We start from the raw sequence: 57,671 nt of genomic DNA, 5'->3' as shown, positions 1-57,671 counted from the left end.
ATGCGCCAATGACGCCGTTGCCCGAGGGTAGCGCTTCGCGCCACATATTTCGCCACCAAGACGCGGGATAATTCATCAAAAGCTTATCGGCGCTTCGGTTGTCTTTTTGCTGCCGCATCCGTATCCTTCCTCCTTCGGTCGATCTCCGGCTTACCATCCTTTATATAGTGTCCGAATCCGTCTGCCCGCGAAGCCGCTCCAGCTCGACGCTCGCCAGCAGCAGCGGGGCGACGCCCATCAGCACATCGCTGACGACCTTCTCGCTCATATAATATTCATAGGAGCCGTCGCGATATTTGCGTCCGCCCAAGCCGGCCCCGTTACAAATGCTATGGAGATGAACCCCATGTTCATCCTCGGTTACGAAGCGCTCAAGAATACCGTCATATGCGCGCTCCACTGCCTGCCTGTCAATCTCAGCCAAATAGCCGAGCCGAATGCCCTTAGCCAAGGCATACGTCAACATGCACGAGCCCGACGACTCCAAATAGTTTCCTTGGCGGCCGTTGCAATCCAGCAGCTGGTACCATACGCCGCTCTCCTGATCCTGTACGCGCAGCAAGGCATTCGCCATCCGCTCGAAAATGCCCATCAGCTGTCCGCGTTTTGGATGATGAACGGGAAAATGCTCAAGCGAGTCTACGAGCGCCATGGCGTACCACCCCATTGCTCGCCCCCACACATACCGGGAGCGGCCCGTGCTGCCATCGCACCAGCGCTGCTCCCTGCTCTCGTCCCAAGCATGATGCAGCAATCCCGTTTGCGGGTTGCGCGTACGCCGTTCGATCAACAGCAGCTGATGCGCCGCTTCATCGAACCAACCGCTCTCGCCAAAGGTCTTGGCAAATTCGGCCATGAACGGAGAAGACATGTACAGTCCATCCAGCCACATTTGGAAGGGATATATTTTTTTATGCCAATATCCGCCTTCTTCCGTACGGGGCTGCCCGATCAATTGGGTAATAAGAAGCCGGGCCGCCTGCTCATACTTAGAATCGCCGCTCTCTCTCCATAGTCTCAGCAGGTTTTTCCCTTCGTTAATATGGTCGAGATTATATTCCTCCAGCTTATAGCCGCGAATAGAGCCGTCCTCTTGGATGAAGACGTCCATATGCCGCTTCACCGTTGCTTGGTATTCGGGCTCTTCCGTCCAATCGCCGAGCCGGCCGATCGCCGTCAGCGCCATGCCAGCCACATAGCCCCACTTACCCGCGATATTCGGGTGATAGCCGTCTTGGCTTTGGGACAGGATCGTTCTGGCGACCCGAACGGAAATACGTTCGGCACTAACAATTTCAGTTGCGGTGTTCATTAACCTTCCCCTCCTTCGGTTACGTTGCCATCAACGGCAAAGAACTAAATTCTTCTGGAATCTCGACTAAATACAAATTGCCGTATCCATTCTTATCGCTTGTGAAGATCAGCCTTTTTCCGTCCGCATTAAAACGCGGGTGGGCATGCACCTTCTGCGAATGAAAGCTGCATCGCAGCTCGCACAGCATACGCGGACCCTCGTACACACCGTCGATCTTGCGCCATAGGCTCAGCGTCTTGACCGCTCCCTTGCCATCCACGATCGCCTGCCCCAATCCGTCCGCGTATCCATGCCAAGTGTCGAAGCCGAACTCCGTCTCTTCCATGCCCGTATTGTCATAACGAATATTGCCGAAAAAGTTGGTGCCATCCGCACGGAACCCATGATAGCCGACCGTTACGCCATCGGGATAAAAAAACTCATGCCCAACCTTCTCGCCGTCCTCCAGCCGCTCCCTGATTTTCCAGGCCTGGCCGGTGCGCAGGTCCAGCCCCCAAATCCGATGGTCAACCAGATGCCATGGGCCTTCGTGGCAGAAGGTCATCAGCCAAGGCTCCTTCGGGGATGTATTGATATGGGTAATGAACCGGTTCGCTTCATATACCTTCTCTCCGCCGCCGGCCTGCGCATCAATTCGTACGATCATGCTGTGGGGCGCGGCCTCCATCAGCTCCCGATGGCCGACATAGCCGTTGCCTAGATCGAGCCGGATGCGATGCGACAGATCCTCTTGCACGCAGGTCATCACGAACCGGCCGTCGGCTGTCGCGTTCGCATTGCCTAGATGATAGCCCTCCGGCGCTTCGTAGATCAGCTTCTCTTCAAGCGATTCCAAATCCAGTCGAATAAGGCTGCGTTCAATCTTGACGAACGCCGCGCTTCCGTCAGGCAGCAGGCAAGCATCCAATCGATCGACATCCTTGTAATCCGTCAACTGGGTGATCAAACCGCTCTTCACATGCAGGCTGTACAGGTTCGCGCAATTCCCCCTGTCCGAGACGAACAACAGCCGTTGTTCGCCGTCATACCAACCGTTTTCCGTAAAATATAAATGATAGCTATGCGCCTTATAATTGGTTAATTGCGTGACTTCAAGGCCTGTGAGCCGATCAATCTCCGTCTTCCGTTCCGAGGGCCACACCGTTCCTTTTGCAGACATGCTCTCGCCTCCTGAATTTTGAGAACTTTACAAACCTCTATAACCAAGGCTTCAGCCCTTCCCATTTCACGGACCAGCTTCCATCCTGCGGGAAGCCAGGATTATGATCAACCGAATTAGCGGCTGATTCTCCCGCTTCGTTATCCTTCCAGCCAGCAGCCATCATGGCAACCGCTGCCAGCAGCCCGCCGTTACCCGGCAAATAAGCGGATAAGCCAGGGCGCTGATAATTATGCCCGTTGGTTAGGTACGTATTTTTGGCAGCATCCATCAAAAGGAAATCCACCGCGAGATCCGGTTCCCCGAGTCTAGCCGCCGTCATGGCACACATCGGGAAATCCCAGCCCCATGCCGATTCCCAGATCCACACTTCCTTCACCTTCAGCAGTGTATCCAGCATGACCTTGCGGTCGATCAGCGTGCCCGGCAAAATGCCGAGCGCCCCCAGCATGGACGGATGATCGCGATTTTTAGTCTGAAATGTTTCCGGGCACAGCTCATGGGCGAGATATACGCCCTCCGCCTGCGGAGGCTCGGCTAACGAACCGGCAACCTCTGCCCAAAGCGGGTTCACGGGCTGCTGCATGCGTTCCGCCCAGCGAATCGCAATTTCCAAGCCGTATTTCCAGTATTCCAGCTCGTATGGCGGATTTTTGCTGTCCTGCATCGAATGGCATTCCTGCGCAGGAATAAGGGGCGGGCCCAGATCATAAACTCGCTTCTCGTCATTCCAATGCGCAAAGGAAACCATGAAATCCGCCGCTTCGAACACGATGCTGCTGAACCGCTCCAGTGTAGCGCTCGTCGGATCCGCCTGATAGCACAGCTCGGCTAGCGTCATCGGATGCGGCTGCTGCCAGATTAACCCGTTCGCGACCGGGGATGGGCAAGGCTTGCCGTCGAAGCCAACCATTTTGGGCCAACGCGCCCCTTCATAACCTTGAGACTCCGCCAATTCGCGCGCCACCGGTAAGATTCGCTCATACCAATCCATGCTGTTCAGCAAATAATTCTCTCTGCCCCACAATGGAAAATGAGCCGCATGCCACCAATGCATCTCCAGATGCGACTTGCCGAACCAGCTATTGTACATCAGGCCGGTTTCTTGCGGTGGCAGCGAGCCGCCGCTGTGCAGCGCGAGCAAGAACTGCGACAATACGACGCGTCTCTCCAGCTCATAGGCTCTTGGATCCGCGCTTCCGGAGAAATCAATCGCCGCTCCGCTCATCCAGAACGACTCCCAGTGACGCGCGCTTGCGGCATTGATAGCGTCAACCTCTGCCGTCTGCGGCGATTCTTGCGCGAATCCTATAGAAAATTCCAGCGATTCTCCGGCCCGGTCCGGAATCAGCGTGAATTCGTGCACGCCGGTCCGCTCGAGGCTCCCGGCGCTCCAAGACCAGTTGACCTCATAGCGGTCCTCGTCCATGCTTCTTGCGATAATTGCCCCTTTATCGCCCGACTCGCCCAGCTCCGTAAGATGCCTGCCGTCATTGCCCAGATCCGGGAAAACGGCCTTGGCCCATGTGGTCGAGACCATATCCGGCGCAGGAAAACGAATGAACACCTGCAGCCTTCCTTGTTTAATTAGCGGCGAAACGACATTAACCCCGATCGCGTCAATCGTCGGATGGCAGGCTGTCGTGACATGAACCGGCACACCGCACACGGCGAATTCACTTGTCAAAATGCCGGACCATAGATTCATTTTCTGGCTGATTTCCGTTATATCCGCGGCTTGCACTTCTTCACCCGATTCAGTTAAGAATCGAAAAGAAATGCGGCCAAGCTGAAGGCGGTGCGGGTTCTGGCGCAGCCAGTGGTAAGCTTCTGGCTTGTCGCCCGGCTTCATCGCATACCCGACCTCCCTGCCGTGCGTATCGTAGGGTTGGTACGCGGCATCGCGTTCATTGAACCGCCCCGGACCGCCCGTAAAATGCCATCCCCAATTGGACTGCGTGCCCAGCGGCACCTCATATTGATTCGGAAAAGTCTGCAAGCCGGTAATGTCGGCGCTGAAGGCAAATTCGCCATTGCCTACGGAGAACGGGGACACGGGGTCCCATTTATTCAGCTCCGGTTGATGGCGTTCCACGATCTGTCGTCTGTCCATTGGCTCCTCCTGTCTGTTAGAACCCGATGGCCGCCCAACGTATACTCATTCGAACGGAAAATCCATCCGGGTTCTCATCATATCCCGGAACTTGCCCGGGGTAATATCCTTGTATTTGCGGAAGCTGCGAATAAAGCTGTTCTCATGCTGATAGCCGACCATCAGCCCGATATCCGAAATGCGGTCATCCGTCTTCAGCAGCAGCTCGCTCGCCCGCTCGATACGAAGACGGGTCAAATAGTTATAGATCGTCTCGCCCGTTTCTTGTTTGAACAGCTGGCTGGCAAGGCTGCTGCTAATGCCAATCGCTTCGGCGATTTCGGGTATGCCGATCGGCTCGTTAAGATTTTGCTTCAAGTAGTCGATCATCCGCTGGCACATGATAAAATCCTTGCTCTCGGCCAACCGGCGGAAACGCTGCGCCAGCACGGTAACCCGCCTCTCCAGTTCGCCTTGGATATCCTCCAGGCGAAGGGTATCGAACCGGACATTGGTTTGGCAATCGGAGCTGTCCGAGGCGGGCCGGATTTGCTCGATCCGCTCGATGGCCGACTGCAGGAATGCTACGGCATCCGATGGGTACCCATATTGAGTGCGAATATTATCGGTCATTCGAGCGACTGCTTCCAGGGATCCCGGCTCCTCGCCCATTTCTATAGCAACAATCAATTCATCCAGCGCGTTTTCATGCTGCAGCGGTTCGTTCACTTCATGCCCGGACACCTCATGGAACGTGATGACCTGTCCATAGCCCTTGTACAACCGATATGTAAGCGCATTCTCCGCTTCCAGCATCACCTGCTTTAATTTGGCGATATCCGTCTGCGTGTTGCTGACGCCTGCCGATACGCTAAATTTCAATAAGCGCGACACAACCTCCAGCGATTCCGCGAGCATGCTCTCGCAGCGCAGCCCTTCTACGCGCGGCTGCAGCAGGATGGCGGTCTTATCCGTACCGAAATCGGCGCATACGATTCGCCACTGCGGCTCGAACAGCTCTGCCGCAATATTGGCCAAAGCGAACTTCAACAGCGAATGATCGCCGCCGGTGAATGTGCGGGACCATTCCTCGTAACGGTCAATCGACAGAACAGCCACCGTCACCGGCGCCGCCGTCCATTCTCCGAAATAACGGTTCCATTTCTCTTCGATATCCCGCTTCCCGCTGAGATTGCCGGAATAAATATCGGTAAGCAGCTTCGAAGCAGCCTCCGACATCGACTCCCGGACAAGCTGAGCCAGATGCGCGTGATTGGTGAGCAATTCACCGGCAAGCTTCTCCAGATCTATGCCCTCCGAACCGCTCGTCTTGCGATCGTATCTGCTGAACAGCTGCTTGAGCCTGCGGACAGGACGGAAAGCCGCCGCATTAATATAGAAAATCGTTGCCCCGCCAAGCCCGAGAGCCGCAATGGATACAAGCAGAACCACCTTCGCCACCCGCTTGGACTTGGCCAGCAGGCTGTCCTGCTCAACGATCGACACATAGCTCCATCCCGTTACGGGCGATTCCAGCTGATTAATGAGCAATTGGCGATTTTGGATCGTAATATCCCCGCTATCATCCTCTCTCAGCGTCTCAATCGCGCGGTTAACCGACTCTTGATCGAACGCATAGTTTGAAACGGAGTAGAGCAGTTCGCCATGCTCGTCGATAATATAGCGCATCCGGTTCAAATTGTTCATGAGCGGCGGATTCAACTTGGCGAATAATTCTTCGTTTTTAAGATTGACGGCGACGATTCCTTTGAACTCCCCTTGAATCATGATCTTGCGGAAAAGCGTAACGCTCGAACCTTTGGCTCCTGCTCCTTCAGGCACCATCCGTTTCTTAATAAGCGTCGTCCTCTTTCCGAATTCAGAGGCTACGCCGGTCCAGTCGGAATCGTCGAAAGTCAGCCTGCTGGAGCTGAAGCCCTGCGGAATCGCCAGGAAGCTTTCTCTTGTAAGGTCATAGACGTAAATGCTTTTGATATACTTGGAATTGCTGATTAATGTCGATAGAAACTGGTAGGCCTCCGTAATATTCGTATAAGAGCCCTGTACCTTGCCGGTCAAAAACTTGTACACATTATCGTTCAAAGCGACTTGAATCGCGACCTTGTCGCTCTCGCTGACCAACTCGTCGATCACGTTCATATCGAGCTTCAGCATCTGGCGCTGCAATTCGCTGAGCTCTTCTTGCATCACCGACTTCGACGTGTTATACGAGGTCAGGCTTACAGCCAGAATAATGAGAAAGACGGAAACGGTCAAAATCAGCACGAGCCTCACTTGGGTATGTGCCAGATTATATTTCAACCATTTCTTGATAGACTGTGTCACGGTAAATCCCACCTTATGCCGAGGATCCTTCTATTATAACGTGATCCTGTCCTCGCAACATACTCAGTCCGATCTTCTTACTCACACGCCAGACCCGTTCAACCCTTCTCTATCAACCATTCTTTCATTCGCTGCGTTTCAATGCCGGCAAGCAGTACGATGCCGATGCCATGCGTATCATTCAGGTTCCAGCCTAAATCATGCTTATAGTAAGCATGGGAGTATGACCAGCTGGAACCTTTGCATACCCCGTACAGATTCCCTCGTTTGTCGACGGCCCGCTCGCATAATCCCTGCCAGCCGGCCAGCGCCGCCCGGATGTAAGGATCCGTATTCTCGAGCCAGCTATGGCGGACCCCGAGCGCAAAGCCGTAGATGAACATCGAGGTGCAGGAGGATTCCTCATACGACTCCGTATCGACCAATACTTGATGCCACAGGCCATGCTTGCCCTGCAGCCTGCGGTATCCTTCGGCCAGCTCCCGATAGAAAGCGAGTATCGACGGATAACTCGCATGCGTACTTGGCAATGCTTCGAGCAATACGGCCAGCGAGAAGAACACCCAGCCGTTGCCCCTGCCCCATATCGTCAAGGAAGGCTTGTTATTGGCGACATCATACACATGGGACATGACCTGCCGGTCCGCCATGTACAAATACTTCTTATAAAGCAGCAGTTGCTTGGCGGCTTCATCCCTATAGCCGGGATCGCCGGTAAGCTCGGCATACCTGCACAGGAAAGGAACGCTCATGTACATATCGTCGCACCACATCGTATTATGCATGCTCGGCGAGACGCCGACCTTGCGGTAAAGCGCGCCGTCCTCCATTCGGTCCTGCACGTTCATAATATAATGGGCAATATCATCCGCCACAGCGCGCGAGCCTTCAATCGGGCGGAGCCGTTCAGCCATAATGGCCAACGCTCCAAAGGAGCCGCAGTCATCCAGGCTATCGGTATGCGACAGCTGGTTGTTCAAGCCTGCTGCGCCGAAGCGCTCTCGGTCCCGCAGCGAGTAGGCATAAGTCGATGTCGCAAACTCGACATGGCCCGCAACGTAATTCGCCAGATCTTCGCGCTGCAGCAGCCGGCTTGAACCCAGCAGTCCCGACAGCGTGACGCCAAGCGGATAATTCCAACGGCCGTACAGCTCATTTTCGAGAAATGGACGTACATAGGCTCCCGGCTGGTCCGTCGTCCAGAAAACGTTCATGCCGTTGTCGGCCACCGCCTTGTCTAGCGCCAGATCATCGGCCGGGTCAATATTCGCTTCCGGCGAGAACGGACCCAGCAGCAGCCATTTGCCTTTATAGCCATGTACGCGCCGCCCGAGAGCCAGATCAACGTGGGGAACAGCAATGTCTCCAAGCTGAAAGCCCCAGCCTTGCCCATCGCATCGGCTATGGGCGATTAGGTTGCTGCTCCCCGGGTCTGCTTCGAGCTCGATTGCGAAATCTCCCGCTTCTTGAGCCGCGAACACTTCTTTTCCCTGCCATATAAACCGTAACGGACCGTAGGCGGTTCCGGCGATCGTAACTTGCTGCTTCGAAGCGGTACGGTTGGCGATCGTCGTCCATGCAAAAGCGGAATAGCCAGGCTGCATGCCATATATAAGATCGAAACGCCCTTTCCCCTCTTCTTGTGCGGGCAGCCATTCCGCGCCGGTGGCTTCCTCCGCCTGATTCGTTCCCGGGATGCGATTCAGCGGCTCTGCCGATGGCGCCGTAAAGATCCAGCCTTCCTCCCCGTCCCGCTCATCGGACGGCGCCAGGAAGTGAAACGGCTTATTTTTGCGGCTGCCTGTTCCGAAAGCTGCTCCGCCGCTGCCTTCCCGGCCCTGCCCCAGCTCTAATACAAAGTGATTCCATCCCCGGGTCAGATTCACCTTCAGCTTGATCGGCATCGCGGGTGCTCCTTGCGCCGCCTCGGAAATTTCCTCTTCCGGTGACGATCCAAAGCGCTGATCCCCGTTGTGATACAGCTTCACTTGCCCGTAGCAGCGAAGATGGAAGATGAACTCATGCGGCAGATCAACCCATAGCTTCGCCCAGGCGTAAACCCGCTGGCCCGCTTCCATTTCCTCAAACATGCCGCTTAGCGGAAATTCATATAAGTGATCCGCTCCTTTGCGGACAGCGCTGGTCCGGGTCACCCGGTACACAGGCCCATGGGGCGGATTGTCGCCGACATACCGCTGCGCGATAACCTTAAGCACATGCGGGATGCTGCCGCCCTCCGTCTGCGCTGCCATGCTTTCCATCGGATCGAAATACCGGCTTAGGTTTGCTGCCATTACACTCCGCCTCTCTGGCCGCTTAGGCTCTCTTGACGTTCCTGTGATCCGCTGCCCGAGATGCCGGTACCGCTTTCCAGCACCTCATTGATCGTGACCAGGCGATGCTCTTTCACCGAGCGCCAGACCGCTTCGCCCGTTGCCACCGAATAAGCGCCGTCAACCGCGCCCGACAAGATCCGGAACGGACGTCTGCGGTCCTCGCCCATGAATAAGTCTTCCAGCAGCAGCGGATCTCCTCCGCCATGCCCGCCTTCCCGGTGCACGACATGTATCGTTTCCTTCGAGCCAAACAACGGAAAGTAGTCGATCGTTTGGACGGGCGTAGGGAAAGGCGTTCTGCCAGGCATATGATATTCCACCGTCTCGAGCCTCCCTTTCGTCCCGTTAATGGCCAGCCTATAACCCTCATAAGGAAGCGAGAAGTTGACGGAATAACTGAGCAGCGCGCCGCCGCTGTACTTCACGGTCGCGGCGTACGTATCTTCAATTTCAATTTCCGAATCGAAAATGCAGCGGTCCGGACGGTAATCCGAATAGGGAAAAGCCGATGGCTTCCCTGCATCGAGAGACCCAAGATGGTCATCCGGCACTTTAAGATTCCGGCTGCGGGCATTCCACCGCGAATAATACGAGCAGTCCTCGGAATATGCGCAGGTGCTGCAGAACCGGCCGTCCTCCTTCTTCGGATTCGCTTCGCCTTCGGCGCCATAATAATTCAAAGCGCCAAATGCGAACACTTCAACCGGCTTCTGATCGATCCACCAATTAACCAAATCGAAATGATGGGTGCTCTTGTGCACGGACAAACCGCCCGACAGCTTCCGGTCCCGGTTCCACCTTTTGAAGTAGCTCGAGCCGTGGTACGTATCTAAATACCAGTTCAAATCGATCGACGTTATTCGGCCGAGCTTCCCTTCCTGCACGATCTCCTTGATCTTCGTATGAATCGGGGCATATCGGTAGTTGAATGTCACAATGACAGAGCCCTTGCTTGCTTTCTCCGCTTCGATAACGCGCTTGCTGTCCGCCCCCGTCGTCACCATCGGTTTCTCCGTAATGGCATCCAGATCATGCTCCAGGGCAGCAATCAAGTACTGCGCATGCGTGTCGTCGCGGCCGGCGACGATAATTACGTCAGGCTTCGTCTCATCCACCATACGGTCAAACTCGCTATCGCCGTAGGTTTTTATGCCGGCATGCTCCGGGTATCTCGAACGGAACAGCTCAAAGCGCATCGGATCGCGGTCGAGCAGGCCGACAAGCTCGCAGCTGCCGGCGAAAGTAGTCAGGATAGGCTTGGCGAACATGCCAAGCGCACGTCCGCTCACTCCGCAAATGGCGTATCGTTTTCTCATCTGATCCAATCCTTTCTTGCATTTACGCGATCATGAAGACTGCCGCTGATGCTTATTTCTGCACTTTCGCATACCATTCTTGAACACGCTTGGTGACGGCCTCGCCTCCGGCTTTATTCCAGCGGTCCACGAACTCGTCAAATTTCTCTAACGGCCATTCGCCAATGACGATCTTCGTCAAATATTCTTGGAAAAGCTTATGCGATTGAATATCCGGGTAGCCTTCGTATACCGTATTCGGCAATCCGTCGCCGGCGATACGGCGCGCATCGGATGTGCTGACCGCGAAGACATCCTGAACCATCTTCTGCATATCTTCCGGGATCGTCTCCTTGATCCTTACATCCATATCTTCCTTGGTCGTCAGATTGCGCATCCCAAGCGCGATCGGGCGGCTGTCCTCTGGAGGCAATATGACCTTCTTGCCGTTTACGACTTCATGCTGCTGCCCCTCGATGCCAAACCGAATGAATTCATCGTTGCTTTGGTCATAGAAGAAATCGAGCAGCTTAAGGGAATATTCGGCTTTATCCTTTGCGACAGTCGGAATCATCCACTCCGGCTCGCCCATGCTTTTCTGCGTAACAAAACCTTCAAAGCCTTCAGCCTTAGGTACCGGCATGCCGACTACGTAAGCATCCGGCGCTCCTTTGAGCATCGCGGTATAGCGGTCGCGGAGGTTAGCCGGAAGGTGATACCAGCTGCCGACCAGGTTATTGTTGATTTTGGCCTGCCACACATCGCCTTTGTTCAGGAACGTCTCATTGTCCAAAAGCTTCTCTTCGTATAACTCACGAATATACGCGATAGCGGCCTTCATATTTTTCGAAACGCCGGCGTATTGAATTTCTCCCTCATAGATATCCCATTCCGGTACGCCTTCCCACATCGCCACACCATACATGCCAAACAGGTGGTCCATCCACTTGCCGAACTCGCGTCCCGAAGTAGGCAGTTCATCTGCTTTGCCATTGCCGTTCGGGTCTTTGTCCCGGAATGCCCGCAGAACCTCTTTATACTCCTCTGTTGTTTTCGGCATAGAAAGCCCTACCTTATCGAGCCAGTCCTGCCGGATCATCGGCGCCCGCTCGGGTACGAGAAACACCTTAGGCACATAGTAGATATGGCCGTCCGGGGAAGCCGAACGTACGATATCCCATGCTTCAGCCGGAATGTTCTTCCATACGTTAGGCGCGTACTTCGGCAGCAATTCATCGAGCGCCAAAGCGCCGCCTTGCTTGATTAACGTCTGCTCGATGCCCCCAATCGGACGGAGAATGTCCGGCAAATCATCGGAGGCAATCATCAGATTCAGAAATTCCGTCGGCTCGGAGCCAGGTGCCGTCGTCACCAGTTCATATACGACTCCCGTCTTCTCCTCCACGTATTTCACATGCTCATTATCTTTGCCTGGAATGGTTCCTACGCCCATATGGCTTTTGAATACTTTTACCGTAACGGGATTATTCTTCTCCGCGTCATTCCCGGAAGCTGCAGGCTTCTCTCCATTGCTGGAGCAGCCGGAGAGAATCGAAACGACCAGCAGCGATACCAAAGCGGATACTCTGGCCGACTTTCCAAAAACATGTTTCATCATGTGTTCAGTCCCCCTTTTTAAATGTAGTAATGCTATATATCAAGCCGGCGATTCGGCTTCATACCTCTTTTGCTTCCGCCATAAGACCGATTATTCTTTCAAGGAGCCCAGCATAGAGCCCTTCACGAAATATTTTTGCAAATAAGGATATACGAGAACAATCGGAATCGTAGCGAACAATATTGTTGCCGCTTTCAACGTTGTCGTATTGAAATCGTAATCGCCCAGAACCAGATTGACTGCGGCAAGCTCCTCCGGCGAGGTCAAATAAGCGCGAAGCTTCGTTTGCAGCGGCCATTTCTCCGGATCGCGGATGAACAGCACCGCCCGCTGAAAGGTATTCCAATAGCCTACCGCATAAAACAGGCTTACGGTGGCCATCACCGGCTTCGAGAGCGGCAAATAAATTCGGAATAAGATGCCAGCCTCATTGCAGCCGTCGATCCGCGCGGAATCATCAAGCTCTTTCGGGATACCCGTAAAGAAGGTACGGATAATGATCATGTTGAACGTGCCGATCACCCCCGGCAAAATGAGCGACCATAACGAGTTCATCATGCCCAGCTCGCGCACCGTCAGAAAAAACGGGATCATCGGCGCATTGAAGATCATGGTAATGATAATACCGAGCATGACCGGCTTGCGGATGAGAAATTGCTTATGCGATAACGGATAAGCCGTCAGCACCGAGAACAGCATGCTCAGAAAAGTTCCGGCGACCGTTATATATACGGTGATACCGAACGACCTCCACAGTCCCGTGTTCTGCAAAATGTGCGACCAGGATGCCGTCGTGAATTCAACGGGGAACAGAAACACCTGCTTGGAATCCGCAGCGATCGGCGAGCTGAAGGAGACGGCCAGCAGCTGGAGGAGCGGAAGCAGCATCGTGGCAGCCGCAGCGATTAGAAACGCGTAATTGAAAAACTGGAATAGTTGATCTCCTGTAGTCTTTCTCATCACCACAACCCCTGTTCTGTTTTTCGGGCCATGCGGTTAAATATCCACAATAGCACGAATCCGATGACCGATTGGAATAATCCGATCGCTGTCGTGACGCTGTACTGCCCTTGCAGTACGCCTGCCCGGTATACATACGTCTCGATGATATCCCCGACCGAATACGTCATCGGCGTCAATAAATTATAAATCTGATCGAAGCCAAGCTCCAGGAAGTTTCCAATATTCAATAGGAACAGTACGAGTATGGTTGGGAACATGGTAGGCAGCGTTATATGGATCGTCTGCTTCCACCGGTTTGCCCCGTCCATGACAGCTGCTTCATACAAACTCGGATTAATGCCTGCGATCGCGGCCAAGTAGATGATCGTTCCCCAGCCCACATCCTTCCAAATGCCGGATATGACGACAATGGCGCGAAAATACCGTTGTTCCTGCATGAACAGAATCGTTTCCTGTCCGAACCATCCCCGCATCATATTAATGACGCCCTGACTCGACAGCAATTCGAATACGATGCCGCCAACGACGACCCAGGATAGAAAATGCGGGAGATAAAATAAGCTTTGCATAACCCGTTTGGCAAGCATCAACCTGACTTCATTAAAGAGAAGAGCTAAGATGATCGGTGCCGGGAACCCAAATACAAGTTGATAAAGGGCGATTGTCGCCGTATTTCTTAATACTAAATAGAAATCTTCGTACGTGAAAATAAATTTGAAGTTGTCGAGCCCGACCCATGAGCTTGACAGCATGCCTTTAAAAATCTGATAGTCCTGAAACGCGATCACGCTGCCGGCCAGCGGTAAATATTTAAATACGAGATAATAGATGATGCCGGGCAATATCATGACGTACAGCATCCAATACTTACGCATATTTACGAGATAACGATTCTCCTTCAATTGGAATCTCCCAGTCGATACGCGAGTGGAGCCAGGCTCCAAATGATCTTGCGCATTTGCCATCGTGAACCTCCTTCGCTTCTTGTACCGCCATCTTACCTGTTCAAGCGGCTGATAAACAATCGATCAATTCTCCACGGCATACACAAATCCGCGATCCGGCCCAAATTGGACGATTCGCGCACTCAAACCGCGATAGGTTGGTGAACAAACGCGGCTGTCCCACCGTTCGGATGTTGTTCTTCCGGCATGAGAAAAAGCCGCAGCAGCAAGGCCTTAGGGGATTTGTTGATGCTGTGGCGGATTGGTTTGTTGACGCCTGGCGGCAGTTCCTCATCGTCCCTATGCCTGCCGGACTCAAAAGAAGACTGCCGAGATTTTCTCGGCAGTCTTCTGTACGGACGGGATTGCCTATCCTTTTAAACGGCTCGTTCATTGGTAATCCGCTTACTTATTGTAAACCCTGTAAAGCAGAACCGCGGCTTCCGCTCGAGTCGTCATCGCAAGCGGATGAATCATGCCGCCGCTTCCATTAATAAGACCTTCTTCAACCATTTTTGCTATTTCTTCTGCTGCATAGCCCGCTACTTCGTCCCGATCGGCAAAGCGATCCAGGTTGTTATCCTTTTCAGGTGCATTTAGTTTCTTCGCCATTGCCATAGCTCTTGCTGTCAGTACCATCATATCCTGCCTTGCTATCGGCTCTTCCGGATTAAAGCGATTATCGCCTTTTCCTTTCGCAAGGCCAAGCGCTTTAGCGATACCTACGGCTTCATAGTAATAGTCTTCGGTATTCAAATCAGCAAAATTCGAATCGGCTTTTGCCGTTAATCCGAGAGTCTTGATCAATAATAAGGTAAAGTCAGCCCTTGTAACCGCAGCAGCGGGTCCAAACGTATTCTCTCCAGTACCGTTAATAATGCCTTTGGAGGCCAAGACGTTTACCGGAGCTTTGGCCCATGCGTATCGTTCCAGATCGTCAAAGGTTTTAAAAACGGACACTACGGCGTATGGTCCTGCATGGGAGGCTGTAAATGTGACCCTGCCTGATGCCGTATCATACCTTCCACTAGGTATAGGCTGGGTATTTCCCTCTCCGTCTATAAACCATACCGTAATATGCTCCGGACTCTTCAATTCCTCGGCTGTCGGTTTGTAAGGTACAGATAAAATTACGGGATTTTCTGGATTGTTGTATTCTATTTTTTTTCCGTCCGCGATTAAATTCAAATAGATGAACGGGTTTTGGCCAATTTTCTCCTTTACCTGTGAAGGAAGAGCCGTAATATCACCAGTACCGATGCTTAAGCCGATTTCTTTGGCAGAGACAGTAGCGCCCGAGAGCATCCCCGCCGGCACGACTATTGTTCCTAGCGCTGTTTTTATTTCTATTTTTCGGACTGCATCGTTTTGGGTAAGAAAGTCGGCCGGAAGGACCGCCGTATAGGCTTTTGCTCCGTCTACCTTAGGGATGTCGACAGTGATGATCTTATAGCCGTCTTTATCCGTTTTGGCCTGTTCAAAAGCATCTGTCATGTCCTTGAATGCCAGGATCATCTTTGCTTCCCCCGTTTGGGGATCTAAGACCGGTTTCGAAGTTCCCGTTTCAGGCTGGCCGTTGTTATCCGGTACGGCGGGCGCCCCCAAGGTCCTCACCTTCACGGTATTGGACTTTTCTGATTCTCCGCTGGCGTTTTGGGCTACGATGTAATAGCTGTATTCAACACCCGGCTTGACCGTGCGGTCATAATAAGCACCTACTTTGGCAGAACCTGGATTGTACACACTCTCGCCAACGGATTCCCTATAAATGTTATATTGGGTTGCATCGCCATGGGCTGCCCAGATGAGCCCGACGAAGGATTCACCCACTAATCCAGTAATCAGATCGGAAGAAGCGGAGGGAACGGGCACTGCGATCGTAAGAGCATCGCTTTGTGCCGACTCTCCCATTTCGTTCACTGCCGTTATTTTGTAGCTGTAGCCTGTTTCCGTCACACTAATGCCGTCGTCGATAAAGTCGGCCGACTCGCTGCTGCCTACCTGGGCATAACCATTTTCGCTATTTCCTTTTCTGTAAAGGTTGTAACGTTCTGCTCCGTCGACCGGGTTCCATTGCATTTCGATAGCAGAGGTCGTAACCGAACCTGCCGAAATGCCTGAAGGGACTTGCGGAAGAAGCACGGTCTGTTTAGTCGCGGCACTAACGCTGCTTGAATGGCCTGACTCGCCGCCGATCCCTATCGTCGATACCTTATAGTAATAGGCAGAGGAAGGACTCACCGTCTTATCGGTATATTCTGCCGTTAACGAACTGCCAACCTTATGATAAGGGCCTTCAGGCGCATCTGCTCTGTAGATGCTGTAGCTTGTGGCTCCTTCGGCTGCTGTCCAGCCAAGCCCCACGCTCATGCTCTTTTCCGTCGTAACCATTAAACCCGTTGGCACAGGCGGTACGGGCTGCGCAGGATCAAAAGTAACCACTTCCACAATATCGGAGGATGGAGATTCGCCTCCGGCATTCAAGGCTGTCACTTTATATTGATAGGTAATCCCTTTTACGATGGCCGTATCCTCATACTCTGTCGTGTTGGAACTGGCAACGGCTTTAAATACATTGTTAATAGAAGAGGAACGATAGATAAGATAAGATGCCGCGTCACTCGCCGGTGACCATTTTAGCGAAACAGAGCTGCCTGCTGCGAAAGCTGCCGTAAACCCGGAAGGACTGCCGGCTGGAGGTTCTGTTTGCGCATTTGTCGGCTTAAGGATGACATAATAGCTGCCTTTCGAAGTGCTGCCATTCGCCCCCATCGTTACCAATGACCCTGCAGAATAATGTTTTTTGTACAGCCGGTACTCCACCGGTTGATCATCCGCAATCGTCTCGCCCGTATCCTCATAGGCGGATAGCCATGCAGGAAGCTCAGGAATCCTCGTATCGTAAACGACATAGACATCCGCATCGGCAGCCAGATAGAAGGAAAGCAGGTCGCTGCTTGCAGAGCTTCTAGACTCCATCGCTGCCCGAATCCATTCCATGCCTTTCAGCGCATCCGGTATGGTTACGAGCTTGTAAATTTTGGAGCCGGTCGATCGATCTCCGTATTCCACGTCTCCCGGCTGAAAACTTTGCTGAACCGACCATTTGGATGCATTTACGACTCCGTTTTTACTATTATCGTTAATGACGACATTTCTGACCCATTTCCCGTCCATACTGGCTGTTGGCGTTGGAACAGGCGTTGGTGCCGGTTCTGTCGGCGGTATGAACGGCGGACCGGACCATGCTGCCGGGGTTAAGGGATAATTCGCAGGGAAGCCTGCTGCAGCCAGCTCATTCAAATAATCCTCCAGATGGGTATAGCCGTCTCCATTGCGGTCACCGTTTCCATCCCCCGGATCATTCGGGTTCAATCCATTTTCTTGTTCCCAGGCATCGGGCATGCCGTCCCGGTCCGTATCGGCTGGGGCTGTTTCTTTTTTCAATACAGGATACCCGCCTACATCATTCTCATGTCCGATAATCGCTCCGGTGTGGTTCCTTACATTATCAACAATCCGCTGATCAACCGCATCCCTTGCCAGAGACGACCCGGAGTGGTTCAAAACATGGTTGTATGCAGCTTCCGGCAATTCCGTATGGACGAGGGGATATTCAAACCGCTCCGGCACCATAATGCTAGGTCTGTCAGCCTCCATCATGCCCGCCCCCGTATCCGTACCGTCCAGAACGCCGTTTTTATTGCTGTCGATCAGATTGTTATGGAGATACAGCTTGTAGTTCTCGTTGCCGCGCACAATCGCGTATTGAGGGTCTACCGAGTTAATACCTGCTATAAAATAGTTCCCGACGACATTTCCGTACCCTTTGGTACCGGATTCCCCGCCAGCCACATACGGAAATTGACCCCAGTTGTATACGACATTGTTGACAAAGTCCATCTGTCCTTTCGTTTTGGGGTTTCTGTCGTTATTATGCGCATAGAGATTATGGTGCATCGTGATGGTATTCATTTCAATCAGCCCGCCCATAGAGTGAGAAAGAAGAGCCTCCGATATAATCGACCATTGAACCGTTATGTTTTTCGATCTGGGATTATCGTAATCCTTGCTTTTTATGGACAAGACTTCATCCGTCGCCCATGAAAACGAAGAGTGATCGACGATCACATTCTGGCAGTCTTCAAAATACATCGCATCGTCTTTCACGCTTAGTTCACCCATCCGAAAGGTCAAATACCTAATAATGATATTACTGCAGTCATAGAACCGAATATTGTTAGACCGGATGGTTACGCCGTCCCCCGGCGCAGTCTGTCCCGCTATGGTGATATTGGACTTATTTTTCAATATAATCTGGGGGGTGGTGATGTCTCCCGATATATCGAATACGATGGTGCGCGGGATGTCCCCTACTGTCGTAAGCGCATCATAGAATGTTCCTGGACCTGTCAGCTCATAGCTAGTGACATGATACACCTCGCCGCCGCGTCCCCCTAATGCTGCATATCCGAAGCCTTCTGCTCCCGGAAATGCCGGCAATACGGAACTAGCAGCTTTTACTGCGGGATTCTGAAGCGGGAATAAAGAAATACACAGAGCCATACAAAGTATTTGTGCCAAAAACCTCTTCATCTTGCACCTCCGCTAAATGAGTGATGTAATCGCTTTCAAAATATCGTTTGGCAATTCGTTCCTTAACAAGCAAATGTCATTCCCTTATTCCATGCCAAAATGTTTCTCTTTTACATCATCATTCCTGCCCCCTCTGCTTATAGTCACGGCCATCATAACCCTAGCGCTGAAGCCGCTCAATTGATACATCCTCCACCGAATGCACAATTCCGATAATTCATTGAAAATGACGAAATTGTATACTCCGCCGGAATCGGTTGGTCTTTTATAGTTACCAAAAAATACCACAATAGACTCATAGGTATATGCATTTCCAAGAACATGCTCATCCTCATAAAATGTACAATGATAAATTTTCAAAGAATAGTAATCCGAATTCAAGGAGGAACGGGAGTTTGCCTGAGAAAAAAAAGTTTAAGCTTGCAAAGAAGCCAGACATTTGCAGAAAACATAGAGATTTGCAAATGAAAGTAATAGGTAATCTAGTTTCTTTCAATCAGGGAGGAGCTAGAGGCACTAAAGGCCGAGCCGGCTCGCAAGGCCGGAGAGGACCTAGGGGCATTCCAGGTCCGGCCGGTCCGCAAGGTATGGCTGGTTCTCCGGGGCCTTCTCAGTTACTAGTGAATCAGACCGCATTCGTTGACCCTGTATACGGAAATAACGCAACGGCTATGCTTGACGATGAGACAAAGCCTTGGCAAACAGCTGCTGCGGCTGTGGCCGCCGCTCCTTCAAACACTACGATTGTCGTACGACCCGGATTTTATACCGAGACAAACTTGGCCAAAGACGGAATCAGCTGGGTGTTTGAAAAGGGAGCCGTGGTGACTGCAGTCGGCAATCTTTTTGATGATATGGGGGCTGCGATAGCCTTCGATGTTCTTGGTGAGGGGCAGTTTCTAACGAGTGGAGCAACCACTGCAGGCAGCTCTATTCTTCGAAGTTCTGGAGCAAGTACCATCCACTTTGAATGTGAGTCCATGAGCGATACGGTAGGCCATACGATCAATCTCCTTGGCGGCGGAAATTATACGGTTAACGTCAGGGAGAGCATCACGAACAGCTTTGTCGGTGGTTCTGCCGTCGTGGTGTCGAGCGGAACACTGTTTATGAATGCTTTTGAAATGACGAATGACACCAACGGTACAGACGACCTTATTCTTTTTACGGGGACAGAACCGCTCTCTATCAATCTAGAAGCCACCATGATCAGCAGCGGAGGCAGGGCAGTATTTGTAACCAATAGCGCCCCGCCCCAGACGACGGTCATCACCTTGCGAGCGCGCACCATTCAAACCGCTTCTGGTTTTGTTTTTGATATCTCTCCACTTTTTAATGGATCTTTTGTTAGTTTCACTGTCGCTTTGGTAGGCAATTCACAAGGGGTATCCGTCCAAGGCGGCAGTATGGTCAGTTTGATTTCATATATATTGGTCGTTATTAATTCCGCAGCTCCGGCACTCCTCATTAATGGGAATACGATTTTCTCGGGTGAGTTCGATCGGATCTTTAGTCAAGACCGATGTATCCTCATGCAAAATGGCGAGGCGATTATCCATGCCAAAGTCATGAACTCCTTCCAGAATGCTAACCCTGTCATTGATCTACAAGGCGGGCAAATGAGATTACAGGTTGATCTTCTTACTAGCTCAGCAGGCTGTATTGATGTGACTGGAGGCAGCCATAAGTTGACTGTGATGCAGATGTCGACAAACGGAACGACGGTTCCAGCAGTCCGCTTAGCCAATAACGGTCAGTTATTCCTTAATTTCCAGGAAATTTTCGGATCTGTGAATGGGCTCATTACGGTGGAAAGCGGCGGAATTCTGAACATGATCGGAGACCGTATCACGACAAATGATAATGGGAGCGGTTTAAAGACAGCCTTGCTTATTACGGATGGTTTAGTCGATGCGAATGTTAACGTTATCTCAGCTTTCGGCGTTTGTATTCATCTAGCTCCAGGGGCTGGAAATCCCAACCTCCGCTGCTATATAGATGCTATAACCAGTACGGTTAATCCAAACCCTGAATTTGCCGGAACCAGCTTAATTCTTCAAGAAACAGGGAATGCCAGCATTCGGTTCAATCGAATGGATGCTTCCTTCTCCTCGCAGATGATCCAACTCGTAAACGGTAATCTCAACATCGAAGGAGAAAACATATTAAACACCTTTTCGCCCTCTTCTATAGGAATTGTGGTGACAGGGGGTAATTTTGCGGGCAGCATTAATCAGATCCAGCTGGGCACGCGTGTGTTAGAAGCTAGTTCAGGCAATGTGACCCTTACGTTTGTCGCAATGTCCGCCTTTCAACCTGATACAGAACGAATTATAATCTTGCTCAGCGGCAATGTTAACGCCAGAATTGTTGGTGATTTTATTCAAGGAGGCATCGATTATACGGGAATAGCGGTTCAAGACTCAGCCGTACTAGAGGCACACGTCAATGAAATGAGAATAGACGGTATTTGTGTTCAATATAGCTCTTCGTCGATTTCGGACTTGTTCTTCGATAGATTTACCATTGTGGGCGGCGTAACCCTAATTGATGCGGCAGCGATTGTGATGACTGCAGGTACTTTAAGGGTCAAGGGCGGCAGAATCGATAACCGAACGGGACTTGTTACTGGAACGGGTATTCTCCTTTCGAATGACGCAAGCCTCATCGCGGATATCGATTTTATTCAGACATCAAGCAACGCGCTTAGAACCTCTAGCACCGGCAGGGTTCAATTATACGCGGATGAGGCGGAGTCAGAAATTGATGTCATTAACATGAACAACCTCCCTAATGCTAATAGCGCGGACTATACGTTCAAAGGATTATATCGAACCTTTGATGCCACCGCTTCGGTTATTACAATTAATGGCCTCGAACCGCCCAATGTGCTGCGTTTAATCAATGCAACCCTTATAAGCACAGCAGGATCTTCGATCGCTTCAACGGTTCCGGTATTAGTAAAAAACTATGGTATCGTTACGGCAACGAATTCGCCGGATGGTACGGTAACCTTTTTATTTCCGCTTTCTGTCAATATTAATGCAGCAGTTAATTAAATACGGCCTAGATAGGCAAACAGTAAACATTTGTGAATATCATTCAGCAATAAAAAACGGCTTAGTTTGGGGCATGAATCACGCCCCGGACTACCGCCTATTGATTGCTGCGTCATTCTTTTTCGCCAACTAATCCTACTCCAAGCTCCAAGTTTGCTTGCCCCATCATCGGATCGGTTGTCCATTCTTTAGCAATCAACAATACATCTTCCTCATACGGAGTTATGAGCTCATCATCCTCAAGCTCTGTAAATATGAGGTCATGTTCCAACTCTTCGGCCGTCAAAGCTCCCTGATTTACTAACGTTTCTCCGCTTTCTCCCACATAGCTGTATGCTCTGCTTATTTCACCGTTCAACGCTTTGGCCCAGGCATGATATTCAACTACTCTGTGCGTGCCAAAATAACAGGCCTCACCATAAACCTTGCTTAATTCAACAATAACCTTTAAGGGGTTCTGCTCCGTTTTATCCGTTATATCCGGCATGAACGAATTAACAACGATTGTCCATCCATTTACTGGCGGGCTAACGAAAAATTTTCCCTCATACGCTCCTTCGATACCTGTCGACCAGTTTGCTGGCTGCATGTTCGCAAGATTAAGATGTTTTGCAACTTCTTTCGTATTTTCGGTTTTCACGGCCATCCACTGACACTTGTATCCAAACGGCTGCGGATAGTCGGGAATGTCACTAAACTGCAAAACAGGCGCAGTGCGCGTTTTCGCCCCATATAGCATGATTACGGCTGCTGCCAATGCTAAAACAATAATAAGATAAAGCATCCTTTTTCTCCTTTTCAGCCTAAGAAATTTTTAGTACACCTATTATACATAGATGCTAATTATATAGTAGTATTACCCCATATTTTCCCACTAGAATAAGCAATTTTATTTTGATATTCTCATAGAGGAAATTTCTTCAACCAAGAGAGGAACATCAAAATGAAAAATGTTTATTTTCGCAGCTCAATCTTCTTCCTTCTATCCCTGTTTCTGATTTCTCCCCTTTATTCCACACAAGTAAAGGCGGCCGAAATATCACCATTGGAAATGTACTTTCCGACAGACATAGAGGAACACTGGGCTTATTATGAGCTGGATAATTTTGTGAACGCAGATCTGTTACGGGGTTATGTGGATCAAGAAGGAACGGTAACGTTAAAGCCGAATAACGCCATAAGCCGTGCGGAGTTTGTTTCGATACTTGTCCGCGCACTGGATTTGACAAGCGATTCGCCTGGCACAACGTTTACGGATGTCGAGCAAGGAAAATGGTATGCCGATTCGGTTCGGATTGCCAGCTCCCTCGGTATCGTTAATGGGATTAGCGAAACGAAATTCGGGCCTAACCAGCTTATTAAACGCGGCGAAATTGCTGCTCTAGTGGTTAGAGCTTTTTCTTCCTCCATAAATTTTGAAGGAGAGATGGATACCTATCCCGATGTACCGGATTATTACGCTAAACCATTCATTTCGCAGGCAAGCCAAGCCGGCATTGTGCGTGGAGTGACGACTACGGAATTTAAGCCTTTCTCCAACGCCAAACGGTCAGAAGCCGTAGTCATGCTGCAGCGCGCGTTGGATTTGCAGAACAGCGAAATACCCGAAGACAGCCTGCTCACTGCTGCTATTTTAGATTCAGAGGAGAAGGAAAATCAAATATTCAAAGAAAAAGCATACGATCAATTCGATGCTGCGTATGCACAATTTTATACGGGTTATTATTTAGCGTTAAGCCATTCATCTTCTGAAGAACTGCTTGCGCTTATCGATCAAGGGTATGAAGTCGAAATGGAGAAAGTCAGCGATCAAAAGCTTAAGGTCGTACAAAAAGCGGATCGTTTCGCCGTAATAGAGTCGTCAGGCGGGAGCTACAAGGCAACAACCACGATAGACAATGAAACAAATACAGAAACCGTGGCAACCGACGGCATTTATTATTTGAAGAAAATGAACGACGACAGCTGGAAAGTCTATATGTACTATCAAGATGAACAGCAATAATAGATAGCATAAAAAGGAGTGTGAACAGCAAATGTTCATGCTCCTTTTTTTCATTCACACGATAAATGCTTTACAAAGCTTACAATATCACAACATATTAAATGATTTAAGATAACAAACCCTAGCTATCATAGAAACCGAACATAAAACAAGAGGAGTTGAGAGATTTTGAAATTGAAACGTAAGGCTTTGCCAATGTTGGCGGTAACCGTACTAGCCACAGCAGCATTATCTGCGCAGGGTTTTAACAACGGCTTCAAAACACCTACAGTCGAAGCAAAATCTACCAAGAACATTTCTTGGCTCGCAGGCGATCACCATGTTCATAGTGAATGGAGTGTAGGATGGGACAATTCTACGAATCCTCCAACCGCTATCAAAGGAGGAGATGCCATTTACCCGATTACTAAAAATGCTCAAATGGCAGAGTCATACGGGCTCGATTGGATGGTTTCCACGGACCACGGCGGCCCGAACCATTCGAAAGTAAATTTAGAGCAGGCTTATCCCGAGGTGCTTAAAGCACGTGAAGCCGTACCCGGCCTAACTTTATTCTATGGCATGGAATTTGATACTCCGCAGGCCGATCACAGTTCATTAATCATTCCAAAAAACGATCAAGAATCACAAGTCCTTCATGATATCGAAAGTAAATTTAATAAGCGCGATCCTTTTCCTTCTGATCCTGGCCGGGATACGGAGAGCAATATGATCGCTGCCTTGAATTACATGAAAAATTTAACCGAGCCTCCCGTTCTTTTTGCAAACCACCCGGCACGCTCAGCCAGCGGCGCCAGCGTTTGGGGCCAAGATACTCCGCAAGAGTTCCGAAATTGGAACGATGCAGCACCGAATGTATCTGTTGGTATGGAGGGGGCACCCGGTCATCAGGCCGGAGCGGTCAATCCAGACGGCTCCATTGATCCGAATGGCAGCCGAGGCGGATATGGCAACTTCGCAACCATGGGCGGTTTTGATCAGATGAGCGCTCAAGTGGGCGGTCTTTGGGATTCCATGCTCGGAGAAGGAAGACATTGGTGGATTACGTCTACATCGGATTCCCATGTAAACTGGCGTGACGGCGGCAGTGACTTCTGGCCAGGGGAGTATTCCAAAACCTATGTGAAAGCAGAGAATACTCACGCGGATATCCTGGATGGATTAAGAAACGGCCGCGTATTCGTAACGACAGGCGGTTTAGTCAATGAATTGGATGTAGATGTGAAAGCAAGCGGCAACCGCGCGAGCATCGGCGAAACATTAGAGATCAAGAAGAGCGGCAAAAGCGATGTGACGGTCACCATAACCTTCAAAGACCCGAACGCCAAAAACAGCCATGGCGATAATCCGAAAGTGACCCGCGTGGATCTTATCATGGGCGACGTAACCGGAATAGCGGAAGACCGTTCAACGGCCGTAAACCCAACTACGAAAGTTGTAGCTAGGTTCGACAAGAGCGATTGGAAGCAAAAAGACGAGTATGTGACAATCACCTATAAATTAAAAGATGTAGACAAGGATAGCTATCTTCGAGTTCGGGGAACCAATACCAGTGAGCTTGAACCAAGCCTTGATCCTAAAGGGGAAAACCCGTGGACTGATCTTTGGTTCTATTCCAATCCAATCTTCATGAATGTGAAATAGCTTCAACGCCATGTTACGTTCAATGACGGGGAGTCCAGTTCATACGCTCCCCGTCCTTTCATTTTAAACGAATAAAAAGGATGTGTCGCAGCATTGAAGTTTACATGGTTATTTTTATTGCTAGGCCTTGTTCTCGTAAACGCGTCGCCTGCTGTGAGCGCACATAGCAATAACAGCGAGGGCTATTCTACGATAGATGTTCAAGACCAAAGGATTATTTACCGGCTCCAACTCGATTTCATTGAACTAAGCCATGCACTTGGTTTCGAAGTGGATGAACAGAAAATAGAGAACCTTGAAGAATTAAATAAAATCATCTCTCAAAATAAGGCCCCGCTCGAGCAATATTTAGGCACTCATTTGCTCGTATACACAGATAGCCATCCCATTGAAGGAACGGTCAGCCAAGCGAAGGTGACAATGGTAAATAACCGGCCATTTACGGATATCATGCTTTCCTACTCCGTTAGTAAACAACCTGAAATATTAATTGTGGATTACAACGTTTTTTTTGAAGACAGTGATCCGAGCCACGCGAACATGGCCAAGGTTCAAATGGGGGGACAGCAGCAGGAGTTTATTTTCACCTATGAAGTTAGGGAATTGAATCTGGGAGAGATGAGCTTTCTTACCCAAGCGAAACAATTTCTTTCGTTAGGATTAAAACATATCTTCACGGGTTATGATCATATCTTATTCGTTATTAGTTTACTTATTGGTGCCAAAACGATCCGTCATATCTTTTACCTTGTTACATCCTTTACGATTGCCCACAGCATCACGCTTGCCCTCGCGACCTTAAATATCGTTCAATTGCCAGGGAGGCTAATTGAATCCGCAATCGCGTTAAGTATTATTTATGTCGCGCTCAAAAATATCTTCCAACCCGAATCCAAACACGCTCCTTGGATTGCCTTCGCCTTTGGATTAATTCATGGCTTTGGGTTTGCGGGAATTTTGTCGGAACTGCATTTAGGCGGAAGCCATTTAGCTGTCTCACTTTTGTTTTTTAACCTTGGAATTGAATTCGGGCAGATCCTTATAGTATCTTTGGTTTTCCCGCTTTTTCTCTTTTTAAGTAAACGCCTGGTCAGCCTTAATAATTGGTTCATGCCGAGTGTATCTATTATAGTGCTGCTTTTTGGATTTATATGGTTTGTTCAAAGAGCGTTCTAATCAGGCGAAGTCACCTTGCAGCCCACAGCATTCCCCTTTGCATCATCGTCAACACTTCCGGCAGCTTGACGATATCTGCCGTATGACCGATTGCATTGTAAAAAACGCGTCCCTTGCCGTAGTTCTTGATCCATACGACCGGCATCATGACAGGCCGCCATACTTCCGGAGAAATACATTCGTAATACGAAGTCGCCAGCACGCAAATAGAAGGATCGATCAGCATAAAATAATGCTCGGTCGTTAAAGTGAAATCGGGCAAGTTTCGGGTGATGAAGTGATTTCTATCCATGATCCTCACCGTAAAATGATAATTGGGATGCGCGGCAAAAACGCCGCCAACCATTAGTTGGTAGCGCTGCTCGCATGGAAAAGCGTAGCCCATTCCGCCATGCAAGCCGGCGACGCCCGTACCGCTAGAGACAGCGTGCAGGAAGTTATCAAGCTGGTTCTTAGTAATCGTGCCTTCCGTATAGTTCGGGATGATTAGGTCTAGCCGGTCAATCTTTTCTTTATCGTCCATGACATCCCAGCTTGTATGCTGTTCCACTTCGAAACCTTCGGATAACAATAACCCCGATAGCAGCGCCCCTATCTCCTGAGGCTGATGCGGCTCATAGCCGCCCGAGACAATGAGCGCTTTTTTCTTTGCCATGGATTGCCCCCTTACCTTTGGCTTTGGATAATATAATCAGCCGTACGTATCGCCAGCGCTACGGTGGTTAACGTAGGATTTGCGGTTCCGCTCGTCGGAATAACGCTATTATCCGCAACAAACAATCCGGAGACTCCGTGCACCTCACCATATGGATTCGTCACAGAAACAGCGGGATCAAACCCCATCCTGCAGGTTCCCCCGTCATGAATCGCCTCGATTAAAGGCCCTTCCGTTTGCTCGACCCTATTTGCATGCATAGCCGCGAACAGCTGCCCGGCCCCTAGCCTCATTTGCCGGATAACGTCCCTATCCTTCTCGCTATAGGAAAAATCCACCCGAATGTCCGGTACGCCGAACTCGTCCTTTTCCGTTTTGTCCAGCGATACCTGATTCTCGTAACGTGATTCCACTTCGCCAAAAGCTCCTGCAACGACTCTTAATTCCTCCTGCAGCGGTTTAACGAGATACTGTTGATAGGCGTTGAATTCCTCCGGCGGACCGCCGATCATCACCTGATAAGGACGGCCGCCCCCGCCCGGCAGCAAAATACCGAGTGCTCCGAGCACTTCGGGAAATTGCCTCCGGTCGAAATAACCCGTCAATCCAAGCAGGGAATGCGTAGTAAGGTAATGGCCAATGGCTTGCCCTGGTATGCCGGAGGCTAACAAAAGGCGTGGGCTCTGGAACGTACTCGCCGATAAGACCACCTTTTTCGCTTTTAACGTATAGGATTTCTTATCGGGTGACATTACTCTTACGCCTGCAACCCGCTTTCCTTCGGTCAAAATTTCCACGGCATTCGCGTTAACCGCCAGATCATACGGCCTGCTGTTTAACGCCTCGGCAAGAGGGATGATGGAACTAAAAGCGGCATTGGAGAATAACTGCCCGTATTTGGTTGATTCTCGGTCAACGGCGATAGGCATAGAAACCGCCTCCGGAAACCCGAAGGCATGAAGACGGTCCAATAAAATAGAGGTATAGTAAGAGCCGGATTGGTATGATGAGGAAACGCTCATTGCCCTCTCGGCGACGGAATAATAATAAGCCAGCTCCTTAGCAGGGACAGGCCAGCCCACGGTTTCTGATGCCGGCATTCGCGGAGCCACCAGCTGCCACGCAAGCGTTCTGCCTCCTAAGGCGAACAGCTCTCTGAAGAGGGTTTGTTTTACGGGAGCGGAGACCTGATCAAAGTATCGTTTAAAGCGCGGGAGCGAATAGGTAGCAATATTGTAAAAATGAGTAGGAAGCAGCAAACCTCCCTTTTCGACCATGCCGATTTTCTTTCCGTTCGCCCCAAAGTGCCGGCATAACCGCGAGAGAACGGCCCCGCCACCCGCTCCAGAGCCGACAATAAGGACATCATATTCGGTTTGCTCCATTTGCTCCAGAGGAGTAAGCGGAATCCATTCATTGTAAAATGCCGCGTCGCTTCGCTGTGAATCGTTCAGGCTCATGCTCCATCCCCCTTCAGCCTCAATCCAGCCTTCAATAAGATAATGGGCTTATAACCTAAACAAACCATATGCTAAACGATAAGAATATATTCTTTACTTTTCGTTTCTAAAATCGAATTTATCCGATTTAATGTTTAGCTCAAGCTTCTTGTAACAGACTAAAATTCGCAATTGCTCTCGAAGAGTATAGATAGATGTAAGTGCGCAGCCAGCCAGAGGTGATTAATCTTAGGAGGGAAAAGCATGAATATCAGGGTAAATATTCGATATCTATGGCATGATTGCTGGTTTAATTATTATCTAAATCTATTTAACTCTTGTTTGTGTGAAAGACATAAGTCCTACCTGCTGAGTAAATCGGAATATCATCTCTCCCGGAAAAGTCATCCTGTTTAAGGATGGCTTTTTTAAAATGGCTCGGGCTGATTTTCCCCGTTAGGATAAATTTATCTCTTAGGGTTCGAGATACTCAACAAGAATCCTTATTATTAGTAATTTATTAACGATGGGATGATCGTCACGTATGCTGATCAATCTTCGTTTTCCCAATCTCCTATCTAATATTGATAAAGCTCTTATAATAGGATTCGTTGACGCTAAGGCTTCATTTATGGAAAGGCCAAGATACTCTTCCACAGCATAATAAAATTCATATTGATTATGGATACCTGTAGCAAGAGTAATACGTTTATTTTCTCTATTTATAGTACAAAAATCTTGAATCATTTCATTATCGAAAGTAATCCACGCTTTTCCTACCTGATCATGTGTCCCTCTATAACTGGTACTGTGAAATACAACCCGCCTTTTTAATGAGTGGGATACTCTGGAATCAAGTTGTTTTTTTAATTTATTCCACTGCAAGTATTTTCACCTCACTCCAAGAGCGCGGTTCTATCATCATCCTGCATTTCCTCCTCATCGAGTATGACCGTGATTCTTCCTATTCCTGATCTCACACTTATTATAGGCTTCACAAAAGAAACAAAAAGAGTAAGATGTTTAAAAGTAATTTCATATTTTCCATTATGGAGCTATAAGAAAAGGCAGACGATCCTAGCTGGACCGTGGGTTAATTTCACTCTTTGTGCGCCTTTTGGATAATTTAACGGGAAAAACTCCTGTTATATTTGCTGAGACGGTTTGATTGCTTCGATTAACTGGATTTTCTCCTGTTAATTCTGTTGATTACCCCTATAACGGGAGGAAAAGCCGAAATTAAAGGGATAAAATCCAGTTAATATGGTTACTTTGCCTGCTTCAAACGAATGAACAGGAGATTTTCCCGTTAATGTGACTTTTCAGCAGACAAGCTAACAATAAAAGTCTTTTCATTCAGTGAGCACCAGGCAGCACTCACCACGTCACTAAATCACCTGTTGATCTACTATTGTCTCCGAGGCAGCTAACTACCTTGTTTGATCTTAAACCAGACAATAATTCCCCTCCTCCTCCAGACGGAGTTCAAAAGCATGCTGAGGACCCTACTCTCATAAAATGGATACGGTTAAAATTACGGTAACCGAGCGACAAACCGGAACTTCCAACAGTCGAAGATACCCTTACATTTGATTCCAGTTTTGCTTTACAAAACTAAGCTTATGCTTTCGAAGTCAGTTTTGCTTCACAAAACTAAGCTTATGCTTTCGAAGTCAGTTTTGCTTCACAAAACTTAAGGAGGTTACACAATGTCCGTGTTAGAGGTGCGGAATTTGCAAAAAAGCTTCGGAGCCGTCAGCGCCGTTGCCGATATCAGCTTCACGGTGGAAGCCGGCGAGGTTTTTACGATTATCGGCCCGAACGGTGCCGGCAAAACGACTACGCTTGAAATGATCGAGGGGCTTCAGACTCCTGATGCAGGCCAAATCGAGTTCGGCGCATTAAATTGGGGTCAGCATAATGACCAAATTAAAATATCCATCGGCGTTCAGCCGCAGTCCAGCGCCTTATTCGACCTACTCACGGTAGAAGAAAATTTAGATTTGTTCGCTACCTTTTATCCGAAATGCAAACCGGCTGCAGAGGTTCTTGAGATGATTAATCTCACTGATCAACGGCACAAACAGGTCAAGAAGCTCTCAGGCGGCCAAAAACAGCGGCTTGCCATCGGGCTCGCGATGATTAACGACCCGGTTATTATTTTTCTGGATGAACCGACCACGGGGCTGGATCCGCAGGCCAGACGAAATATTTGGGACATCGTGCTCAAGCTGAAAGCACTCGGCAAAACGACCATTTTAACAACGCATTACATGGAAGAAGCCGAAAAGCTGAGCGACCGCGTCTGTATCGTTGACCAAGGGAAAATCGTTACGCTGGACACACCGGCTGCCTTGATTGACCGCCTTACGAAGGAACGCGAGGTTAGGCTCACCTTTCTCGACGGTGCGGAGGCCGCAATGGAAACGGAAAAAATTGCGCAGCTCCAGCCCGCAGTCGTCAGAACAAGCCGCGAAGGCGACGCGCTCCAGCTGTGGACGACACAGCCGGAAGAAACCTTGTATGAACTGTTCGGCTTTACCAAGGACCGCGGTTACCGCGTCGAGCAAATTTCCATTCGCGAAATGAGCCTGGAGGACGTATTTATTGCCTTCACCGGAAAGGAGTGGAGGGATTAGATGAACAACGCTAAGCAATTTTCCAAAATGTTCGCCGCACAAATTAAAATGATGATTCGCGAGAAACAGGTTTGGTTTTGGAATATCTTCTTCCCCGTTATCTTGATGGTTTTATTTATGGTTATTTTCGGCGGCGGCTCGAGCGACAGCTTCAAGGCAAAAATTGCCATAGTCGATTCGCAGCCAAATGCAGCCTCGGCGATGCTGCTGGAGCAGCTGCAGCAAATCCCGGTGCTTGAATTCGCGGAAGAGCAGCCGGTTACCAAGGAAGCCGGCAATGAGCTTATTGAAAACCAAGATATCGCCGCTCTCATCATTCTTCCCGAAACGGACAGCTCTACAACCATACAGCTTGTCGTAAACAAAGCCGATGAGCAAAGCGCAACGACCCAAGCCGTCGCGGGCATATTGGATCAATTTATTCAACAGACGAATTGGACGGTGGCCAATGCAGCTCCTACGTACAGCTTAACGAGGACCTCGGTTTCCTCCGGCGCTGAAGATTTGAATTACGCGGACTTCCTGCTTACGGGAATGATTGGTTTATCCGTTGCTCAGGGCGGCCTGTTCGGCATGGTTGGCCTTGTCGAGATGCGACGCAACGGCTTAATGAAGAGGCTGCGCATGACGCCAGCCAAAATGGGGCTATACGGGTTATCGGGCATGCTCGTTAAGCTTATTCTAGGAATCATTCAAATCATTATCCTCACGCTGATTGGCGTTTTCGGCTTTGGCGCTAACCTCCATATCAATGTGCTCACTTTAGTCATCGCCTTCATTGCAGGCGGATTGGTGTTTAACGCAATGGGCTATCTCTTCTCCTCGTTCAGCAAATCAATCGAGGCTTATATGGGGATGTCCAACATTGCCAGTATGCTGATGATGTTTCTAAGCGGCGTTTTCTTCCCGCTTGAAACTCTTCCAACCTGGCTGCAGCCGGTCACCCAAATGCTGCCCCTCACCTATTTCGTCGAAGGCATGCGTGACGGTCTTATCTATAATGCAGGTGTTGCCTCAAGCACATTCTGGATTGGTATAGGGGTTATGGTACTGTGGGGCGTTGTTTCTTTCTTGGTGGGCTCGCAGGTGTACAAAGCGAAATCCGCTTCCGATATTCAGTAACCAGTTTTTGAACCATGAAAAAAACAGCAGGCCGCGATGCTTATTTGAATAAGCATCGGCGGCCTGCCGTTTTTTGAGGCTATTTTCGAAAAGTCTACGCTGTTACACCTTGAATTCCGGATGCAGCAGCTGCGATTTCTCGATTTGAATGGTCGTATGCTCGATCTGAAACTCAGCCGCGATTTGCCCGATCGCTTCCTGAAGCACTCTTTGGCAATCTACGGAATCCTCTACGACGAGGTGGCAGCTTAAGGCATCGAGCCCTGAGGTGATCGTCCATATATGGAGATCATGCACCTCTTTGACTCCCGGAATGCGCAGCAGCATCGCCTCGACTCGGTCCGCGTTCACATTCGCAGGGGTCCCCTCCATCAGAATATGAACGGTTGATTTGATGATTCCCCATGCGCTTTTCAAAATAAGGAGCGCCACGATAACGCTGATGATGGGATCCGCAATGTACCATGAAAATAATGACATCAGTATGCCGGCTATAATTGCTCCCACGGATCCAATTGCATCGCCAATCACATGGAGATAGGCGCTTCGAACGTTTATATTGTCCTTCACATCCGCTTTCCGCATGAGAAACCATGCGCTTGCAAGATTGGCGAGCAGGCCAACTCCGGCTATAATCATCATCGTCCCGCTTGCCACGGTCGGCGGTTCCGCGAATCGTTCGAAGGCCTCTACAATAATAAAGGCTGCAATCACAAACAGCGTAATGCCATTCAGCAGCGCCGCCAAAATCTCGAAGCGGTGAAAGCCGTAGGTACGGCTGGATGATCTCGGGCGCACCGCAAACCACATGGCCGCCAAGCTTAACGCAAGCGCCGCAGTATCGCTAAGCATATGTCCCGAATCGGATAAGAGCGCTAATGAATTAGTTATTAATCCTCCGGCAAACTCCAGCACCATGATGCCCGCCGTAATGACCAAAGCGATCAGCAATCCCGCTTTATTATTCGGTGCATGCGAGTGCCCATGATGGCCATGCGAATGACCATGATGGTGTCCGTGGTGATGACCGCTATGCGAGTGGCCCCCATGGCTATGCTTGCTTTCCTTTGCGGCTGCCGTCTTTACGTCTTCATGCTTATGGTCATGCCTGCTGCCTTCATGCGAATGCCCGCATGCTGCGTCGCCGTGCGCATGCTCATGCGTATGCTGCTCGGTTTCCCCGCCGCCAGCAGCTTTCCGCAAGCTGTGCTCGAATTTGTCATCATAAGGCTTGCTCATACCGTTTCCCCCGCTCTGTTACGACAGACGTTTTTTAGTCTGCTTCTCCATTGGTCATTTCATAACAATTATTTTCCTAAAATAACATATGAACATATGCTCATATGTATTATATGTAAAATATAACCTTGTTGCAACTCCTTTTGCATACTTGCTTATTAATCCGGCAGAGCCATACAAAAAGAGACGCATTTCTGCGCCTCCGCTCTTTTTTCGCTATGATTTAAAACTTCGTATGATTAGCCAACTAGCTGCGCAGCGGCTCAACGGCCTCTGTCAGCTTTTCCTCGAGCTCCGCCGTATAAGCAGCACGCTGCTCTCCGCTCCAGCCGAGACGATCCGCCATTGCGGCAATAACCGCTTCCTTCCACTGCTTCACGTATCCGATCCGGAAGAACAAATCGCCGGTACGGCGAATAAAGAAGTCTACGGGTTTCACCGTCATTTCCGCTTCCAGAGAGTAGCGCAGCTGAACCGCCAGCACCAACGGAAGCTCAAAAGCAGCCGCCCATTCCGCCGTACTCTGCGACAACGAGAAGAGCTGATCGACATTCGAACCATAGTGCTCCGCAAGATAAGCCGACTCTTCCTTCGTAAATCCATAACGAGCGCCTTCGGCTGTTTTTTTCTGCACAAACGGCTCATAACCGCTTGAACCGCCTAGATCACCGCCGGACATCGGAATCGTTTTGGTTTCGCTTTTAGCAAAATGAGCTTGGCTGCCTTCCTGTCCCAGCAGCTCGACGACCTTTTCGACAACCGTCTCCGCCATTTTGCGATAGCCCGTCAGCTTGCCTCCCGCAATAGAGATCAGACCCGATTCCGATACGAATATTTCATCCCGGCGGGATATTTCCGAAGGGGACTTCCCTTCCTGCTGGATAAGGGGACGAAGTCCTGCCCAGCTAGATTCCACATCGGCTTCAGCCAGCTTCAGCTCGGGAAACATGAAATTTACCGCCTTAAGCAGGTAGGTGCGGTCCTCCAGCGTCATGACGGGATTAACCGCATTCCCTTTATAGTTGGTATCGGTCGTACCGAAATAAGTTTTCCCTGCACGGGGAATCGCGAACACCATGCGTCCATCCGGCGTATCAAAGTAAACAGCTTGCCGCAAAGGAAATCTGCTCTTATCAAAAACAAGGTGAACGCCCTTTGTCAGGCGTAGCGTTTTGCCTTTTTTGGAGCCGTCCATTTCGCGGATATCATCTACCCAAGGACCGGTTGCATTAATAATTTTTGTCGCCTTAAGCTCATAGGATTTACCGCTGATAGTGTCTTTAACCAACGCGCCCGTTATTTTATTGTCCTTGCCGTACCGCAGCGTCTCCACCTTCGCATAATTGACCGACAAAGCCCCTGTTTCTACCGCTTTTTTCATCACTTCTATCGTCAGCCGCGCATCGTCCGTGCGGTATTCCACATAATAGCCGCCGCCTTTCAAGCCTTCACGCTTCAAAAGCGGCTCTTTCGCGAGCGTATCGGCTGCGCTGAGCATCATGCGGCGTTCTTTTCTTTTTACTCCTGCCAAGAAATCATATACGCGCAAACCAATCGATGTCGAGAATTTGCCAAAGGTACCGCCTTTATAAAGCGGAAGCAGCATCCATTCCGGCGTCGTCACATGCGGCCCGTTCTCGTATACGATTGCCCGTTCCTTACCAACCTCCGCCACTACGCCAATTTCCAGCTGCTTCAAATAACGCAGGCCGCCGTGAACAAGCTTCGTTGAACGGCTCGATGTCCCCGCCGCAAAATCCTGCATTTCCACCAGCGCAACCTTCATCCCGCGGGCCGCAGCATCAAGCGCGATGCCTGCTCCCGTGATCCCGCCGCCTATAACTAAAACATCGATATGCGATTGCTGCATTTCCGCCAGCACCTGCTCCCGGCTCTGCGCGGCAAAGTTCTCTTTTTTATGGTCGTTCTTCATTCTTGTTTCCTCCCGGTTCTATTGTAGTTAGTGTTCTGCCAGATGCTCCCGGCTACTCACGAATAAATCAATATAAACAAAAAAACCACTCAAACCGCTTCCCTGCCCCTAAAAGGGGTATGGAAGCGGTCTTCGTGGTTTCTCCTGATCTCCAACCGTTATTAACTTGGGGTTAGTATAGCATAATTATTGCGCAAAAGCCATGGCCGCTTTAACCGCGCGATGCCAGCCGGCGTATAAAGCATCACGCTGCCCGTCCTCCATCGCTGGAGTAAACACTTTGTCGACCTGCCTCAGCTCCGCCAGCTCCCGGCGGTTTTTCCAGAAGCCAACCGCAAGCCCGGCCAAATAAGCGGCGCCAAGCGCCGTGGATTCATTGATAACGGGACGTTCTACCGGCACGCCGAGAAGATCGCTTTGGAATTGCATGAGTAAATTATTATTAACCGCTCCGCCGTCCACGGACAGCGACTGCAGAGGCAAGCCTGATTCCTCCTCCATTACGGAGAGGACATCCTTGGTCTGGTAAGCCAATGATTCCAAAACCGCGCGGACAAAATGCGCCTTCGACGTTCCCCGCGTCAAGCCGAATACGGCTCCACGGACATCGCTGTTCCAATAAGGCGTACCTAAGCCAACGAATGCAGGAACGACGTAAACGCCATCCGCCGATTCGACCTGCTCTGCAATCCCTTCCGTTTCGGAAGCCGATTCGATAAGCTCTAAGCCGTCGCGAAGCCATTGAATGGCAGCCCCGGCGACAAATACGCTGCCTTCAAGCGCATACTCGAGCTTGCCGTCTACTTCCCACGCAATCGTTGTAAGCAGTCCTTTCTCGGATACAATCGCTTTAGTGCCTGTATTCATAAGCATAAAACAGCCGGTCCCGTATGTGTTTTTCGTGCTTCCTTCTTCATAAGCATTTTGGCCGAATAACGCCGCCTGCTGATCGCCAGCCGCGCCGGCCACCGGAATGCAGCAGCCAAACAGCTGCTCATCCAGTTGGCCATAAATTTCGGAAGAGGACCGCACCTCCGGCAGCATCGCTTTTGGAACCTGCAATATTTGAAGAAGCTCGTCATCCCAGCGCCGCTCATGGATGTTAAACATTAGCGTTCGGGCCGCATTGGAGACATCCGTTACATGCACCGCCCTGCCCGTTAGGTTCCATATGAGCCAGGTATCAATCGTGCCGAATAACAGTTCGCCTTTCTCGGCGCGTTCGCGCGCCCCCTCGACCTGCTCGAGCAGCCAATTCACCTTCGTGCCTGAAAAATAAGCATCGATCAGCAGACCGGTCTTCTCATGGAAAACCTGCTCATAGCCTTCTTGCTTGAGCCTGTCGCTGATGCCTGCCGTTTGACGGGATTGCCATACGATGGCGTTATATACCGGCTGGCCCGTTTCTTTATCCCAAATCACCGTCGTTTCCCGTTGATTCGTAATACCGATTCCTGCTATTTGATCGGCGGTTATGCCTGTTTTGGCCATAACCTCGGCAATGACTTTTTTGGTCGATTCCCATATAAACAGAGCGTCCGCCTCGACCCATCCCGCATGAGGGTAATGAAGCGGAAGATCCTCGCGTGCCATATTGACGATCGCTCCGCTTCGATCCACGAGCAGCGCCCTTGTGCTTGTTGTTCCTTGGTCAAGCGAAAGCATATAGGTTTCCATTCTTATTCCTCCTTCGTCATTTCATTTCTGCTATACTCCGCGGGCCTCCACAGCTCCTTACGCGATGTCGTTATCGCCGAAGCCCCTGCTTCAAGTGCCTGCTTGACATGCGCCTGTGTCCGGATCAGGCCTCCCGCAATGATCGGAATGCCGCTCCGCTCCTTAACCTCGCTTATAATATCCGGTATAACGCCCGGCAGCACCTCAATGAAATCGGGGCGATTCTTGTCGAGCACCGTGTAGCTTCGCTCTAACGCATCCGAATCGATCAGAAAGAGCCTTTGTATCGCAATAAGTCCATTCTGCTTCGTACGTCCGATCACGCTTGAGCGTGTAGAGATAATGCCTGCGGGACGTATGGATTGGCAAAGAAACTCGGCCGCATATTCATCGTTTTTCAAGCCGTCGATCAGGTCTGCGTGCAGCAGCACCTTTTTCCCATGCTGGTTTGCCAGGTCGACGATATTTTTCAGTTGTCCCAAATGCCCGCCCAGCAGCACCATATATGAAAAAGGGGAGGCAAGAACAGCCTCCACATCCTTCAGCTTATGAACCGCCGGCAGTACATTTTGTCCGTTCAGCAACAATGACAAAGCCTGCCACCTCCGAATCATTCCTACTTACGTTCGTCTTATGTTAGTCCGTATTGCATTACATTACCGCTGCAATGGTTTGCCGCTGCTCTCGCGCTCTTGCAGCCTCGTCGGCAGGACAATCTTCTTCGCGATTTCCCGCTTCGCAGCCAATCGATCCGCCAGAAGCTCGACCGCCGTCTCGCCCATATGCTCCATATGGACCTTTACCGTCGTGAGCGGCGGCTGCAAAAAGGCCGAGATCGCAATATCGTTGTAGCCCACAATCGAAATATCATGCGGTACCCGCAGCTTCGCTTCATGAAGCGCCCGGAGCGCACCGACCGCCATCGAATCATTTTCGATAAAAAATGCCGTTGGCAGTTTTTTTTCGGCTATCGCTTTTTTCATCAGCTTATAGCCTTCTTCGGAATATAAATGATCGCCCGTAAAAATCAGCTCGGCATTGAACAGCCCCTCAGCGGAAAGCCGCTCCGTGAAAACCAGTTCGCGCTCATCGCGTACGCGCTTATTGTTCACGAAGTTATGTCCGCCTACATAGCCGATCGACGTATGTCCGAGTCCAAGGAGGTAATCAATAACTTCCGAAACGGACTTCCGCAAATCGATGACGACCGAATCAAAACGGTTATCGTCAGGAGACGAATCGACGAACACGATATTTTCAAAACCTTCGGGAAAACGGTCCAGGTCCTCCTTCTCGAAGCGTCCGATCGCGATCATGCCGTCAAACGAGTCGCCCGTCCAGTCCTTTCCGACCGATTCTCCCTGTACGTACAGCTTAACCAGATCCATTTGCCGCTGAAAGCATTCCCGCTCGATTCCGAGCCGGATCGCCAAATAATACGGATCAAGCATTTCTTCCTGATCGGAATACCAATTGACGAGCCCAACCCGGTAGCGGTCTTTGACCGCTATGCCGTTACGTTGGCGCAGCGTCTTGTAATTCATATCCTGTGCGATTTCAAATATGCGTTTGCGCGTGTCATCCGCGACCGATATGCCCGGATCATAGTTAAGCACCCTTGATACGGTTGCGATCGACACCTTTGCTTTTTGTGCGATATCTTTAATCGTAGCCATATTCCCGTTCCTTCCTGCTAGCAGCGGCTGCGCTATGCAAGAGCCAAAGCGCAGCTTCAGCGCCCTCGTTACTTTCAATATGCCAGATTTCTTGTTCCATGACAATAGAACGGAAGGGGGTGAGTAAAATTATACTATTTTTTTACTAAAAATAAATAGAATTTTACTCCAGCATTTAAATGAACCCCTATTTCCCCCTAAAAAAAAGCTGCCCTTAGGTGATTAACCTGAAGAGCAGCCTTGCCGGAATCTATTATTCATGCTTTAAATGCTGGAGCGTCAGCAAAAAGATTTGTTCCACATGATCGTCGTCAAGCGAGTAAAATACCGTCTTTCCGACCTTTCTCCGCTTTACGATACGCATGTTCCGCAGCAGCCGCAGCTGATGGGAAACCGCGGATTGGCCCATGGAGAGCACCTCGGTCAGGTCGTGAACGCAGAGCTCCGACTGGACGAGCGCATGAATCATCTTCACCCGCGTCGGATCGCCCAGCGCCTTGAACAGATCTGCCAGCTGGGCAGCGGTTGACTCCGGAATCAATTTGCTTTTTATGTTCTCTATGTTTACCTCCGAGCCTGCGCATGAATCATCGCATGCCGCGGCAACGTGATTATCCATTTTCATCCCACCAACCCTATTTGTCCTAAACCACATTATAACATGTTTTAGCGGAAGGGGGAGAACCTGCTGCGCTGCTTGGCTATGCCGAGCTAGGCCGGATCTGAGTCAGATCTCGGCCAGATCTCAGCTAGAGCAATACTATAGCTCTGCTAGAGTTACAAGTGCTCTGCTAGAGTTATGCTAGAGTTACAAGTGCTCTGCTTGAGTTATGCTAGAGCTTAACAAGAACTATGCTAGAGAGAGCTGGCCGAGCTACGCCAGCTCTATACAAGAGCTACGCTAGAGCTGGCCAGAATTCCCTGCCATGCAAACCGGTAGCTGCCTGAACCGGCTTCTATCGCCAGGCCATCCGCCTTGGCATGTACAGCAATGATTCCCGCTGCCTCCCTGAGCGCGGCGCCGCACTCGGTAACCTCGGATTCCGCCGATGTATCCGGCAGCCGAATATGCGCAGTCGTATTCGGCGGGATGGTCACATCCAGCGTAAAGGCACCGTTATCTGTTTTGCTCCATTTGGAACGGACGGTTCCGTATAAGGTTTCCATGCTGCCTTCGGCCCATGTCAATCCCTCGCCTGGCTGCGGCGCAATGACGATCCGCTTGTAGCCCGGTGCCTCCTCTACCGTTTGAATGCCCGCTGCCGTGCGGTACATCCAGTCGCCAATGGCGCCGTACGCATAGTGATTGAACGAGTTCATATCCTTGCTCCAGAAGCTTCCGTCCTCCTTGATGCCGTCCCAATGCTCCCAAATGGTCGTTGCGCCCTTCGTCACCGGGTAAAGCCAGGACGGGTAGGTCTGCTGCAGCAGCAGTTTATAAGCTGCCTCGTTCTGGCCGTAAGCGCTGAGCACATGGTTTAAATAAGGCGTGCCCACAAAGCCGGTCGTCAGGTGGAAATCATTTTGCTTCAGCAGCTCCGACAGCTTCAAGATGGCCCGTTTCTCGGCAGCCTCATCCAGCAAACCGAACATCAGCGCGAGCACTTGAGCCGTTTGCGTCGGAACGGCAAGCCTTCCCGATGCCGTTACGAATTCCTCGCGGAATGCGGCTACGATCTGATCGTAAAGCTGTTGATATTCCGCCTCGTCCTCTGATTTATTCAGGATCGCCGCCGTCTTCCGGACCAGCGATACCGAGTACGCATAAAAAGCCGTCGCAATGAAATCGCGGTCCGTTGCGCCTACGTAATCGCCGGATTTGGCATCGAGCCCCAGCCAGTCGCCAAAGTGAAAGCCCGTATTCCACAAAAACTCGTTTTCTCCCTGCTGCCGAATATACGAAACCCATGCCGTCATACTGTCATATTGCTGTTCCAAAATCCGTTTGTCCCCATAACAAACATAAAGGGTCCAAGGACAAATAACCGCCGCGTCGCCCCAAGCCGCCGAGGAGTGCTCCTGTCCTTTCAATACATCCGGAACAACGAAGGGAATGCTGCCATCCTCGCCTTGATCCGACTCCAAATCGCGCAGCCACTTGGTGAAAAAGGGGGCAACGTTCGTTAAATAAGCAGCCGTCTGAATGAACATTTGCGCGTCGCCCGTCCAGCCCAGACGCTCATCCCGCTGCGGGCAATCAGTCGGCACGTCGAGGAAGTTACCCTTTAAGCCCCATTTGATATTGTGCTGAAGCTGGTTGACGAGCGGCTCCGAGCATGCAAAATGTCCGGTTTCCTCCATATCCGAATGCAGCACGACGCCTGTAAAATCCTCCAGCTCCAGTTCCTCCGGGAACCCTAGCAGCTGCACGTAACGGAAGCCTTGGAAGGTAAACCGCGGTTCGAATGTTTCACGTTCTCCGCCCTTCAATACGTAGCGTATACTCTGCTTCGCCGCCCGCAAATTTTCGGTGTAGAAATTGCCCTCATTATCCAGAACCTCGGCGTGCAGCAGCGTTACCTCCGTACCTGCCGATCCCTGTACCTCGAATTGAACCCAGCCGACCATGTTTTGGCCAAAATCAAGCACACGCTCCCCCTTCGGAGTGGTGAATAGGGCAATCGGCTTTATGCGCTCCTGCTTGCGCACGGGCTCATTGATCTGCGGCCTCAGCATCTCCTTCCCGTGCTCGATCACAACGGCAGGCTGCCAGCCTTCCCCGTTCTCTTCATCATAAGCGGCCGTACTCCAGCCCTTCCGCTCAAGGCGCGCATCGTAGGTTTCTCCGTGATAAATCTCCGAAAGCTGAACCGGACTGACGGCCGCCGACCAGCTGTCATCCGAAACGATCAGCTCCTCCGTGCCGTCGGTATAGATGATCCGAAGCTGCAGCAGCAGCGCTAATTGATTGCCATATAAGCAGCGCTGATTGCTCCAAGCCAAATCCCCTTTGTACCATCCATTGCCAAGCCAAGCACCTACCGCGTTTTCTCCTGCCTTTAGCAGCGCTGTCACATCATACGTCTGCGTCTGCAAAGTATGGTTGTAACTCGTCCAGCCGGGCGTGAAATAGCTGTCGCCCACCCGCCGTCCATTAAGCTCCAGCTCATATAGCCCCAGTGCCGTCGCATACAGCCGCGCTTCTTTCACCGTGCCTGCAAGCTTGAAGCTTTTTCTTAGCAGCGGAGAGGGCTCGGCTTCGACAGGCAGCAGTGCAAGCGGCGCGGCAATCCATTCCGCCGACCATTCTTCCGGGCTGAGCACTCCCATTTCACAAAAGGCCGTCTCCGACCACGGTGACTGCTCCCCCTTTTGATTCCAAGCCCGAACGCGGTAGTAATAACGCTTACATGATTCCGCAAGAAAGGCCTCCAGCTCCACAAGCACCGATTGATCGGAATCCGTCCGTCCTGATTGCCAAATGACGGAAGCAAATTCCGCATCGCCGGCAATCTCGATTTCATAGGCGGTCTGGCTTACCCCGCGCTCGCCCGATTGCAGTCTCCAACTGATCCTTGGTCTTGCTACACCGATTCCTATCGGATTTTCCTGATACTCGCAGCGCAGCCCTGTAATCTCGAACATGCTCTATTCCTCCTATAGTTCGTTTATGCTCTTTCACTTTATTGCTTCCAGCTTGTGCCCGCGTGATATTTCGAGTGTTCGCCTTCCTTGCCGCATGCCTTTCCTCTATAATTATAAGAAAGCTGATTTTATTATTTACTGGCAAAATGGACAAAAGCATGAGGCAATCCGGACATTTTCGCAGGTAACAGAAAATTTTCCCATAGGGAGTGCGCAGCATGAACCATCCCGTCGAAACGTACCGCGGCGAGCACTTTTTTCAAAAGAACCAGCTGCTGTATATCAATCGCGCCGTCGAAAGCATTATGAGTCCCTATCATGACCACGATTTTCTCGAATGCGTGTATATTGCGGAAGGAACGGGATATCATCACATCGGGGATCAAGTGCATAAGGTGAATAAAGGGCAGGTATTTTTTATTCCCATCGGTATTTCGCATGTGTTCCGACCGCTTTCCGTAAGCAAAAAGAGCAGCCCTTTGAGCGTGCTCAACTGCGTCTTTTCTCCGCTGCTGCTGCATAAGCTTAGTGCATTCGCTTCGGATTACCGTATCGTGCAGCTTATGAACGATATGGAGAACGGGCATTGCGCCTATTATTCCTGCATGGATACGAATGATGAATTCGAGAAGCTGTTCCGGGCGATGCACCGCGAATATGAGCTCCCGCGGACCGGCTCATCGGATTATCTGCATTCCCTGCTGCTGCAGCTGCTCGTTACGCTTCAGCGCTCGATGGAGCATGGCAGCCCGGCACAGGCTGCGCCGCAGACGGCTTTCCATATGCTGCTGAACGACCTCGAGCAGCATTACGATCAGGAGCTGACGCTTGCTAAGCTCGCTGAGGCAAGCGGCTGGAGCGAGCGCCATCTGCAGCGTCTCTTTCTGCAGCATACGAAGCAAAGCTTTTACCGCTACCTGCAAAATGTACGCATTCAAAAAAGCCAAGAGCTGCTTCGCGGCTCTTCGCTCAAAATCAGCGCCATCGCCGAGATGGTCGGCTATAAGGACATTCATTCTTTTAACGCCTTATTCAAAAGATGCACGGGCATGACGCCCAGCGTTTACCGCAAGGAAACAAGGCTTGCCGGCATGCTGATTTGATAGGAGGTTCTATGCCAACATGTTTACGCTGAAAGAAAAGCTTTATCTGCTCCAATTGCTTAAGCAGCAAAACCGGAAGCGGATATTCGGGTTCGGCAAAAAAGACCCGTCACATGACCGTCTCGTAGAAAAGCTGGAGCAAATGGTACGCAATGAACAGGTTAACCGCGAACAATTATAATAGACTGCCTATTTTCGCAACTAGACACCGTCAGTCACAGGAGGATTTATGACAGGAAAGACCCATTTGGCCATTGGAGCCGCCGTCGGCGCTGCCGCTTCCGTTTATTATCCCTTTACCTTGGAGAACGCCGCCATATACATTGCGGTAGCAGGCTTCTCCGCCTTAAGCGCCGATCTCGACGGTCCCAGCATGCTGAGCGCCAAGCTAAGCAAGATTTCCAGACTTATCCGCGAGCTTACGCTCTGGTCCGGCTTCCTGCTTGCAGGCATCATTTGCTATTATTTTTTCACCGACCGCACGCCGTCCCCTTTGTACATCGGCGTTGCCGCTGCCGTCTTCCTGCTGGGCCTGGTCGCCAAACAAGGCGTCATTCGAAATGTGCTTGCCAGCGCCGTCGGCGTTATCGTCATGTATGCCGGGTATTCCTACCAGATGAACTGGCTTATCGGCTTCGGGCTGTTTGCCGCTTGGGTGCCATGGCTGAAGCATCGCGGCATGACCCATACGGTATGGGCTGTTCCGATTTGGGGAGCAATCGGCTGGGGGCTGGAAAACCAGCTTCAGCTCGAAGGGATCGCAATCGTTGCCATGCTCGGTTATTTATCCCATCTCGTAGCGGATACCCTTACGCCGAGCGGCGTGAAATGGCTTTATCCGCTGACGAAAAAATCGTTTAAAATCCGGCTGTAAGCGGAGCTATCAGACCGCATAGCAATTAGGCGCAAGCGTGAGACTAGACGGTCTCTGCTTGCGCCTTTTTTGGTCCTGCGACCGTTAACTAAATGCCGAAGGCGGATACCGATGCTTCGTCGCCTGCTCGTATCCGTACGCAAGCTTAATTAGCGTCGGCTCACTGAAGGCGGTGCCGATAAAGGAAATCCCCAGCGGTCCCCTGGTTGTATAACCGCCCGGAGACGTGATCCCCTGCTCTGCATAGCCACCGGGAACCGTGATGACAGGATAGCCAGCCCTTGCGGCAAGATCATCGCCGCCCTCGTTGCCGAGGAAAAGGAGCGCGTCCAATCGATGCAACTCCAAAGCAACGTCAATGCCATGCAATCCGGCCAGCTCTTTATTTCTGCGCAGGCTGTCCGTGTATTCCGGCTCCATCAGCGTTCCGCTCGTCTCCTCTGACCAAACCAGTGTGCCTTGACCGTATTTCAAAGCGGCTTCAGCATGCCTTTCATTGAAGGCAATCAGCTCCTGCAGCGAATGAACGGGTACCGATTCATCCAGCTTTGCCAAATAATCATTCAGGTATTTTTTGAATTCATACCGCAGCACAAGCCAGTCCCAATCCACCTGCTCGCACGGCAGTTCCACCGGATCAATAATAGCGGCGCCTAATTTCTTCAAGTCCGCTATAGCGCGTTCGATAACCGCTAACCGCTCCTCGTCTAAATCTTTATAATAAAAGCGCGGAATCCCGATTCGGGCTTGCTTCAAATCGCTTGCATCCAAGAAAGGTGTGTAGTCTCGGTGCGCTTGCTTCTCCCCCGCCGCAGTTGCTTCGTCCCGCTCATCCGCTCCTGCTATCGCTCCAAGGAGAATGGCTGCGTCCGTTACCGTTCTCGCCATTGGCCCAGCCGTGTCTTGACTGTTCGTAATCGGGATAATGCCCGCTCGGCTGACTAACCCCATCGTAGGCTTGATGCCCACCAGCGCTGTCTGGCTTGCCGGGCTGATAATCGAGCCGGAGGTTTCCGTTCCGATTGCGGCCGCCCCCAGATTAGCAGCAACCGCTGCAGCTGAACCTGAACTTGAACCGCCGATGAACAGCTCTCCCGGTCCGTAAGGATTGAGCGTCAGCCCCCCTCTGGAGCTGTATCCCGCCCACATCGACCCAGACATAAAGTTTGCCCACTCGGTCATATTGGTTTTCCCAAGTATTACGGCTCCAGCGGCACGCAGCCTGGCAGCCACGGTAGAATCTTCCGCAGCGTATGAGTTGGCCAGCGCCAACGAGCCTGCGCTAGTGTGGAGCTTATCCCCCGTATCGATATTATCCTTGAGCATAATCGGAATGCCATGCAATCTCCCTCGGCTTCCGGTCTCGCCCCGTTCCTTATCCAGAGCCTTTGCGATCTCCATCGCTTCCGGATTGATTTCCAGTAGGGAACAAAGCAGCGGGTCATGGCTGCCGATTCTCTCCAAGTACAGCGCGACCAGTTCTTCCGAGGTCAGCCACCCCTCCTCCATAGCGGCCTGCATGCCCGGAATGTCTGCTTCAATTATCCATTTTTTCTTATTTATATTCATTAATTGTCCCCCCGTCCTGCCTCGTTCTCTTCCCATCCTATCCCGTGCGGGGAGACCTGTCACTGTAATGAATAAGTATAGCCAAACTTTCCAGGCTGGCTCCATCGGCGCTTCGCTTGTTTATCCGACATTTCAATTAATGGGGAAAAAGCCATAATTCGATCACTCAACAGTATTGGCCTGCAACAGCTCGTCCCATTTCAATTAGAATGTCGCGAGAGGGGTCGAACGGATTGGCGACTTATTGGCCCAATCCGCTCGGAACTACCGTTAGAACCTCTCTGATACAACCTTTGCTTGCGTGAAGAGCAGCAAGTAATCGCGTCCGCCTGCTTTCGAATCCGTGCCCGACATATTAAAGCCGCCAAAAGGATGGACGCCGACCAAAGCGCCCGTGCACTTCCGGTTCAAATATAGATTACCCACATGGAATTGCTCGCGTGCCTGCTCCAACCGGCTGCGGTTCCGTGAGATGACCGCGCCCGTTAAGCCGTATTCCGTATTGTTCGCGATATCAAGCGCCGCATCGAAGTTGTCGGCCTTGATAAAGGCTAATACGGGACCGAATATTTCCTCCTGGGAAATGCGCGCGTAAGGGGCCACATCCCTGACAATCGTCGGCTCAATAAAATAACCGCTGCTGTCCCCGATTGTCCCTCCATGCACGATTACGCCTTCGCTGCGCCCAACCTCGATATATTTTAAAATACTCATATAGGCGCGTTCATCAATGACCGGCCCCACATCGGTGCTTTGCTCGTTCGCCTTTCCAAGCTTAAGCTGCTTCGTTCTTTCCACAACTTTCTCGATAACCTCTTCATAGACAAGCTCATGCACCACTGCCCGCGAGCAGGCGGAGCATTTCTGGCCGGCATAACCGAAGGCCGAAGCCGTAATCGCATCCGCGGCAAGATCAAGATCCGCATCCTCATCTACGATTATCGTATCCTTGCCGCCCATTTCCGCTACGATCCGTTTGATCCACCTCTGATCCTGCTGGCTGATGGATGCCTTCTCGTTAATGCGCAAACCGATCTCCCGGGAGCCCGTAAAGCAGATAAAACGGGTTAACGGATGCTCCACCAGAAAATCGCCCACCTCGCTGCCCGCTCCCGGCAGGAAGTTCACGACGCCGTCCGGCAGTCCCGCAGCTTCCAGCAGCTCGATGAACTTGGCTGCAATGACGGCGGTAGCGCTGGCAGGCTTCAACACCACGGTATTGCCGGCAACAACGGCCGCCATCGTCATGCCCGCAAGGATAGCAAGCGGAAAGTTCCAGGGCGGGATAATGACGCCCACTCCGAGCGGAATATAGACAAGCTCATTATCTTCGCCGGTTAACGGCACGAGCGGCTGGCGCTCCGACAGCCGCTCCATTTCCCGACCGTAAAATTCCAGAAAATCGATCGCTTCGGCCGTATCCCCGTCCGCCTCGGCCCAGCTTTTGCCCGCTTCGTACACGAGCCATGCAGAGAATTCATGCTTGCGCCGTCTCAGCAAAGCTGCCGCCTTGTATAACACCCTGGCTCTGGCCGGAGGCGCTACTTTCTTCCAGTCCTCAAAAGCAGCAGCAGCCGCGAGCATGGCCTTATGCGCGAAATTCGTGTCTGCTTGAGAGACAATCCCCACGATCTGCTTCACGTTGGAAGGATTAATCGATTTGCGCTTTTGTATCGTTTCGATTCGGTCAACCCCAATCTTCAGCATATACTCGCGGCCCAGCTCCAGCTCCACCTTGCGAAGCGCCTCCTGGAAATCGTTGATATTGTCGGTTACGTTGAAATCGGTAAAAGGTTCGTTCTGAAATGGCTCCCTCATAGGCTTATCCCTCCTATCCATCCGTATCGATTCATCTTCTACAATATCTGCTCGCCAAGCAGCGAACCGATCAGCTCTACCGCCAGCTTTGCCGTCTGATCATTATGGTCGAGGCTTGGATTGACTTCCACGAACTCCGCCGAGGTAACAATATCCGATTGGAACAACAGCTCCAGCGCAAGATGGGCTTCGCGATAGCTGAGACCGCCCCGGACAGGCGTCCCCGTGCCCGGCGCTTCAAGCGGATCAAGGCTGTCGATATCGAAGCTGACATGCACGCCGTCCGTCGTGTGTTTCATCTGTCTCATCACTTTCTCCATCACGCGCGCAATGCCCAGCCGGTCGATGTCATGCATCGTATAACAAGTAATGCCCAGCGATCGAATATATGCCTTTTCGCCGGAATCGAGCGATCTCGCGCCAACAATCGCGACATGCTCCGGTCTTATTTTGGGCAGGATGCCTCTCAGGCTCGTTAACAGCTTGATCCCCCGCCCAAGGCTGATGCCAAGCGACATGCCATGGATATTGCCGGAAGGACTGGTGTCCTCCGTATTCAAATCGGAATGGGCATCAAACCAAATGACCCCCAAGTTCGAATAATGCTCCGCCAGTCCCGCAATCGTTCCGATCGAGATGCTGTGATCGCCGCCAAGAACCAACGGGAATGCGCCCTCGTCGACGATTTCCGATATGCGGTCCGCCAGCCTGCTGCTCATGTCAAGCACCTCAGACAAATGTTTGGCATTCACAGACTTAAGCGGCGGCAACGGCGAGGCCTGACTGATTTCTCCGGCCAGCCGGTATGGAATATTCAACTCCGCCAGTTTACCGGCCAGCGCAGCCGCATGCAGAATATGCGCTGGACCAAGCTCCGCGCCGGGTGTGCCCGCACCTTTTCCAAAAGGAACCGCAACGATCGCAACCTCTTGAATGGCCATAGCCGTCACTCCCCTGCCAAAGCATTGTTTTGGAAGACCGCCTGAATCCGTTCGAATGCCCAATCGATCTCATCCGTCGTTATGGTGAGCGGAGGCGCCAGGCGGATGACGAACTCATGCGTCTCCTTACAAAGCAGTCCTGCCAGCATCAGCCTCTCGCAATAGGCCCTTGCAGGCACGGACAGCTCGATTGCAATAAACAGGCCCCGTCCCCTAACTTCAATGATGTCCGGATGCCGAAGCATAGCCAGCTTAATCATGAAATAGCTCCCGAGCGTGAACGAGCGGTCCGCAAGCTCTTCCTCCTCGATGACTTGAAGCGATGCGAGGGCAACGGCGCAGCTCAGCGGGTTGCCTCCGAAGGTAGAGCCGTGCGAGCCCGGGTCAAATACGTCCATGATGCCCGCATCCGCTGCGATTGCCGATACGGGCATCACTCCTCCGCCGAGGGCCTTGCCCATAATGTAGATGTCAGGGACGACACTCTCCCAGTCGCAAGCAAATTTGCGCCCTGTCCGCCCAAAGCCCGTTTGGATCTCATCTGCCACGAGCAGCAGCTGCTGCTCCTCGCACAGCTTCGCAGCCGCTGCAAGAAATCCATTCGGCGGAATCCGTATGCCTGCTTCCCCTTGGATCGGCTCAATCAGTATCGCAGCCGTATTCGGCTGGACAGCCGCTTTTAATGCTGCGATATCTCCGTAAGGAACGATCCGAAATCCCGGCGTAAAGGGACCGAACCCCTGCCGGTAAGCCTCGCTGGAGGAGAACGAGGTAACCGTCAGCGTCCGTCCGTGAAAATTCCCTTCAAAAACGATGATCTCCGCTTGATCCTCCGGTATGCGCTTGACACTGTACGCCCATCGCCTTACGGCCTTTATCGCCGTCTCGACCGCCTCTGCCCCCGTATTCATTGGGAGAATGCGTTCCTTGCCGGTATACGCGGCGAGCTTTTCGCAGAAAACGCCCAAAGCTTCATTATGAAAGGCGCGCGACGTAAGGGTAACCTTATCTGCCTGCTCCTTTAACGCTTGGATAATGCGGGGATGGCGATGCCCTTGATTCAAAGCGGAGTAAGCGCTAAGCATATCCATATAGCGCGCGCCATCCGGATCCTGCACCCATACGCCCTCTGCGCTGCTAATGACAATCGGCAGGGGATGATAATTATGGGCGCCGTATTGCTCTGCCAGCTCAATATCCTTCTGTGCCCTATTCATCACCTGCTCCTTTCTGCATGCCTTGCAAAAAATAGCCGTTTTTTAAATTTTATGCGGTTAAGGGGTGACAAATAACAAAAGGGAGCAAGGGAGTGCCCGAAAGAAACATTTTCTCTTGTGCAACAACAATTGCTTGCTTTAATATATAGCGGGGGGATTTTACAACATGAAAAATAAAAAAGTTTTTTTCACTCTGCTTATTAGTCAGATTTTGTTCGGGCTCTTTACGTTGGTTTGGATATTCGTGGCGTTAATGTCCGTGATGATGTTCGATAATCCCGGCACCGACAATGTGTTTTGGCCTGTTTTACTCTTTATTGTCAACTGGCTTTATCCCGTGGCGCTTATTTTGTCCATCATCGTCAGCTGGGTGCTATACCGCTGCAATAAAATGAAAACAGCGGTCATCATCGCAATGATTCCGCTGCTTTGGGTGATCGCTCTTGGCGGGTTTATCCTCTATGCCAACTTTAGCTAAGTAATGGAGGTTACCAAAAATAAACGGCGGCCGCAAGCTTAGCTATTCTTGTTCTCCAAAAAACGCTTCCAGCCCTGCTCCATATTATCTTGCACCCACCGTAAGTGATTTTGATCCTCATATTGCCTGAACGGGCACTCTATGCAAAGAATAAGATCCAAATACAAATCGTAGAGTGCCCTGCGGTTTTGCTGCTCCGCTGTAAGCTTCCCTATCCCGTAACCTTCCAGAAACGCCGTTGACCGATTAAAATGGCTAAAATAATGCTCCATCAGCGGATCGCCCCATAGCGCCCGCTCGAAATCAATAATGCCTGAAATGTTCCCGTCCTTTATAAAGACGTTGCCGTCCCATAAGTCCCAGTGGATCAGCCTTGGTTCCGTGACTTCATCCAGCGCCCCAAATCTAAGTGCTGCCTCGGTTCGGATCACGTCGTAGTCCGCCGGCAAGCGAACCCCCTCGCGTTCACCGTCGGCAAGCACGCCGAGCAGCAAGCTTTGGAACGCCTCTCTCCAGGAGGAGTTCCCCTCGGCAGACGCGTATAACCCAAACCGTTCCCCGCGGATCTCGTTTAATTGGCGGTTATATACGCCTAACTGATAATCGATTTGCTTTCGCTGGTCCTCCGTAAGCCCCTCCTTCACCTTATTGTAGGGCTCGCCCTCCAGCATCTCCATAATAAAATACTCGCAATCGACAAGCGATTCAGATGCATCATGGGCATAAACGGCAGGAACGGGCAAGTCACCGGCCGCCTTCACAAGCCGCAGAACGCCTACCTCCGTTTGCATAAGCCCCTGCTCGTAGCTCATCATCTTCGTATTCGACGCGGGAGCCGCTTTCACGATGACCGCTCCGCCGTCCTCCAGAATGACTTGATAAGCCGCGTTAGCCCAGCCGTCCGTCAACTCCTTCACGGAAGCTGCGGCTTTTCCTAAATTTTTCTTTGTAATCGCTGTCATTTCATGGTCCGAGAACTTCCTCTTCATCGCGCTTTCCATCGTAAATCAACTCCCATTGTGGATGTTATTGCTGCAAAGGCAAGCTATCGCCAATAGAGCTGGCAGCCATTTCTATTGGCGGTAGCTGTGTTCATCGTTATGTACGGGCTAATCATTGAACGAACGGTCTTTTATTCTTGGGGCTTATCAAAATGCTCTTTGCAGAACGCCAGCACCATTTTCTCTTCTTCCTCTTCAAGTTCAAAATCAATATACTTATTCGTGGAAGTAGTCAAAAATTCATATTTGGCGATCTTGGCCGTGTCCCCGTCTATGACATAAATGACGCGAAGCGTGACACCCTCTTCCTGATATAGCTCATCATCCTCTTCTACAGCCAGATCGAGTATGAATTCGTACCTCGTTCCGCTCAAAATGCCAAAAGGATCCTTCATTAATTCAGCGCTGTACTCGGTTATAGTAAACATTTGATCCGCTCCTTCTCTTTCGAGTATAACAAAACAAAACTAAACTAAACAAAACAAAAGCAGTCCGAAACTTGAAAAACAAGCTTCAGACTGCTGTTTTTTTGTTGACGAACGGTACCAGCCGCTCCGTTTCTTACAGGCTGCTTAGCGTTTCTGTAAGAACAGGTACGATTTGCGATTTACGGGATACAACGCCCTTCAATAACGCTTTGTTATCGGATAGAGTTACGTTGTAAGCTTTCTCAACAGCCGAAGCTTGCGCGCCGAGCGCAAGAGCAACGGAATCATTGTTAAGAATATCCGTTACTACCAGCAAGAAAAGGTCGAGGCCTTTCGTTGCGATAATATCGTTAAGAGCTGCTTCCAGCTCAGCTTGGCGGGAAATAACATCGTTTGTATCCACCGCGTTTACTTGCGCGATTTCTACTTTGTAGCTGCCCATCGAGAATTCTTTCGCATCAAGGGAGATCAGCTGGGCGATCGTTTTGTCGCTGAGGTCCGCGCCTGCTTTAAGCATGTCCAGTCCATAGCTTTCTGCGTTAACGCCTGCGATTTCAGCAAGCTCGCGAGCCGCTGCCACGTCTTGGTCCGTGCAAGTCGGCGATTTGAAGAGCAAGGAATCGGAAATGATTGCAGACAGCATAAGGCCGGCAATTTCTTTACGGATTTCTACGCCGTTCTCTTTGTACAATTTATTCAAAATCGTCGCTGTGCAGCCTACAGGCTCAGCGCGGAAGTAAAGCGGAGCGCTTGTCTCAAAATTAGCAATGCGGTGGTGGTCGATAACTTCAAGCACTTGTACTCTATCGATATCGTTCGCGCTTTGCTGGCGTTCGTTATGGTCAACCAAAATAACAGTATCCGTCTCGTCAGCCACGTTCTCGATCAAACGAGGTGCCGCGATGCCGAAATAATCAAGTGCGTATTGCGTTTCGCCGTTAACGTCTCCAAGGCGAATCGCCTCAACGTCAGCACCTAGCTTTGTTTTCAGCTCAGCGTAAGCAATAGCTGATGTAATTGTGTCGGTATCCGGGTTTTTGTGCCCGAAAATAAGCGTTTTAGTCATTTCGAGTACTCCTTAAAGGTTATTTGTCGGATGAGCCTAACAGTCGTTAGCATCCTTTTATTGATTATATACTAAAAACCATTATAACTTTAAGTGTTCCTTATTCCTATACCTTTACACCGGATTAAATTATAAAATTTGTGAATAATGATCCGCTAGACTATAAAACGCTTATTCAGCGATGTCAGCTCGTCAGACATTGAACGAATCAGCTCAGCCGAAGAGCTAACCTCATCCATAGAAACGATCTGCGCGCCGGAGTTAATCGCGATTCCTTCGAAATGCTGAGCAGCCTGCCGCGAAATCCGCTCCATCTCCTCAACCGATGCCGCCACTTCCTCTGATTCGGCGGATACCTCTTCCGAGGCCGCAGACACCTCCTGCAGCTGTACGTTCACTTGCTCCAGTCCCGTCACGATCGACTGGAATGCCGCTCCCGCATCCTTCACAAGATGAAGCCCTGACTCTACCTTCTGCGTGTTCGTCTCCATATCGGAAGACAACTGCGTCGTTTGCTCCAAAATCGCCGAGATCAGCTCGCCGATCTGAGTTGCCGAAGCTTGGGATTGGGTCGCCAGCTTGCGCACCTCCTCCGCTACGACAGCGAATCCTTTGCCGTTCTCTCCCGCATGCGAGGCTTCGATAGCCGCGTTTAAGGCAAGCAAGTTCGTTTGCTTCGCAATGCCTGCCATCACATTCGTAATTTCTCCGATCTCACCCGAACGGCTTTCCAAGCGCTTTGTTGCTGCCAGCATTTGCGCTGCCGTGTGGTGGATAGACTCCATTTCCGCCATCGCATGAACGATTAACTCATTGCCGCGTTCGGTTTGCTCCATCGTCTCCTGCGCGACATCCGACACAATCGCAGACGATTCCGTAATCCGCAGCATGCTGTGCGTCATCCCCTCGACGGCCTTGGTCATATCCGCCGCCCTTATAACCTGTGTATTAGCCCCGCCTGATGCTTCCCGAATGCTGGCTGCTATCAGACGGCTCGCCTCCGTCGTGCTTCGTGCATGGCTCGATACCCCTTCCGAGGTTTGGAGCAGCCGCTCCGAATTGTCCCGCATGCTCCTAATGACTGTCCAGGTATTCGTAACCAGCTGATCGAACGTATGGGCCAGGTGTCCGATTTCATCCTTTCGGCTTGTCTTTATGGCAACCGTCATGTCGCCCTCCCTAACCCTGGCAACCTGTGAGGTTAGCTGAAGCAGCGGCCGCGTCAAATAGCTGGCCAGCAAAAAGACGAGTACGATGCCTGCTGCAATAATCGCGCTTGTCACATAGAGGGCCGCCTTGCGGTTCTCGTCCATTAGCGCATAGACCTTGGTTGCGTCAAAATCAGCGCCCACCACGCCAAGCAGCTCGCCGGCCTCGTTCTTTAAGGGCACATACGCCGTAATCGTTGCCCCGTATTCGGCATCATTCGTTAATTCTCCAATTTGAGGTGTGCCTTCAGCGAAGGCTTGGACCATGCCCGGATAGTCATTTTCCTCGGGATCGCCAAACGCCGAGAAATCCTCTGGATCAACGTCCTCGGGAGCACCGTCAACGACATAATAATAAACGGGCTTGCCGTCCTTCTCCGTCTTAGCCAGCGTATATAAATATTTCAATCCGTTCATTTCTCGCAGTTCATTAAGCTGTCCTCGGAGCTTCGTATAATATTCTGTCTCCACAACAGCTGTGCTGAGCTCGGAATAAGCCTTCAAATTCACCAGCTTCGCCGCATTCTCGGCAACTAGCTGCGCCTGTGCACCCAGTGACGTTTCAACCAACCCCGTCGACGATCGGTAAATAGTCATACCGAGTATGACTCCTGCAAGCAAAATTAAACTGGAGAAAAATAATACCATTCTCGTTAACAAGCGATTCAACTAAAATTCCCCTTCCCGAATAAAAAACAGACTTTGACACTATTTTACAAGATTCGACTGCATCTGTTCTACTGCTAGTTTGTAAAAATAGTAAATTTTGCTCTGTCAAAACGATTAACGGGATAAGACCATTTATTTTATGGCTCATTCATTTCTATAAATTCTATATTGGCCAACCTTAGCCTTAGCGCACCGTACATTTTCGTCATCGCTTAGCATCTCACCCAAACTTCGCGTCTCCGTCTCAGCTTTGAACGTGGCATGCTGCTTCCCCTCAAGATATTGCAGTGCAGTTTATACAGCGCATTTTCTATAGCAAGTCCACATTTCGCACTGCATTGTAGTTTCTGCAATAGAAACCCCATAACAGAATCCTTTTATCGTTAATACGGCTATTTCTGCTGCATTTCTGCAGCGTAGAACCTCAAGCTGGTTGTCCTGTAAGGATTCTATTGTACTTTCTGCAATGTTAGCCATTTAGAAGTTTGTGGAATTTTCTAAGGATGATCAGGATTGATGACAACCAGAATACGTATATTGAACAGTACGCTTCCAAGCTCTGCTGGTGCAGGTGTTGGTTCCGAAGATTAAGCCTCGGCATACAAAAAAAGCTGTCTTGACTAGGCACAACGCCTTCCAAGACAGCTTCCCTTGCAAAATACTTCTAATAGATCTGCTCAAGCTCCCATTCGCCGGCAAGCAAGCGTGCATTCGGCAGCGGCAGCTTCAAAGCCTGAATGGCTTCTTCCAAATAATCCGCGTCGTACTTAATTTCTTCGTTGCGAACAAACAGTCCGCCTTCCAGCCGGGCATTCTCTTGCTTCAGCAGCTTAAGCGTGCTGATATCCTTCTCGTACAAGGCGGAGTCCCATCTCACCTTCTTCATGACGCGAGTGACCAGCGCAACAGGCATGCCTTTCATTTGCGCGATGATCTTAGCCGCTTGCGCAGGCTCCTTGCGCAGAAGCTCGTGCACGCGAAGATGGGCTTTTAGGTAGGCAACGACAACCTCCCGGTTCTCGCTGGCCCAGCTCTCTTCCGCCACAATACCGGTCAGATAGTCATCTCCAAGCTCCTCTTGAAACAACACCTGCCCCGTACCGTGATACTGTACCAGACTGAGGTAAGGCTCCACCAACATGCTGCACTCCACTTGACTGCGGACAATGCCCGCCATCGTCGTATCCATGTCCTGATGCATAATTTGACTCGGAGTGCCGCCGACTGCGCTGAGGAGCTTCGATAAGCGATAGCCGGAGCTGGACTGGGCAACGGTGCGCATCTTGAGCTTGGATATATCGGATACCTCCCGAATGTGGATCCCTTTGCTCACGACTAGCGAAATGCCGTGCCCGCGGAATGACTTGCCGTCGAAGGCGAGAAGCACGGATTGGAATGCGGGCAGCAGCTGCGCAAACGAGCTGCTGAGCGCGATCGGGTAATCCCCCAGCGAAGCGATTTGAACATGCCCGCCGATCATTCCCTTAACGAGCTCTGGCCCATTGGCGGCATCAACCCACCTCACGTCTCCGATTCGATCGGGCAAAATTCGCTCCAGCTCCTCTTCGAACCAACCGAGCTTCTTCATAATCGCAGCGGTCCATACATGCGCGTAGCCGCTTTGGTAACCTATCGTTATCGTCCGGGACGGATGGAAATTCATATGAGCCGCTGCCTCTGACACGGATAGCGCCGGCTGCGGAATCCCCGAGGAATGCTGCTTGATCCATCGTTCTAATTCCGCTTTATCGATTAATATTTCTTTTCCCAATTTGGTGAAGGGCAGACATTTCTGCTTGCGCCATCTATCGAACGTAGAGCGGCTGACGCCGAGCATGTCGATTGCCTCGTGTATAGAGAGTAGATTTAATCGCTTCTCGATCATTGAAATCTCTCCTTCTCTGCCATTCCAAAGCCTTCATCGTCATTCATTGCCATTCATGGTCATTCATCGTCATTTCATTGACAACTTGCTTGGATGGATCATATAGTCAATTATAGGAATTAATTCACAGTAAGTCTATAGGATTTTGAGGTTTATTATTAAAGGGAGGTTTATCCAATGAAAGTATCATTAAAAAAGACCATTCATCTCGCGCTCATCCTGCTCTTAGCTTCCGCTGTTCTGCTTTCCGCATGCGGCAAAGAAGAAGCTGCTCCGGCCAGCGCAGCCGGCGAAGGGCAGCCCGAGGTATCCGAGCTCCGTTATCAGGGCTGGACCGGCTCGGTTTCCTTTCCTGAGCTGGCCGAGGATCTAGGTTATTTGGCGCCCCTAAAGCTGAAATATATCGGCAACACCATAAGCGGTCCCCAGGATATTCAGTCGGTCGTAACGGGAGACACCGACTTCGGCGGCGCATTTAACGGGGCTATCGTTAAGTTGATCGCCGCCAAAGCCGAGATTACCTCTGTTCTCGCTTATTACGGCTCAGACGAGAGCACCTGGACCGGCTATTACGCGCTGGACGACAGCCCTATCAAGACAGCTAGGGATTTAATCGGCAAAAAAGTAGGCATGAACACGCTGGGCGGGCATCATGAGGCCGTCATTAAAGAATACCTGTACCGCGCCGGGCTTACGCTGGATGAAATCAAACAAGTGACGCTCGTCGTCGTACCTCCTGTCTCAACTGAACAGGCGCTGCGCGATAAGCAGATTGACATCGCTTCGCTTGGCGGAATACTTCGTGATAAAGCATTGGAGCGCGGCGGCATTCATCCCTTATTCAAAGATACCGATCTATTTGGCGTTTTCAGCGCAGGCAGCTACGTGCTTTCCAATAAAT

42 protein-coding genes (2 of these 42 running past the window's edge) are annotated in these 57,671 nt (G+C 50.8%); 11 read left to right on the top strand and 31 right to left on the bottom strand.

The genetic code is table 11. The annotated features are described in order from the left end of the window. From MRBLPE1_RS12675 to MRBLPE1_RS12625, 11 genes are all read right to left on the bottom strand, one after another. On the bottom strand, positions 1-118 hold the 5' portion of the coding sequence (locus tag MRBLPE1_RS12675) for a glycosyl hydrolase family 95 catalytic domain-containing protein (RefSeq protein WP_364145766.1). The gene continues 2,336 nt to the left of window position 1, outside the view; only the first 118 of its 2,454 coding nucleotides appear in the window; it begins with the start codon at positions 116-118; its stop codon lies off the left edge, out of view. A gap of 42 nt (positions 119-160) precedes the next feature. Then, complete coding sequence (locus tag MRBLPE1_RS12670) at positions 161-1,312, bottom strand: glycoside hydrolase family 88/105 protein (RefSeq protein WP_364145764.1); 1,152 nt, start codon at positions 1,310-1,312, stop codon at positions 161-163. A gap of 19 nt (positions 1,313-1,331) precedes the next feature. Continuing rightward, on the bottom strand, positions 1,332-2,474 hold the full coding sequence (locus MRBLPE1_RS12665; protein ID WP_364145762.1) for an oligogalacturonate lyase family protein: 1,143 nt from the start codon (positions 2,472-2,474) through the stop codon (positions 1,332-1,334). A 37-nt stretch (positions 2,475-2,511) separates the two neighbouring features. Continuing rightward, positions 2,512-4,587: a glycoside hydrolase family 65 gene (locus MRBLPE1_RS12660; protein WP_364145760.1), complete on the bottom strand. Its 2,076-nt coding sequence runs from the start codon at positions 4,585-4,587 to the stop codon at positions 2,512-2,514. A gap of 45 nt (positions 4,588-4,632) precedes the next feature. Beyond that, positions 4,633-6,912 (bottom strand): AraC family transcriptional regulator, encoded by a 2,280-nt coding sequence (locus MRBLPE1_RS12655; RefSeq protein WP_364145758.1) that lies wholly within the window; start codon positions 6,910-6,912, stop codon positions 4,633-4,635. A gap of 98 nt (positions 6,913-7,010) precedes the next feature. Next, positions 7,011-9,206: a glycoside hydrolase family 88/105 protein gene (locus MRBLPE1_RS12650; protein WP_364145756.1), complete on the bottom strand. Its 2,196-nt coding sequence runs from the start codon at positions 9,204-9,206 to the stop codon at positions 7,011-7,013. Further along, positions 9,206-10,564: a Gfo/Idh/MocA family protein gene (locus MRBLPE1_RS12645; RefSeq protein WP_364145754.1), complete on the bottom strand. Its 1,359-nt coding sequence runs from the start codon at positions 10,562-10,564 to the stop codon at positions 9,206-9,208. The genes MRBLPE1_RS12650 and MRBLPE1_RS12645 overlap by 1 nt, the downstream gene beginning before the upstream one ends. Positions 10,565-10,616: 52 nt before the next feature. Next, on the bottom strand, positions 10,617-12,161 hold the full coding sequence (locus MRBLPE1_RS12640) for an extracellular solute-binding protein (protein WP_364145753.1): 1,545 nt from the start codon (positions 12,159-12,161) through the stop codon (positions 10,617-10,619). A 90-nt stretch (positions 12,162-12,251) separates the two neighbouring features. Then, positions 12,252-13,121, bottom strand: a complete 870-nt coding sequence (locus MRBLPE1_RS12635; RefSeq protein WP_364145751.1) for a carbohydrate ABC transporter permease — start codon at positions 13,119-13,121, stop codon at positions 12,252-12,254. Beyond that, a complete protein-coding gene (locus tag MRBLPE1_RS12630) occupies positions 13,121-13,999 on the bottom strand; it encodes an ABC transporter permease (protein ID WP_364147255.1) in 879 nt (292 codons plus the stop codon). Before MRBLPE1_RS12630 ends, MRBLPE1_RS12635 begins: the two co-directional genes overlap by 1 nt. A 474-nt stretch (positions 14,000-14,473) precedes the next feature. Beyond that, positions 14,474-18,664, bottom strand: coding sequence for an S-layer homology domain-containing protein (locus MRBLPE1_RS12625; RefSeq protein WP_364145749.1), 4,191 nt, complete (start codon positions 18,662-18,664; stop codon positions 14,474-14,476). A gap of 395 nt (positions 18,665-19,059) precedes the next feature. Here MRBLPE1_RS12625 and MRBLPE1_RS12620 point away from each other — a divergent pair, with 395 nt between their 5' ends. Beyond that, on the top strand, positions 19,060-21,723 hold the full coding sequence (locus tag MRBLPE1_RS12620; RefSeq protein ID WP_364145747.1) for a collagen-like triple helix repeat-containing protein: 2,664 nt from the start codon (positions 19,060-19,062) through the stop codon (positions 21,721-21,723). A gap of 112 nt (positions 21,724-21,835) precedes the next feature. On the opposite strand, the gene MRBLPE1_RS12615 is transcribed toward MRBLPE1_RS12620, so the two are convergent. Beyond that, the gene (locus MRBLPE1_RS12615; protein WP_364145745.1) at positions 21,836-22,507 is read right to left on the bottom strand and encodes a hypothetical protein; all 672 of its coding nucleotides are present in this window, start codon (positions 22,505-22,507) and stop codon (positions 21,836-21,838) included. 159 nt (positions 22,508-22,666) lie between these two features. Here MRBLPE1_RS12615 and MRBLPE1_RS12610 point away from each other — a divergent pair, with 159 nt between their 5' ends. From MRBLPE1_RS12610 to MRBLPE1_RS12600, 3 genes are all read left to right on the top strand, one after another. Further along, positions 22,667-23,728, top strand: coding sequence for an S-layer homology domain-containing protein (locus MRBLPE1_RS12610; protein ID WP_364145743.1), 1,062 nt, complete (start codon positions 22,667-22,669; stop codon positions 23,726-23,728). A gap of 168 nt (positions 23,729-23,896) precedes the next feature. Next, positions 23,897-25,372, top strand: a complete 1,476-nt coding sequence (locus MRBLPE1_RS12605) for a phosphoesterase (protein WP_364145741.1) — start codon at positions 23,897-23,899, stop codon at positions 25,370-25,372. Between the two features lie 270 nt (positions 25,373-25,642). Continuing rightward, on the top strand, positions 25,643-26,548 hold the full coding sequence (locus MRBLPE1_RS12600; RefSeq protein WP_364145739.1) for a HupE/UreJ family protein: 906 nt from the start codon (positions 25,643-25,645) through the stop codon (positions 26,546-26,548). Between the two features lie 10 nt (positions 26,549-26,558). Here the strand turns inward: MRBLPE1_RS12600 and MRBLPE1_RS12595 are convergent, their stop codons facing one another. The 3 genes from MRBLPE1_RS12595 to MRBLPE1_RS12585 all read right to left on the bottom strand — a co-directional run bounded on the left by MRBLPE1_RS12595 (position 26,559) and on the right by MRBLPE1_RS12585 (position 29,527). Continuing rightward, positions 26,559-27,203, bottom strand: coding sequence for a ThuA domain-containing protein (locus MRBLPE1_RS12595; RefSeq protein WP_364145738.1), 645 nt, complete (start codon positions 27,201-27,203; stop codon positions 26,559-26,561). Positions 27,204-27,214: 11 nt separating this feature from the next. Beyond that, positions 27,215-28,663, bottom strand: a complete 1,449-nt coding sequence (locus tag MRBLPE1_RS12590) for a GMC family oxidoreductase (RefSeq protein WP_364145736.1) — start codon at positions 28,661-28,663, stop codon at positions 27,215-27,217. 453 nt (positions 28,664-29,116) lie between these two features. Next, the gene (locus tag MRBLPE1_RS12585; RefSeq protein WP_364145734.1) at positions 29,117-29,527 is read right to left on the bottom strand and encodes an SF0329 family protein; all 411 of its coding nucleotides are present in this window, start codon (positions 29,525-29,527) and stop codon (positions 29,117-29,119) included. An 824-nt stretch (positions 29,528-30,351) separates the two neighbouring features. Between MRBLPE1_RS12585 and MRBLPE1_RS12580 the strand changes: the two genes are divergently transcribed. Together MRBLPE1_RS12580 and MRBLPE1_RS12575 are read left to right on the top strand one after the other, a co-directional pair. Further along, positions 30,352-31,281 carry an ABC transporter ATP-binding protein gene (locus MRBLPE1_RS12580; protein WP_364145732.1) on the top strand — a complete coding sequence of 310 codons (930 nt, stop codon included), beginning with the start codon at positions 30,352-30,354 and terminating at the stop codon, positions 31,279-31,281. Next, positions 31,282-32,403, top strand: a complete 1,122-nt coding sequence (locus tag MRBLPE1_RS12575) for an ABC transporter permease (RefSeq protein WP_364145730.1) — start codon at positions 31,282-31,284, stop codon at positions 32,401-32,403. Between the two features lie 102 nt (positions 32,404-32,505). On the opposite strand, the gene MRBLPE1_RS12570 is transcribed toward MRBLPE1_RS12575, so the two are convergent. The 7 genes from MRBLPE1_RS12570 to MRBLPE1_RS12540 all read right to left on the bottom strand — a co-directional run bounded on the left by MRBLPE1_RS12570 (position 32,506) and on the right by MRBLPE1_RS12540 (position 42,513). After that, positions 32,506-33,642, bottom strand: coding sequence for a cation diffusion facilitator family transporter (locus MRBLPE1_RS12570; protein ID WP_364145728.1), 1,137 nt, complete (start codon positions 33,640-33,642; stop codon positions 32,506-32,508). Positions 33,643-33,889: 247 nt separating this feature from the next. Next, positions 33,890-35,575 carry a glycerol-3-phosphate dehydrogenase/oxidase gene (locus tag MRBLPE1_RS12565; protein ID WP_364145726.1) on the bottom strand — a complete coding sequence of 562 codons (1,686 nt, stop codon included), beginning with the start codon at positions 35,573-35,575 and terminating at the stop codon, positions 33,890-33,892. Between the two features lie 186 nt (positions 35,576-35,761). After that, positions 35,762-37,252, bottom strand: a complete 1,491-nt coding sequence (gene glpK, locus MRBLPE1_RS12560; RefSeq protein WP_364145725.1) for a glycerol kinase GlpK — start codon at positions 37,250-37,252, stop codon at positions 35,762-35,764. Between the two features lie 2 nt (positions 37,253-37,254). Then, on the bottom strand, positions 37,255-37,839 hold the full coding sequence (locus MRBLPE1_RS12555) for a glycerol-3-phosphate responsive antiterminator (protein ID WP_364147252.1): 585 nt from the start codon (positions 37,837-37,839) through the stop codon (positions 37,255-37,257). Between the two features lie 69 nt (positions 37,840-37,908). Further along, the gene (locus MRBLPE1_RS12550) at positions 37,909-38,928 is read right to left on the bottom strand and encodes a LacI family DNA-binding transcriptional regulator (RefSeq protein WP_364145723.1); all 1,020 of its coding nucleotides are present in this window, start codon (positions 38,926-38,928) and stop codon (positions 37,909-37,911) included. 253 nt (positions 38,929-39,181) lie between these two features. Beyond that, the gene (locus MRBLPE1_RS12545; RefSeq protein ID WP_364145722.1) at positions 39,182-39,547 is read right to left on the bottom strand and encodes an ArsR/SmtB family transcription factor; all 366 of its coding nucleotides are present in this window, start codon (positions 39,545-39,547) and stop codon (positions 39,182-39,184) included. 266 nt (positions 39,548-39,813) lie between these two features. Further along, complete coding sequence (locus MRBLPE1_RS12540; RefSeq protein ID WP_364145720.1) at positions 39,814-42,513, bottom strand: glycoside hydrolase family 78 protein; 2,700 nt, start codon at positions 42,511-42,513, stop codon at positions 39,814-39,816. Positions 42,514-42,731: 218 nt separating this feature from the next. On the opposite strand from MRBLPE1_RS12540, the gene MRBLPE1_RS12535 reads away from it, so the two are divergent. Genes MRBLPE1_RS12535 through MRBLPE1_RS12525 form a run of 3 tightly spaced genes read left to right on the top strand, consistent with a single transcriptional unit; the run spans position 42,732 to position 44,490 of the window. Further along, a complete protein-coding gene (locus MRBLPE1_RS12535) occupies positions 42,732-43,616 on the top strand; it encodes an AraC family transcriptional regulator (protein ID WP_364145718.1) in 885 nt (294 codons plus the stop codon). 19 nt (positions 43,617-43,635) lie between these two features. Beyond that, positions 43,636-43,797, top strand: coding sequence for a hypothetical protein (locus MRBLPE1_RS12530; RefSeq protein WP_364145716.1), 162 nt, complete (start codon positions 43,636-43,638; stop codon positions 43,795-43,797). Positions 43,798-43,845: 48 nt separating this feature from the next. Continuing rightward, complete coding sequence (locus MRBLPE1_RS12525) at positions 43,846-44,490, top strand: metal-dependent hydrolase (protein WP_364145714.1); 645 nt, start codon at positions 43,846-43,848, stop codon at positions 44,488-44,490. Between the two features lie 84 nt (positions 44,491-44,574). On the opposite strand, the gene MRBLPE1_RS12520 is transcribed toward MRBLPE1_RS12525, so the two are convergent. The 4 genes from MRBLPE1_RS12520 to MRBLPE1_RS12505 form a co-directional block, all read right to left on the bottom strand. Then, positions 44,575-46,059 (bottom strand): amidase family protein, encoded by a 1,485-nt coding sequence (locus MRBLPE1_RS12520; RefSeq protein WP_364145712.1) that lies wholly within the window; start codon positions 46,057-46,059, stop codon positions 44,575-44,577. Positions 46,060-46,329: 270 nt separating this feature from the next. Continuing rightward, positions 46,330-47,877, bottom strand: coding sequence for an L-glutamate gamma-semialdehyde dehydrogenase (gene pruA, locus MRBLPE1_RS12515; RefSeq protein ID WP_364145711.1), 1,548 nt, complete (start codon positions 47,875-47,877; stop codon positions 46,330-46,332). Between the two features lie 38 nt (positions 47,878-47,915). After that, positions 47,916-48,818 carry an arginase gene (rocF, locus tag MRBLPE1_RS12510; protein WP_364145709.1) on the bottom strand — a complete coding sequence of 301 codons (903 nt, stop codon included), beginning with the start codon at positions 48,816-48,818 and terminating at the stop codon, positions 47,916-47,918. A gap of 5 nt (positions 48,819-48,823) precedes the next feature. Next, entirely contained in the window at positions 48,824-50,035 is a 1,212-nt protein-coding gene (locus tag MRBLPE1_RS12505; RefSeq protein WP_364145708.1) for an ornithine--oxo-acid transaminase, read from the bottom strand. A 166-nt stretch (positions 50,036-50,201) separates the two neighbouring features. Here MRBLPE1_RS12505 and MRBLPE1_RS12500 point away from each other — a divergent pair, with 166 nt between their 5' ends. Further along, positions 50,202-50,513, top strand: a complete 312-nt coding sequence (locus MRBLPE1_RS12500; RefSeq protein WP_364145706.1) for a hypothetical protein — start codon at positions 50,202-50,204, stop codon at positions 50,511-50,513. Positions 50,514-50,551: 38 nt separating this feature from the next. Here MRBLPE1_RS12500 and MRBLPE1_RS12495 read toward each other — a convergent pair whose 3' ends face one another. The 5 genes from MRBLPE1_RS12495 to MRBLPE1_RS12475 all read right to left on the bottom strand — a co-directional run bounded on the left by MRBLPE1_RS12495 (position 50,552) and on the right by MRBLPE1_RS12475 (position 56,770). Beyond that, positions 50,552-51,514 (bottom strand): phosphotransferase family protein, encoded by a 963-nt coding sequence (locus MRBLPE1_RS12495; protein WP_364145704.1) that lies wholly within the window; start codon positions 51,512-51,514, stop codon positions 50,552-50,554. 131 nt (positions 51,515-51,645) lie between these two features. Further along, positions 51,646-51,942, bottom strand: coding sequence for a DUF6509 family protein (locus MRBLPE1_RS12490; RefSeq protein WP_364145702.1), 297 nt, complete (start codon positions 51,940-51,942; stop codon positions 51,646-51,648). Positions 51,943-52,075: 133 nt separating this feature from the next. Next, positions 52,076-53,008, bottom strand: a complete 933-nt coding sequence (locus MRBLPE1_RS12485; protein WP_364145701.1) for a manganese-dependent inorganic pyrophosphatase — start codon at positions 53,006-53,008, stop codon at positions 52,076-52,078. 155 nt (positions 53,009-53,163) lie between these two features. After that, positions 53,164-54,813, bottom strand: coding sequence for a methyl-accepting chemotaxis protein (locus MRBLPE1_RS12480; RefSeq protein WP_364145699.1), 1,650 nt, complete (start codon positions 54,811-54,813; stop codon positions 53,164-53,166). 736 nt (positions 54,814-55,549) lie between these two features. Continuing rightward, entirely contained in the window at positions 55,550-56,770 is a 1,221-nt protein-coding gene (locus MRBLPE1_RS12475) for a helix-turn-helix domain-containing protein (RefSeq protein WP_364145697.1), read from the bottom strand. 177 nt (positions 56,771-56,947) lie between these two features. Here MRBLPE1_RS12475 and MRBLPE1_RS12470 point away from each other — a divergent pair, with 177 nt between their 5' ends. Next, a protein-coding gene (locus tag MRBLPE1_RS12470; protein ID WP_364145695.1) for an ABC transporter substrate-binding protein crosses the window boundary here: on the top strand, positions 56,948-57,671 show its 5' portion. 323 nt of this gene lie beyond the right edge of the window; 724 of the gene's 1,047 nt are visible here — the first part of the coding sequence; the start codon lies at positions 56,948-56,950; its stop codon lies off the right edge, out of view.

The sequence above is a fragment of the Paenibacillus sp. LPE1-1-1.1 genome (genome assembly GCF_040676435.1).
Lineage (GTDB): Bacteria > Bacillota > Bacilli > Paenibacillales > Paenibacillaceae > Pristimantibacillus.
Note: the sequence above shows the minus strand (reverse complement) of the source record. Positions and strands in the feature narration are given on the sequence as shown.

Excerpts from the sequence above, each read along its gene's own strand:
- MRBLPE1_RS12545 (WP_364145722.1), bottom strand. The coding sequence starts at position 39,547 with ATGGATAATCACGTTGCCGCGGCATGCGATGATTCATGCGCAGGCTCG.
- glpK (WP_364145725.1), bottom strand. The coding sequence starts at position 37,252 with ATGGAAACCTATATGCTTTCGCTTGACCAAGGAACAACAAGCACAAGG.
- MRBLPE1_RS12590 (WP_364145736.1), bottom strand. The coding sequence starts at position 28,663 with ATGAGCCTGAACGATTCACAGCGAAGCGACGCGGCATTTTACAATGAA.
- MRBLPE1_RS12570 (WP_364145728.1), bottom strand. The coding sequence starts at position 33,642 with ATGAGCAAGCCTTATGATGACAAATTCGAGCACAGCTTGCGGAAAGCT.
- MRBLPE1_RS12625 (WP_364145749.1), bottom strand. The coding sequence starts at position 18,664 with ATGAAGAGGTTTTTGGCACAAATACTTTGTATGGCTCTGTGTATTTCT.
- MRBLPE1_RS12530 (WP_364145716.1), top strand. The coding sequence starts at position 43,636 with ATGTTTACGCTGAAAGAAAAGCTTTATCTGCTCCAATTGCTTAAGCAG.
- MRBLPE1_RS12565 (WP_364145726.1), bottom strand. The coding sequence starts at position 35,575 with ATGAAGAACGACCATAAAAAAGAGAACTTTGCCGCGCAGAGCCGGGAG.
- MRBLPE1_RS12500 (WP_364145706.1), top strand. The coding sequence starts at position 50,202 with ATGAAAAATAAAAAAGTTTTTTTCACTCTGCTTATTAGTCAGATTTTG.
- MRBLPE1_RS12670 (WP_364145764.1), bottom strand. The coding sequence starts at position 1,312 with ATGAACACCGCAACTGAAATTGTTAGTGCCGAACGTATTTCCGTTCGG.
- MRBLPE1_RS12635 (WP_364145751.1), bottom strand. The coding sequence starts at position 13,121 with ATGAGAAAGACTACAGGAGATCAACTATTCCAGTTTTTCAATTACGCG.
- MRBLPE1_RS12645 (WP_364145754.1), bottom strand. The coding sequence starts at position 10,564 with ATGAGAAAACGATACGCCATTTGCGGAGTGAGCGGACGTGCGCTTGGC.
- MRBLPE1_RS12540 (WP_364145720.1), bottom strand. The coding sequence starts at position 42,513 with ATGTTCGAGATTACAGGGCTGCGCTGCGAGTATCAGGAAAATCCGATA.
- pruA (WP_364145711.1), bottom strand. The coding sequence starts at position 47,877 with ATGAGGGAGCCATTTCAGAACGAACCTTTTACCGATTTCAACGTAACC.
- MRBLPE1_RS12520 (WP_364145712.1), bottom strand. The coding sequence starts at position 46,059 with ATGAATATAAATAAGAAAAAATGGATAATTGAAGCAGACATTCCGGGC.
- MRBLPE1_RS12550 (WP_364145723.1), bottom strand. The coding sequence starts at position 38,928 with ATGGCTACGATTAAAGATATCGCACAAAAAGCAAAGGTGTCGATCGCA.
- MRBLPE1_RS12610 (WP_364145743.1), top strand. The coding sequence starts at position 22,667 with ATGAAAAATGTTTATTTTCGCAGCTCAATCTTCTTCCTTCTATCCCTG.
- MRBLPE1_RS12495 (WP_364145704.1), bottom strand. The coding sequence starts at position 51,514 with ATGGAAAGCGCGATGAAGAGGAAGTTCTCGGACCATGAAATGACAGCG.
- MRBLPE1_RS12630 (WP_364147255.1), bottom strand. The coding sequence starts at position 13,999 with ATGCGTAAGTATTGGATGCTGTACGTCATGATATTGCCCGGCATCATC.
- MRBLPE1_RS12640 (WP_364145753.1), bottom strand. The coding sequence starts at position 12,161 with ATGATGAAACATGTTTTTGGAAAGTCGGCCAGAGTATCCGCTTTGGTA.
- MRBLPE1_RS12665 (WP_364145762.1), bottom strand. The coding sequence starts at position 2,474 with ATGTCTGCAAAAGGAACGGTGTGGCCCTCGGAACGGAAGACGGAGATT.
- MRBLPE1_RS12575 (WP_364145730.1), top strand. The coding sequence starts at position 31,282 with ATGAACAACGCTAAGCAATTTTCCAAAATGTTCGCCGCACAAATTAAA.
- MRBLPE1_RS12595 (WP_364145738.1), bottom strand. The coding sequence starts at position 27,203 with ATGGCAAAGAAAAAAGCGCTCATTGTCTCGGGCGGCTATGAGCCGCAT.
- MRBLPE1_RS12505 (WP_364145708.1), bottom strand. The coding sequence starts at position 50,035 with ATGAATAGGGCACAGAAGGATATTGAGCTGGCAGAGCAATACGGCGCC.
- MRBLPE1_RS12480 (WP_364145699.1), bottom strand. The coding sequence starts at position 54,813 with ATGACTATTTACCGATCGTCGACGGGGTTGGTTGAAACGTCACTGGGT.
- MRBLPE1_RS12535 (WP_364145718.1), top strand. The coding sequence starts at position 42,732 with ATGAACCATCCCGTCGAAACGTACCGCGGCGAGCACTTTTTTCAAAAG.
- MRBLPE1_RS12475 (WP_364145697.1), bottom strand. The coding sequence starts at position 56,770 with ATGATCGAGAAGCGATTAAATCTACTCTCTATACACGAGGCAATCGAC.
- MRBLPE1_RS12485 (WP_364145701.1), bottom strand. The coding sequence starts at position 53,008 with ATGACTAAAACGCTTATTTTCGGGCACAAAAACCCGGATACCGACACA.
- MRBLPE1_RS12490 (WP_364145702.1), bottom strand. The coding sequence starts at position 51,942 with ATGTTTACTATAACCGAGTACAGCGCTGAATTAATGAAGGATCCTTTT.
- MRBLPE1_RS12580 (WP_364145732.1), top strand. The coding sequence starts at position 30,352 with ATGTCCGTGTTAGAGGTGCGGAATTTGCAAAAAAGCTTCGGAGCCGTC.
- MRBLPE1_RS12650 (WP_364145756.1), bottom strand. The coding sequence starts at position 9,206 with ATGGCAGCAAACCTAAGCCGGTATTTCGATCCGATGGAAAGCATGGCA.
- rocF (WP_364145709.1), bottom strand. The coding sequence starts at position 48,818 with ATGGCCATTCAAGAGGTTGCGATCGTTGCGGTTCCTTTTGGAAAAGGT.
- MRBLPE1_RS12660 (WP_364145760.1), bottom strand. The coding sequence starts at position 4,587 with ATGGACAGACGACAGATCGTGGAACGCCATCAACCGGAGCTGAATAAA.
- MRBLPE1_RS12615 (WP_364145745.1), bottom strand. The coding sequence starts at position 22,507 with ATGCTTTATCTTATTATTGTTTTAGCATTGGCAGCAGCCGTAATCATG.
- MRBLPE1_RS12525 (WP_364145714.1), top strand. The coding sequence starts at position 43,846 with ATGACAGGAAAGACCCATTTGGCCATTGGAGCCGCCGTCGGCGCTGCC.